The 57,671-nt window shown below is 74.1% G+C and carries 52 protein-coding genes and 1 tRNA gene (1 of these 53 running past the window's edge); 39 read left to right on the plus strand and 14 right to left on the minus strand.

Going from position 1 to position 57,671, the window contains the following annotated elements; translation table 11 throughout:
* The 5 genes from E9565_RS04475 to orn all read right to left on the minus strand — a co-directional run.
* The coding region (locus E9565_RS04475; RefSeq protein ID WP_236834178.1) for a DUF305 domain-containing protein at positions 1 to 676 on the minus strand (676 nt) is incomplete at its 3' end.
* A gap of 99 nt (positions 677 to 775) precedes the next feature.
* Positions 776 to 1,255, minus strand: coding sequence for a DUF6153 family protein (locus E9565_RS04480; RefSeq protein ID WP_236828467.1), 480 nt, complete (start codon positions 1,253 to 1,255; stop codon positions 776 to 778).
* 79 nt (positions 1,256 to 1,334) lie between these two features.
* A complete protein-coding gene (locus tag E9565_RS04485; protein ID WP_236834179.1) occupies positions 1,335 to 3,548 on the minus strand; it encodes a heavy metal translocating P-type ATPase in 2,214 nt (737 codons plus the stop codon).
* 310 nt (positions 3,549 to 3,858) lie between these two features.
* Positions 3,859 to 3,934: transfer RNA gene (locus tag E9565_RS04490), tRNA-His, on the minus strand.
* Between the two features lie 87 nt (positions 3,935 to 4,021).
* Positions 4,022 to 4,669 (minus strand): oligoribonuclease, encoded by a 648-nt coding sequence (gene orn, locus E9565_RS04495; protein ID WP_236834180.1) that lies wholly within the window; start codon positions 4,667 to 4,669, stop codon positions 4,022 to 4,024.
* 156 nt (positions 4,670 to 4,825) lie between these two features.
* Between orn and E9565_RS04500 the strand changes: the two genes are divergently transcribed.
* On the plus strand, positions 4,826 to 6,004 hold the full coding sequence (locus E9565_RS04500; RefSeq protein WP_236834181.1) for a hypothetical protein: 1,179 nt from the start codon (positions 4,826 to 4,828) through the stop codon (positions 6,002 to 6,004).
* A gap of 133 nt (positions 6,005 to 6,137) precedes the next feature.
* On the plus strand, positions 6,138 to 7,874 hold the full coding sequence (locus E9565_RS04505; RefSeq protein ID WP_236834242.1) for a hypothetical protein: 1,737 nt from the start codon (positions 6,138 to 6,140) through the stop codon (positions 7,872 to 7,874).
* A gap of 18 nt (positions 7,875 to 7,892) precedes the next feature.
* On the opposite strand, the gene E9565_RS04510 is transcribed toward E9565_RS04505, so the two are convergent.
* Positions 7,893 to 8,519, minus strand: coding sequence for a TetR/AcrR family transcriptional regulator (locus E9565_RS04510; protein WP_236828463.1), 627 nt, complete (start codon positions 8,517 to 8,519; stop codon positions 7,893 to 7,895).
* Between the two features lie 91 nt (positions 8,520 to 8,610).
* Here E9565_RS04510 and E9565_RS04515 point away from each other — a divergent pair, with 91 nt between their 5' ends.
* From E9565_RS04515 to E9565_RS04525, 3 genes are read left to right on the plus strand one after another with little or no spacing between them, the layout of a single operon-like run.
* The gene (locus E9565_RS04515; RefSeq protein ID WP_236828462.1) at positions 8,611 to 10,224 is read left to right on the plus strand and encodes a carboxyl transferase domain-containing protein; all 1,614 of its coding nucleotides are present in this window, start codon (positions 8,611 to 8,613) and stop codon (positions 10,222 to 10,224) included.
* A gap of 54 nt (positions 10,225 to 10,278) precedes the next feature.
* A complete protein-coding gene (locus tag E9565_RS04520) occupies positions 10,279 to 12,282 on the plus strand; it encodes a biotin carboxylase N-terminal domain-containing protein (protein ID WP_236834182.1) in 2,004 nt (667 codons plus the stop codon).
* A complete protein-coding gene (locus tag E9565_RS04525; protein ID WP_236828460.1) occupies positions 12,282 to 13,436 on the plus strand; it encodes an acyl-CoA dehydrogenase family protein in 1,155 nt (384 codons plus the stop codon). Before E9565_RS04520 ends, E9565_RS04525 begins: the two co-directional genes overlap by 1 nt.
* A 27-nt stretch (positions 13,437 to 13,463) precedes the next feature.
* Here E9565_RS04525 and E9565_RS04530 read toward each other — a convergent pair whose 3' ends face one another.
* Positions 13,464 to 14,024 carry a hypothetical protein gene (locus E9565_RS04530; protein ID WP_236834183.1) on the minus strand — a complete coding sequence of 187 codons (561 nt, stop codon included), beginning with the start codon at positions 14,022 to 14,024 and terminating at the stop codon, positions 13,464 to 13,466.
* A 68-nt stretch (positions 14,025 to 14,092) separates the two neighbouring features.
* Here E9565_RS04530 and E9565_RS04535 point away from each other — a divergent pair, with 68 nt between their 5' ends.
* The gene (locus tag E9565_RS04535) at positions 14,093 to 14,680 is read left to right on the plus strand and encodes a TetR/AcrR family transcriptional regulator (RefSeq protein ID WP_236825245.1); all 588 of its coding nucleotides are present in this window, start codon (positions 14,093 to 14,095) and stop codon (positions 14,678 to 14,680) included.
* Between the two features lie 102 nt (positions 14,681 to 14,782).
* Here E9565_RS04535 and E9565_RS04540 read toward each other — a convergent pair whose 3' ends face one another.
* The 3 genes from E9565_RS04540 to E9565_RS04550 are packed head-to-tail and all read right to left on the minus strand — an operon-like array spanning position 14,783 to position 17,974.
* Positions 14,783 to 16,471 (minus strand): DUF885 domain-containing protein, encoded by a 1,689-nt coding sequence (locus E9565_RS04540; RefSeq protein ID WP_236834184.1) that lies wholly within the window; start codon positions 16,469 to 16,471, stop codon positions 14,783 to 14,785.
* 36 nt (positions 16,472 to 16,507) lie between these two features.
* On the minus strand, positions 16,508 to 17,521 hold the full coding sequence (locus E9565_RS04545; RefSeq protein ID WP_236825243.1) for an NADPH:quinone reductase: 1,014 nt from the start codon (positions 17,519 to 17,521) through the stop codon (positions 16,508 to 16,510).
* Between the two features lie 36 nt (positions 17,522 to 17,557).
* Positions 17,558 to 17,974 (minus strand): hypothetical protein, encoded by a 417-nt coding sequence (locus tag E9565_RS04550; RefSeq protein WP_236825242.1) that lies wholly within the window; start codon positions 17,972 to 17,974, stop codon positions 17,558 to 17,560.
* Positions 17,975 to 18,132: 158 nt separating this feature from the next.
* On the opposite strand from E9565_RS04550, the gene E9565_RS04555 reads away from it, so the two are divergent.
* Entirely contained in the window at positions 18,133 to 18,594 is a 462-nt protein-coding gene (locus E9565_RS04555) for a hypothetical protein (RefSeq protein ID WP_236825241.1), read from the plus strand.
* Here the strand turns inward: E9565_RS04555 and E9565_RS04560 are convergent.
* On the minus strand, positions 18,581 to 19,021 hold the full coding sequence (locus E9565_RS04560) for a cupin domain-containing protein (protein WP_236825240.1): 441 nt from the start codon (positions 19,019 to 19,021) through the stop codon (positions 18,581 to 18,583). The two genes, E9565_RS04555 and E9565_RS04560, sit on opposite strands and share 14 nt — an antisense overlap.
* Positions 19,022 to 19,170: 149 nt before the next feature.
* On the opposite strand from E9565_RS04560, the gene E9565_RS04565 reads away from it, so the two are divergent.
* Positions 19,171 to 19,641: a CoA-binding protein gene (locus E9565_RS04565; protein ID WP_236825239.1), complete on the plus strand. Its 471-nt coding sequence runs from the start codon at positions 19,171 to 19,173 to the stop codon at positions 19,639 to 19,641.
* Positions 19,642 to 19,674: 33 nt separating this feature from the next.
* Positions 19,675 to 20,487 carry an alpha/beta hydrolase gene (locus tag E9565_RS04570; protein WP_236834185.1) on the plus strand — a complete coding sequence of 271 codons (813 nt, stop codon included), beginning with the start codon at positions 19,675 to 19,677 and terminating at the stop codon, positions 20,485 to 20,487.
* Here the strand turns inward: E9565_RS04570 and E9565_RS04575 are convergent.
* A complete protein-coding gene (locus E9565_RS04575; protein ID WP_236825237.1) occupies positions 20,474 to 23,077 on the minus strand; it encodes a bifunctional FO biosynthesis protein CofGH in 2,604 nt (867 codons plus the stop codon). The genes E9565_RS04570 and E9565_RS04575 overlap by 14 nt on opposite strands.
* 378 nt (positions 23,078 to 23,455) lie before the next feature.
* Here E9565_RS04575 and E9565_RS04580 point away from each other — a divergent pair, with 378 nt between their 5' ends.
* From E9565_RS04580 to E9565_RS04600, 5 genes are read left to right on the plus strand one after another with little or no spacing between them, the layout of a single operon-like run.
* Positions 23,456 to 24,892: a 2-hydroxymuconic semialdehyde dehydrogenase gene (locus E9565_RS04580; RefSeq protein ID WP_236834186.1), complete on the plus strand. Its 1,437-nt coding sequence runs from the start codon at positions 23,456 to 23,458 to the stop codon at positions 24,890 to 24,892.
* Positions 24,889 to 25,665 (plus strand): 2-keto-4-pentenoate hydratase, encoded by a 777-nt coding sequence (locus tag E9565_RS04585; RefSeq protein ID WP_236834187.1) that lies wholly within the window; start codon positions 24,889 to 24,891, stop codon positions 25,663 to 25,665. The genes E9565_RS04580 and E9565_RS04585 overlap by 4 nt, the downstream gene beginning before the upstream one ends.
* Positions 25,662 to 26,087, plus strand: a complete 426-nt coding sequence (locus tag E9565_RS04590; RefSeq protein ID WP_236834188.1) for a RidA family protein — start codon at positions 25,662 to 25,664, stop codon at positions 26,085 to 26,087. The genes E9565_RS04585 and E9565_RS04590 overlap by 4 nt, the downstream gene beginning before the upstream one ends.
* A 38-nt stretch (positions 26,088 to 26,125) precedes the next feature.
* Positions 26,126 to 26,704: a 3-hydroxyanthranilate 3,4-dioxygenase gene (locus E9565_RS04595; RefSeq protein WP_236834189.1), complete on the plus strand. Its 579-nt coding sequence runs from the start codon at positions 26,126 to 26,128 to the stop codon at positions 26,702 to 26,704.
* Positions 26,705 to 26,709: 5 nt separating this feature from the next.
* Complete coding sequence (locus tag E9565_RS04600; RefSeq protein WP_236834190.1) at positions 26,710 to 27,486, plus strand: S9 family peptidase; 777 nt, start codon at positions 26,710 to 26,712, stop codon at positions 27,484 to 27,486.
* A gap of 28 nt (positions 27,487 to 27,514) precedes the next feature.
* Here E9565_RS04600 and E9565_RS04605 read toward each other — a convergent pair whose 3' ends face one another.
* On the minus strand, positions 27,515 to 27,958 hold the full coding sequence (locus E9565_RS04605) for an Lrp/AsnC family transcriptional regulator (RefSeq protein WP_236834191.1): 444 nt from the start codon (positions 27,956 to 27,958) through the stop codon (positions 27,515 to 27,517).
* Positions 27,959 to 28,110: 152 nt separating this feature from the next.
* Between E9565_RS04605 and E9565_RS04610 the strand changes: the two genes are divergently transcribed.
* From E9565_RS04610 to E9565_RS04645, 8 genes are all read left to right on the plus strand, one after another.
* Positions 28,111 to 29,022, plus strand: a complete 912-nt coding sequence (locus tag E9565_RS04610; RefSeq protein ID WP_236834192.1) for a tryptophan 2,3-dioxygenase — start codon at positions 28,111 to 28,113, stop codon at positions 29,020 to 29,022.
* A 5-nt stretch (positions 29,023 to 29,027) separates the two neighbouring features.
* On the plus strand, positions 29,028 to 30,362 hold the full coding sequence (gene kynU / locus E9565_RS04615) for a kynureninase (protein ID WP_236834193.1): 1,335 nt from the start codon (positions 29,028 to 29,030) through the stop codon (positions 30,360 to 30,362).
* Positions 30,359 to 31,711: an NAD(P)/FAD-dependent oxidoreductase gene (locus tag E9565_RS04620; protein WP_236834194.1), complete on the plus strand. Its 1,353-nt coding sequence runs from the start codon at positions 30,359 to 30,361 to the stop codon at positions 31,709 to 31,711. Before kynU ends, E9565_RS04620 begins: the two co-directional genes overlap by 4 nt.
* Positions 31,702 to 32,751 carry an amidohydrolase family protein gene (locus E9565_RS04625; protein ID WP_236834195.1) on the plus strand — a complete coding sequence of 350 codons (1,050 nt, stop codon included), beginning with the start codon at positions 31,702 to 31,704 and terminating at the stop codon, positions 32,749 to 32,751. Before E9565_RS04620 ends, E9565_RS04625 begins: the two co-directional genes overlap by 10 nt.
* Before the next feature lie 84 nt (positions 32,752 to 32,835).
* A complete protein-coding gene (ald, locus tag E9565_RS04630; RefSeq protein WP_236834196.1) occupies positions 32,836 to 33,945 on the plus strand; it encodes an alanine dehydrogenase in 1,110 nt (369 codons plus the stop codon).
* 51 nt (positions 33,946 to 33,996) lie between these two features.
* Positions 33,997 to 35,256 (plus strand): amidohydrolase family protein, encoded by a 1,260-nt coding sequence (locus E9565_RS04635; RefSeq protein ID WP_236834197.1) that lies wholly within the window; start codon positions 33,997 to 33,999, stop codon positions 35,254 to 35,256.
* Positions 35,257 to 35,272: 16 nt separating this feature from the next.
* Positions 35,273 to 36,889, plus strand: coding sequence for an amidohydrolase (locus E9565_RS04640; RefSeq protein ID WP_236834198.1), 1,617 nt, complete (start codon positions 35,273 to 35,275; stop codon positions 36,887 to 36,889).
* Positions 36,882 to 38,108, plus strand: a complete 1,227-nt coding sequence (locus E9565_RS04645) for an amidohydrolase family protein (RefSeq protein ID WP_236834199.1) — start codon at positions 36,882 to 36,884, stop codon at positions 38,106 to 38,108. The genes E9565_RS04640 and E9565_RS04645 overlap by 8 nt, the downstream gene beginning before the upstream one ends.
* 28 nt (positions 38,109 to 38,136) lie before the next feature.
* On the opposite strand, the gene E9565_RS04650 is transcribed toward E9565_RS04645, so the two are convergent.
* The gene (locus E9565_RS04650; RefSeq protein ID WP_236834200.1) at positions 38,137 to 38,673 is read right to left on the minus strand and encodes a helix-turn-helix domain-containing protein; all 537 of its coding nucleotides are present in this window, start codon (positions 38,671 to 38,673) and stop codon (positions 38,137 to 38,139) included.
* Positions 38,674 to 38,969: 296 nt separating this feature from the next.
* Between E9565_RS04650 and E9565_RS04655 the strand changes: the two genes are divergently transcribed.
* From E9565_RS04655 to E9565_RS04735, 17 genes are all read left to right on the plus strand, one after another.
* The gene (locus E9565_RS04655; protein ID WP_236834201.1) at positions 38,970 to 40,445 is read left to right on the plus strand and encodes an ABC transporter substrate-binding protein; all 1,476 of its coding nucleotides are present in this window, start codon (positions 38,970 to 38,972) and stop codon (positions 40,443 to 40,445) included.
* Positions 40,442 to 41,602, plus strand: coding sequence for an ABC transporter permease (locus E9565_RS04660; RefSeq protein WP_236834202.1), 1,161 nt, complete (start codon positions 40,442 to 40,444; stop codon positions 41,600 to 41,602). The genes E9565_RS04655 and E9565_RS04660 overlap by 4 nt, the downstream gene beginning before the upstream one ends.
* A complete protein-coding gene (locus E9565_RS04665; RefSeq protein ID WP_236834203.1) occupies positions 41,599 to 42,534 on the plus strand; it encodes an ABC transporter permease in 936 nt (311 codons plus the stop codon). The genes E9565_RS04660 and E9565_RS04665 overlap by 4 nt, the downstream gene beginning before the upstream one ends.
* Position 42,535: 1 nt before the next feature.
* Positions 42,536 to 43,594 carry an ABC transporter ATP-binding protein gene (locus E9565_RS04670; protein WP_236834204.1) on the plus strand — a complete coding sequence of 353 codons (1,059 nt, stop codon included), beginning with the start codon at positions 42,536 to 42,538 and terminating at the stop codon, positions 43,592 to 43,594.
* Positions 43,591 to 44,541: an ABC transporter ATP-binding protein gene (locus tag E9565_RS04675; protein ID WP_236834205.1), complete on the plus strand. Its 951-nt coding sequence runs from the start codon at positions 43,591 to 43,593 to the stop codon at positions 44,539 to 44,541. Before E9565_RS04670 ends, E9565_RS04675 begins: the two co-directional genes overlap by 4 nt.
* Positions 44,538 to 44,948 (plus strand): TIGR04076 family protein, encoded by a 411-nt coding sequence (locus E9565_RS04680; protein WP_236834206.1) that lies wholly within the window; start codon positions 44,538 to 44,540, stop codon positions 44,946 to 44,948. The genes E9565_RS04675 and E9565_RS04680 overlap by 4 nt, the downstream gene beginning before the upstream one ends.
* On the plus strand, positions 44,945 to 46,051 hold the full coding sequence (locus E9565_RS04685; protein ID WP_236834207.1) for an LLM class flavin-dependent oxidoreductase: 1,107 nt from the start codon (positions 44,945 to 44,947) through the stop codon (positions 46,049 to 46,051). Before E9565_RS04680 ends, E9565_RS04685 begins: the two co-directional genes overlap by 4 nt.
* Positions 46,048 to 47,208: an alpha/beta hydrolase gene (locus tag E9565_RS23115; RefSeq protein WP_236834208.1), complete on the plus strand. Its 1,161-nt coding sequence runs from the start codon at positions 46,048 to 46,050 to the stop codon at positions 47,206 to 47,208. The genes E9565_RS04685 and E9565_RS23115 overlap by 4 nt, the downstream gene beginning before the upstream one ends.
* Before the next feature lie 29 nt (positions 47,209 to 47,237).
* Positions 47,238 to 47,624, plus strand: coding sequence for a nuclear transport factor 2 family protein (locus E9565_RS04695; RefSeq protein ID WP_236834209.1), 387 nt, complete (start codon positions 47,238 to 47,240; stop codon positions 47,622 to 47,624).
* Positions 47,621 to 48,604 carry a zinc-binding dehydrogenase gene (locus E9565_RS04700; RefSeq protein WP_236834210.1) on the plus strand — a complete coding sequence of 328 codons (984 nt, stop codon included), beginning with the start codon at positions 47,621 to 47,623 and terminating at the stop codon, positions 48,602 to 48,604. The genes E9565_RS04695 and E9565_RS04700 overlap by 4 nt, the downstream gene beginning before the upstream one ends.
* Positions 48,605 to 48,645: 41 nt before the next feature.
* Positions 48,646 to 49,428: an IclR family transcriptional regulator gene (locus E9565_RS04705; protein WP_236834211.1), complete on the plus strand. Its 783-nt coding sequence runs from the start codon at positions 48,646 to 48,648 to the stop codon at positions 49,426 to 49,428.
* Positions 49,429 to 49,489: 61 nt separating this feature from the next.
* The gene (locus tag E9565_RS04710; RefSeq protein ID WP_236834212.1) at positions 49,490 to 50,323 is read left to right on the plus strand and encodes a 2-keto-4-pentenoate hydratase; all 834 of its coding nucleotides are present in this window, start codon (positions 49,490 to 49,492) and stop codon (positions 50,321 to 50,323) included.
* The gene (locus E9565_RS04715) at positions 50,320 to 51,279 is read left to right on the plus strand and encodes an acetaldehyde dehydrogenase (acetylating) (protein ID WP_236834213.1); all 960 of its coding nucleotides are present in this window, start codon (positions 50,320 to 50,322) and stop codon (positions 51,277 to 51,279) included. Before E9565_RS04710 ends, E9565_RS04715 begins: the two co-directional genes overlap by 4 nt.
* Positions 51,276 to 52,301 (plus strand): 4-hydroxy-2-oxovalerate aldolase, encoded by a 1,026-nt coding sequence (dmpG, locus tag E9565_RS04720; RefSeq protein ID WP_236834214.1) that lies wholly within the window; start codon positions 51,276 to 51,278, stop codon positions 52,299 to 52,301. Before E9565_RS04715 ends, dmpG begins: the two co-directional genes overlap by 4 nt.
* A 75-nt stretch (positions 52,302 to 52,376) precedes the next feature.
* On the plus strand, positions 52,377 to 55,751 hold the full coding sequence (locus tag E9565_RS04725) for a pyruvate carboxylase (protein WP_236834215.1): 3,375 nt from the start codon (positions 52,377 to 52,379) through the stop codon (positions 55,749 to 55,751).
* A gap of 66 nt (positions 55,752 to 55,817) precedes the next feature.
* Positions 55,818 to 56,546 (plus strand): NADPH-dependent F420 reductase, encoded by a 729-nt coding sequence (npdG, locus tag E9565_RS04730; RefSeq protein ID WP_236834216.1) that lies wholly within the window; start codon positions 55,818 to 55,820, stop codon positions 56,544 to 56,546.
* Positions 56,543 to 57,671 carry the 5' portion of a multidrug effflux MFS transporter gene (locus E9565_RS04735; RefSeq protein ID WP_236834217.1) on the plus strand. 125 nt of this gene lie beyond the right edge of the window, so 1,129 of the gene's 1,254 nt are visible here — the first part of the coding sequence; it begins with the start codon at positions 56,543 to 56,545; its stop codon lies beyond the right edge, outside the window. Before npdG ends, E9565_RS04735 begins: the two co-directional genes overlap by 4 nt.

Raw genomic sequence — 57,671 nt, forward strand, 5'->3', positions numbered from 1 at the left:
CTTCCTGACCGGCATGATCGTCCACCACCAGGGCGCGGTGGAGATGGCCGCCGAGCTCGGTGAGCAGCTGCTGCATCTCGGCGATCTCGGCGTTCTGGCTGTCGCGGATGGACTCGGCCAGCGCGAGGGCCTCGGCGTTGCGGCCGTTCGCGGACAGCTCGGCGGCCATCTCCACCGCGCCCTGGTGGTGGACGATCATGCCGGTCAGGAAGAGGCGGTCGAACTCCGGACCGGTGGCGGACATCAGCGCGTGCATGTCGTCCGGGGACATCATCCCGCCGTCGCCGTGGTCCATGCTGCCCATGCCCTCGTCCATGTGGCCGCCGTCGGCTCCCCAGTCCCGCAGCCAGCCGGTCATCGTCTCGATCTCGGGACCCTGCGCTGCCTGGATGCGCGAGGCCAGGTCGAGCACGCGGGGGTCGGCGGCGCGGCCTTCGGCCAGCTCGGCCATGGCGATCGCCTGCCGGTGGTGCGGGATCATCTCGCGGGCGAATGCGACGTCGGCGTCGTTGAACTCGGCCTGCGCGGCCGAGGAGCGGGCCGAGGAGGAGCCGTCGTTCATCATCGAGCCGTGCCCGGCCGCGTCGGGGCCGTCGCCGGCGCAACCGGCGAGGACGAGCGAGCCGGCGAGCAGAGCGGCGGCGAGGCCGGTCAGGCGTGCGGTGCTGCGGGTCATGGTGGGTCTCCTGGAGCTGCTGACGTGGAATGTGGGCGTGCGCGTGCACCGCCGCCGGGTCAGCGCGGTCGCTGGGGCGGGGCGGTGGAGGCGGTCGGCCTAGATCCTCAGCAGGCAGAGGGAGTGCAGGTCCGGCGGGCGCAGTGGCGCCAGGCCGGGGGAGACGTGCGTGCGCAGCCGCGCCCACGCCGCCGGCAGCAGCGTCAGCAGGCGGGGCAGCACCAGGGTGAGCAGTACTGCCAACCCGGCGGCGAGCACCGCCAGGCACAGCGCCCACAGGTGGCCGCCGGCAGCGGCCGGTGCGCCGTCGTGCCCGGCGCCGAGCAGGCCGGCCGGCGGGGCGGTCGCGACCGTCGCGGCGGTGCTGTGGACGCTGCCGTGGTCGCTGCTGTGCGCCGAGAGGTCAGGGCTCACCGCGCCAGTGTGCAGACCGCCCTCGGGTGGGCCGGGAAGGGCTGCGGCGATGGCAGCGGCGCCGTGGCCGGGAGCGTGCTCGGTGGCGGCAGTGGTGCACTGCAGGCCGTGCATCGCGAAGACGGCGGCCAGCAGCAGCAGCGCTGTCCATCCTCGTGCCGCCATGCCCACCCCCTTCCTCTGCGAGGCTACGACGCCCGCGGTCACCGGCCGCCGGGCACGGTGCCCGGCGGCGCGGAACCGGTCAGTGCCGGCCGGCGGTGACCTCGGCGACGCTGGCCTCCGGGCGCAGGTCCAGCCGCCGCAGCAGCTGGGCGTTGGAGGCCACGACGACGGTGGACAGGCTCATCAGCAGCGCGCCGACCTCCATCGGGAGGACGAAGCCGACCGGGGCGAGCACACCGGCGGCCAGCGGGACGGCGACGAGGTTGTAGCCGGCGCCGGCCCACAGGTTCTGCTGCATCTTGCGGTAGCTGGCCCCTGACAGCCGGATCACCGACACCACCGCGCGCGGGTCGGAGGAGGCCAGGATGATCCCCGCGGAACCGATCGCGACGTCGGTACCCGCACCGATCGCGATGCCGACGTCGGCCTGCGCCAGCGCAGGGGCGTCGTTGACACCGTCGCCGGTGAAGGCGACGGCCCGGCCCTGGCGCTGCAGGGCGGCCACCTTCTCGGCCTTGTGCTCCGGGCGCACCCCGGCGAACACCTCGTCGATGCCGAGCTCGGCGGCCACCGCGCGGGCGACCGGCTCGGCGTCACCGGTGATCATGACGACGTCGAGGCCGAGCGCGTGCAGGGCCTCGACCGCCTGCCGGGACTCCGGGCGGACCGCATCGGCCAGGGCCAGTGCGCCGGCGATCTGCCCGTCGACGAGGACGTGCAGCACCGTCGCGCCCTCCTCGGCCCACGGGCGGGCGTCGGGCAGCGGGGCCAGGCCGTGCTCGGTGAGCAGGTTGGGGCCGCCGACGGCGACCGTGCGCCCGTCGACGGTGGCGGTGACCCCGACTGCGGCCGACGCGCGGAACTCCGTGGCCGGCGGCACGGGCAGGCCCTGCCGGCGGGCGGCGGCGACGATGGCGCGGGCCAGCGGGTGCTCGCTGTCGGCCTCCGCCGCGGCGGCCAGCGTGAGCACCTCGTCGTCGGTCCGGCCGAGCCCGGTGACGTGGGTGACCGCCGGCTCCCCCTTGGTCAGCGTGCCGGTCTTGTCGAACAGCACGGTGTCCACGGTGCGCATCCGCTCCATCGCCCCGCGGTCCTTGACCAGCACGCCCCCGCGGGCGGCTCGCTCGCTGGAGATCGACACGACCAGCGGGATGGCCAGGCCCAGCGCGTGCGGGCAGGCGATGACCAGCACCGTGATGACCCGGACCAGCGCGCTGTCCGGCGCCCCGTAGAGGCTCCACACGACCGCGGTGATCGCCGCCGCACCGACGGCGAACCAGAACAGCCAGCCGGCGGCCCGGTCGGCGAGCAGCTGCGCCCGGGTGGTCGAGGCCTGGGCCTCGGCGACCAGCCGCTGGATGCCGGCCAGCGCGGTGTCCTCCCCGACGGCGGTGACCCGCACCCGGATGGCGGTGTCGGTGGCCACGGTGCCGGCGACCACGGTGTCGCCGACCCCGCGACGGACCGGCTTCGATTCGCCCGTGATCATCGACTCGTCGACGTCCGCGGTGCCGTCGGCCACCTCGCCGTCGGCCGGCACGCGCCCGCCCGGGCGGACGACCACCACGTCGCCGACGGCCAGCTCGGCCGGCGGCACCGTGATCACCTGGTCACCGACGACCTTCTCCGCCTCGTCGGGCAGCAGCGCGGCCAGCGAGTCCAGCGCCGAGGAGGTCTGCGCCAGCGAACGCATCTCCAGCCAGTGCCCCAGCAGCATGATCACGACCAGCAGCGCCAGCTCCCACCAGAAGTCCAGGTCGTGGGAGAGCACGCCGACCGTGGCGCCCCAGGAGGCGATGAACGCCACGGTGATGGCCATGCCGATGAGCAGCATCATCCCGGGTCTGCGGGCCCGGATCTCACCCACGGCGCCGGTGAGGAACGGCCGGCCACCCCAGACGTAGATCACCGTGCCGAGCACGGGGGAGACCCATCCCAGGCCCGGGAGGTCGGGCAGCGGATAGCCGACGATGCCGGCGAACATGTCGCTGAGCAGCACCGTCGGCACCGCCAGTGCCAGCATGAGCCAGAAGAGCCGGCGGAACATCGCCACGTGGTCGCCGTGGCCGTGCCCCATCCCGTGGCCGCTGTGGTGGCCGTGGTCGGGGCCGGCCTCGCGGTGCCCGTCAGGGGCCGGGTGCGCGGCTGCGCGCAGTGGGTCCTCGACGGTGGGGCGGAGGCCGCCCGCGTCGTCGATGTCGGGCACTCCCTGCCCGTGGGTCCGGTCGTGGCCGTGCACGGGCGCCACCGCGCCGGCGCGTGCGTGGTCGGAACGATCCAGGGGATCTGACATCGCCTGCGACCTCCTGCGTCGAGTGCCTTCGTCGACTCCGGGGATGCCGTTCGGCTGCTCGGGTCGGCGCTGCTGACGTACGCGGTGAACATACCCCCCAGGGGTACCGGTCGCAACGGTCGGTGCGGGGGTGGGCGTGCGCCCGGGCGGGTCCCGGGTGTCACCGACCTCCGTCGGGGGCTGTCGGGGCGCCGGGCGCGGTGGCGTGATCGCTCCCGGTCTGCCCGTCGCGCGAAGGGGGCGGCGTGGTCCCGGTCGCCACCGGGAACGGGAGAGGCCCTGGTCAGCGAACTGACCAGGGCCTCTCCCGTGGGGTGAGTGACGGGGCTCGAACCCGCGACACCCAGGATCACAACCTGGTGCTCTACCAGCTGAGCTACACCCACCGTGACTCCGCCCGGGCGCACCGGCCCGGGGGAACGCGACAACGATACCGGAGGCCGCCACGCGACCTGCCGGGGGAGTCGCCGGGCTCAGGCGGTGCCGGCGTCCCCGGCCGCGAGCAGCCCGGCGAAGGAGCCGATCACGTGGTCGGCGGCCTGCTTGGCCTGGTCGCCGCTGGGGCCGGGCGCCGGCACGAAGAGGGTGCGCCGGTAGTAGGCCAGCTCGCGCACCGACTCGATGATGTCGGCCAGCGCCCGGTGCGCCAGGCCCTTGGGCGGCTGGGCGAAGTACACGCGCGGGAACCAGCGCCGGGCCAGCTCCTTGACCGAGGAGACGTCGACCATCCGGTAGTGCAGGTGGTCGTCGAGCTCGGGCATGTCACGGGCGAGGAAGCCGCGATCGGTGCCGATCGAGTTGCCGCACAGCGGGGCGGTGCGCCGCTCGGGGACGAACCGCTTCACGTAGGCCAGGATCTGCTGCTCGGCCTCGGCGACGGTGAGCGTGGCGGCCCGGACGGCGTCGGTCAGCCCCGACTTCGCGTGCATCTCGGCCACGAACTCGGTCATGCCGTCCAGGTCGGCGTCGTCGGCGGAGATGACCAGGTCCAGGCCCGGGTCCAGGACGTTGAGCTCCGAGTCGGTGATGAGCACCGCGACCTCGATCAGCTTGTCCCTGGTGAGGTCCAGCCCGGTCATCTCGCAGTCGATCCAGACCAGGTGCCCTGCGCTCTCCGCCACGTCGCCCGACAGTACGCACCGCTCGCCACGACCGCCCCGATCACCCCTCGTGTCGACGCGCTTCCCAGCCGCTGCGACGGCGCGGCGCGGACGGCCCGGTTTCGGTGCACGCGCCCGTTAGGGTCGCCCGAACGCCCGCCGTCAGGAAGCCCTCCCGTGTCCTCTGCACCCGCACCCGCCGCCACCCCCGTGCCCCAGGCGCCGGGCACGCTCCGCGCGGGCCTGGCCCACCCGATCGCCCTGGTGCGGTGGCTGTGGGCGGCCTACGTGACCCCGGGCCGGCCCGGGCGGCCCACCGGGCAGATCGAGCTGCGGTGGATCTACACCGCCTGGCTGGCGGCCTTCCTGCTGAAGATGCTCGGCTCCTCGTGGGACGTCTCCTGGCACTTCAAGTGGCTGCGCGACGACCTCGCGCCCCCGCACCTGCTCAACACCGTGGGCACCGCCGTCGTCGTCGCCCTGGTGCTGTTCCACAGCTACACCGGATACGGCGTGGACCGGCGCGCGCTGCGCTGGATGCAGGCCGGCACCGCGACCTTCCTGGTCGCCATCCCGGTCGACCTGGTCAACCACCGGATCAACGGCCTGGACATCACCAGCTGGAGCCCCAGCCACGCGCTGCTCTACCTGGGGACGGCGATCATGCTGGCCGGCGCGCTCCGCGGCTGGTGGCTGTACGCCGCGCCGGGCCGCACCCGCGACCTCGTCTCGCTGGGGCTCTGGCTGTTCTTCGTCGAGAACGTGCTCTTCCCGAACCAGCACCAGGAGTACGGCGTGCTGTCGCTGGAGGCGTACGACGCCGGGCGGACGACGGCCGAGCCGTCGCTGCTGGACTTCGCGGCCGCGCAGGGCCAGTCGCCGGCGATGTTCATGCTGCCGGTGCCGTCGTGGGTGCACCCGGCGTGGCTGGTGTGCGCCGGCCTGCTGGCGCTGCTCGTCGCCCGCCGGGTCGTGGGGGTGCGCTGGACGGCGACGCTCGTCGCCGTGGGCTACCTGGGCTACCGCGGTGCCATGTGGCTCGGGCTGGTGGCGCTGGACTTCCCGCCGTCGGTGCTGCCGGTGGTGCTCCTCGTGGGGGCGGCGCTGGTCGACGTCGCCGTGGACCGGCGGGTGCCCGGCTGGCTGGCCGGCCCGGCGGTGGCCGCGGCGGTGTACGCCGCCGCTTTCCCGCTCCAGCAGCTGGGGCTGCTGCCGCCGTGGAACTGGTGGTCCGTGCTGCCGGTGGCGGTGGCGTCCGCCGCGCTGTGGGCGTCGGTCGACGCGCTGGCCGGCAGCGCCTGGCTGGCGCGCTGGCGCACCGCCGAGGAGCCGGCTGCCACGGCTGTCCCGGCCTGAACCCGCCGCCGCTCCGCGCGCCGCGGAGCCGTCGCGCCGATGACGTAGCGTCGTCGTCGGCTGCCCGCGGCCGTCGCCGCCGGTCGGCGGTGGCGCGGCCCCGACCGCAGAACCCGACCGCCCGGAGGACGACGTGCTGGTCCTGACCCCGGCGCCGCTGGAGACGGCGGGTGAGCGGGCGTTCTTCGGGGAGCTCGCCCGGTGGGACACCGGCCCGTCGGTCCGCGCCGCGGTCGTGGCGTCGCTCCCGCTGGTCGACGAGCCGCTCGGCCGACGCCAGTGCGACGCGGTCCTGCTGGTGCCCGAAGGCCTCGCGGTGATCCGCGTGGTCGAGGTGCTCCGGCAGTCCGGGGCGGTGACGGCGAAGCCCGAGGGGCCGTGGACGATCGCCGGCGGGTCCGGCCCCGAGCAGGTGCTGCACCTCGCCGGCGGTGGCTCCTCACCGCTCGACGGGCTGATGGCCGCCGGCATGGACACCGCCCTGAAGCTGCGCCGGGCCGGGCTGGAACCCGGCCGGATCGCCCGGCTCACGGTGCTGGTCGGCGAGATCACCGGGCTGGTCCCGGCCGACGGCGATCTCGGCGAGGGCGACCTGGTCGCCACGCTCGACCCCCGCTCGCTGCTGCTGGCCTTCGCCCGCGCCTCGCGGCACGCCGGCGTCGGCAACCCCCGGCTCTGGACCACCGCCGACGTGCGGGCGGCCCTGGCGGCGCTGGAGCTGCCGGGCCGCGGCCCCACCGTCGAGGACCTCAACGGCGAGGCCTTCCCGTACTCGCCCTACGTGCTGCGCCGCCCCCAGCTGCTCACCCCGGCGGCGATGGCCGCCGCACCGGTGGTCGCCCCGCCGCCGCTCGACCCGCCGGACGCCGGCGAGCCCGGAACGGGTGCCGGCGAGGGCTCCGAGGGGCGCGCGGGCGAGGCGCTGAGCGCCACGGCGGTCGCCCGGGCGGTCGCCGCCTCGGTGGCCTCCGCGCACGCCGCGGCCGTGGCGGCCGCCGCGCCGACGGGGCAGCGCGACACCGTGGAGGTCGGCGGTGCGCCGGCCCCGCCGCGTACCGGTACGGGCGTGCCCGGCCGCCCCGACGCCGGGGATGCCGAGCCGCCGGTGCCGACCGGGCCGCGCACGGCGGTGCTCCCGGTCGCGTCGCCGGCCGACCGGCCGGCGGCCGGGGGACCGCCCGCCGAGCCGTCCGCGCGGCCGCCGCTCTCCCCGGCGTGGGGTGCCACCGCCTCGGGTCGGGGAACCGACCGGACGCCCGCCGACCGCCGCCGGACCGCCGTGCTGGCCGCGGCGGTGGCAGCGGTGCTGGTCGCCTGCGTCCTCGGCGCCTGGCTGCTGTCCGGCGACGAGCCGGCCGGCGACGACGCCGCGGGTGGCGCGACCGCCGAGGTCCCCGTCGCCGGCCCCACGCCCGGCGAGGTGCGCGAGGTGGACGGCACCGCCTTCACCGTGGAGGCGGTGCAGGTCGACGACACCTGCGTCCGGCACTCCTACGGGGAGGTGGCCGGCTTCTTCACCGCGAGCGACTGCGTCGGGCTCTCGCGGGCGCTGTACTCGGCCCAGGTGGAGGGGATGCCGGTCGTGGTCTCGGTCTCCCGGGTGGCCATGGCCGACGACGCCGCAGCCCGCGCGCTGCGTGCGCTCACCGACCGGAACGGCAGCGGGAACGTCAGCGACCTGCTCCGCGAGGGGGTCACGTTCGACGGCGCCCCGGCGGCGCTGCGGTCGGCGCAGTACGCGAGCGCGGTCTCCGGCTCCACCGTCACCGTCGTCGAGAGCGCGTGGTCCGGAGCGGGCGCGGGCAGCACGGCGGCGCTGGACGAGGCGGCCTCCGACGGCCTGGCCCTGCCGGTGCCGCCTCCCGGATGAGCGGGGCCGGGTCCTGCGTCAGGCGGTGGCCGCTGCCCAGGCCATGGCGCGGAGCAGCTCGCCCATCGCGGGCCGGTCGAGCCGGCCCGCGCTGTGCGGCGTGGAGTTGATCAGACCGAAGACGGCGTGGGCCCGGGCGCGGCAGGCCGCCGCCTCGGCGTCGGGGTGCACCCGCGCGAGCACGGCCACCCACACCTCGACGTAGCGACGCTGCAGCCGGCGCACCTGGGCCGCCTCGGCATCGGGCAGCGAGGTGAGGTCCCGGTCGTGCACGACGATGAGCGCCGGGTTGTCCAGCGCGAACTCGACCTGGAAGCCGATGAGCGCGCGCAGCTGGCCGGCCGGGTCGCTGCCGGCGGCGGCCACCCGCTCGCGCCCGCCGTCGGCGAGCCGCGCGCTGATCCGCAGCAGCATCTCGGCGAGCATCGCGTCCTTGCTGGCGAAGTGCCGGTAGATCGCCGGCCCGGTCACCCCGACCGCCGCCCCGACGTCGTCGACGCCCACCGCGCGCGAGCCGCGCTCGGCGAACAGCCGGGCGGCGGCCTGCAGGATCTGCTCGCGGCGCGACGGGCGGGTGGCGTCGGCGTGCAGCGCGCTGTCCTGGGCGGGGGAGCCCGGCTCCAGGCCCGTGCCGGCCGACGTCATGCCGGCGATGCTAGCCCGACCGTGAACACGCGTTAACCCCTCGACCCGGAGGGGTGGACCGCGACCGTGAACCGTGGTTAACCTCTGCCACGTGGATGCACCGGTGCTCTCCCACGCCTCGCCGGCCGACCCGGCGAGCGCCGCCCGCAACGCCGCGGCGCACGCCGATCTCGTCGCCGACCTGGCCGGCGAGCTGCGGAGCGTCGCGCTGGGCGGCGGTGAGCGGGCGCGCGAGCGGCACACCGCCCGCGGCAAGCTGCTGCCCCGCGAGCGGGTCGACGCGCTGCTGGACCCCGGCAGCCCGTTCCTCGAGCTCTCGCCGCTGGCCGCCCACGGCATGTACGACGGCGACGCACCGGCCGCCGGCATCATCACCGGCATCGGCCGCATCTCCGGCCGCGAGTGCGTCGTCGTCGCCAACGACGCCACGGTCAAGGGCGGCACCTACTACCCGATGACGGTGAAGAAGCACCTGCGGGCCCAGGAGGTGGCGCTCCAGAACCGGCTGCCGTGCATCTACCTGGTCGACTCCGGCGGCGCCTTCCTGCCGATGCAGGACGAGGTCTTCCCCGACCGGGAGCACTTCGGCCGGATCTTCTACAACCAGGCGAACCTCTCGAAGGCCGGGATCGCGCAGATCGCCGCCGTCCTCGGCTCCTGCACCGCCGGTGGCGCCTACGTCCCCGCCATGAGCGACGAGGCGGTGATCGTCCGGGAGCAGGGCACGATCTTCCTGGGCGGGCCGCCGCTGGTGAAGGCGGCGACCGGCGAGGTGGTCACCGCGGAGGACCTGGGTGGGGGAGACCTGCACAGCCGGGTCAGCGGGGTCACCGACCACCTGGCCGACGACGACGCGCACGCCCTCCAGATCGTCCGGCAGATCGTGTCGACGCTGGGCCCCCGCGAGCCGCGGCCGTGGGACGTCGAGCCGGTCGAGGAGCCGGTGCACGACCCGGCGTCGGTCTACGAGGTCGTGCCGCCGGACCCGCGCACGCCCTACGACGTGCGGGAGGTCGTCGCCCGGCTGGTCGACGGCTCCCGCTTCGCCGAGTTCAAGCCGCTCTACGGGCAGACGCTGGTCACCGGCTTCGCCCGGCTGCACGGGCACCCGGTGGGGATCGTCGCCAACAACGGCGTGCTGTTCGCCGAGTCCGCGCTCAAGGGGGCGCACTTCATCGAGCTGTGCGACCGCCGGAAGATCCCGCTGCTCTTCCTGCAGAACATCACCGGGTTCATGGTGGGCCGCGACTACGAGGCCGGCGGGATCGCCAAGCACGGCGCGAAGATGGTCACCGCCGTCGCCTGCGCCCGGGTACCGAAGCTCACCGTGGTCATCGGTGGCTCGTTCGGCGCGGGCAACTACTCGATGTGCGGCCGGGCCTACTCGCCCCGGTTCCTCTTCACCTGGCCCAACGCGCGCATCTCCGTCATGGGCGGGGAGCAGGCCGCCTCGGTGCTGGCCACCGTCCGCCGCGACGGGTTCGAGGCCCGCGGCGAGCAGTGGCCGGCCGAGGAGGAGGAGGCCTTCAAGGCGCCGATCCGCGAGCAGTACGAGTCGCAGGGCCACCCGTACTACGCGACCGCCCGGCTGTGGGACGACGGCGTGATCGACCCCGCGCACACCCGCACCGTGCTCGGCCTCGCGCTGTCCGCCTGCGCGAACGCGCCGCTCGAGGAGGTCGGCTATGGCGTCTTCCGCATGTGACCGCCCCGGCCATTCGTGCACATCCGGCCGCGTGGTCGGGGAGGGGTGAGCCGGGTGTTCGACACCGTCCTGGTCGCCAACCGCGGCGAGATCGCCGTCCGCGTCATCCGCACGCTCCGCGCGATGGGCATCCGCTCGGTCGCCGTGCACAGCGAGGCCGACGCCGGCTCGCTGCACACCCGGCTGGCCGACGTCGCCGTCCCCATCGGGCCGGCCCCGGCCGCGCAGAGCTACCTCTCCGTCGAGCGGGTGCTGGACGCCGCGGCCCGCACCGGCGCGCAGGCGGTGCACCCCGGCTACGGGTTCCTGTCGGAGAACGTGGAGTTCGCCCGGGCCTGCGAGGCGGCGGGCATCGTCTTCATCGGCCCGCCGGTCGCCGCGATCGAGGCGATGGCCGACAAGATCCGCGCCAAGCAGACGGTGATGGCCGCCGGGGTGCCGGTCGTGCCGGGCCGGACCGAGCCCGGCATGAGCGACGCCGAGGTCACCGACGCCGCCGTCGCCGTGGGGTTCCCGGTGCTGCTCAAGCCCAGCGCCGGCGGCGGCGGCAAGGGCATGCGGGTGGTGCGGTCCAAGGACGAGCTGCCCGACGCGATCGCCGGGGCGCGGCGCGAGGCGAGCGGCTCCTTCGGCGACGACACGCTGCTCGTGGAGCGCTACGTCGGCAACTCCCGGCACATCGAGGTGCAGGTGCTCGGCGACGCCCACGGCACCGTGATCCACCTCGGCGAGCGCGAGTGCAGCCTGCAGCGGCGGCACCAGAAGGTGATCGAGGAGGCGCCGTCCCCGCTGCTGGACACCGCGATGCGCGCCTCGATGGGGCGCGCCGCGGTCGAGGCGGCGAAGGCCGTCGGCTACACCGGCGCGGGCACGGTCGAGTTCATCGTGGACGCCGACCGGCCCGGCGACTTCTTCTTCCTGGAGATGAACACCCGGCTGCAGGTCGAGCACCCGGTCACCGAGATGGTCACCGGGCTGGACCTCGTGGAGCTGCAGGTGCGGGTGGCCGCGGGGGAGCCGCTGCCGATCGGCCAGGGCGACGTCTCCCTGGACGGGCACGCCATCGAGGCCCGGCTCTACGCCGAGGACCCGGCCCGCGGCTTCCTGCCCCAGGCGGGCACCGTGCTCGGGCTGGCCGAGCCCACCGGCCCCGGCGTCCGCGTCGACAGCTCGCTGGCCGTCGGCGGGCGGGTGGGGACCGACTACGACCCGATGCTGGCCAAGGTCATCGCCTGGGCGCCCGACCGGGAGACCGCGCGGGCGCGGCTGGTGGGGGCGCTCGGGCACACCGCCGTCCTCGGGGTGACGACGAACGCCGCCTTCCTGCGCGCGCTGCTCACCGACCCCGACGTCGTCGCCGGCCGGCTGGACACCGGGCTGATCGAGCGGCGCGGCGAGGAGCTGACCGCCGCCGGGGAGCCGCCGGCGCACGTCTACGCGGCCGCGGCGCTCGCGCTGCTGGTGGAGTCCGAGCCGGCCGGACCCGTCGTCGACCGCTGGGACGTGCCCGACGGCTGGCGGCTGGCCGAGCCCGCGTGGACGGTGCGGCGCCTCCAGGTGGCCGGCGCCGACCCGGTGACCGTGCGGGTGCGCGGCCGGTCCGCCGACGCCGAGGTGGCCGTGGGTGACGCGGCCCCGGCCCCGGCGCGGGCGGTGCGGGACGGCGACCGGCTGGTGGTCACCTACGGCGGCGAGTCGTCGTCCTACGTGCTCGTGCACTCCGGCGGCACGGTGTGGCTGGCGGCGGGCGGCCGGGTGACGGCGCTCCGGGAGCACGAACGCCTGGCGAGCTCCGCCGGGCAGGCCGGGGGCGACGGCGCCGTCACCTCGCCCATGCCGGGCACGGTGACGGTCGTGCGCGCCTCCGTCGGTGACGCGGTCGAGGCGGGCACCCCGCTGCTCGTCGTCGAGGCGATGAAGATGGAGCACGTGCTCACCGCCCCGATCGCGGGGACGGTGGCCGAGCTCGGAGTGACGGCGGGCCAGACGGTCGCGCTGGACGAGCGGGTGGCCCTGGTGACCCCGGCGGCCGGCGCTCCCGATCAGCAGGAGAACTGATGTTGGACTACCGGCTCAGCGACGAGACCGAGGCGCTGCGGAAGACCGTGCAGGAGTTCGCCCACGAGGTGATCGCCCCGCAGATCGGGGAGTTCTACGAGAAGGACGAGTTCCCGACGGAGATCGTGCGGCAGATGGGGGAGATCGGGCTGTTCGGCCTGCCCTTCCCGGAGGAGTACGGCGGCGCCGGCGGGACCTACTTCGACCTGTGCGTGGCGCTCGAGGAGCTGGCGCGGGTCGACAGCTCGATGGCGATCACCGTGGAGGCCGGCGTCTCGCTCGGCGCGATGCCGATCTACCGGTTCGGCACCGAGGAGCAGAAGCGGGAGTGGCTGCCCCGGTTGTGCACCGGGGAGGCGCTGGGGGCGTTCGGGCTGACCGAACCCGGCGGCGGGTCCGATGCCGGCGCGACACGCACCACCGCGCGCCTGGAGGACGGTCACTGGGTGATCAACGGCTCCAAGGCCTTCATCACCAACTCGGGCACCGACCTGACGGCGCTGGTGACGGTGACCGCGGTGACCGGCACCCGGCCGGACGGCGGCAAGGAGATCTCGGCGATCATCGTGCCGTCGGGGACGCCGGGGTTCACCGTCGGCCAGCGGTACTCGAAGGTCGGCTGGAACGCCTCGGACACCCGCGAGCTCTTCTTCGACGACTGCCGCGTGCCCGAGGGGAACCTGGTCGGGGCCCGGGGCCGCGGCTACGCGCAGTTCCTGTCGATCCTCGACGAGGGGCGGATCGCGATCTCCGCGCTCTCGGTCGGGCTGGCCCAGGGGTGCGTGGACGAGTCGGTGAGGTACGCGGCGCAGCGGGAGGCGTTCGGCCAGCCGATCGGGCGCAACCAGGCGGTGCAGTTCATGATCGCCGACATGGAGGTGCGGGCCTCCACCGCGCGGCTGGCCTACTACCGGGCGGCGGAGAAGATGCTGCGCGGCGAGCCGTTCAAGCGGGAGGCCTCGATCGCGAAGCTGTACAGCTCCGAGGTCGCGATGGACAACGCCCGCTACGCCACCCAGGTGCACGGCGGCTACGGGTTCATGAACGAGTTCCCGGTGGGCCGCTTCTACCGTGACGCGAAGATCCTCGAGATCGGCGAGGGCACCAGCGAGGTGCAGCGGATGCTCATCGCCCGGGACCTCGGCGTCGGCTGAGTCGACGGCCGCAGGCGTGCCGCGGCGTCAGCGCACGGCCGTCGATCCGGCGCCTGCGCGGCTCAGCGCGCGGGCGGTCTCCCACACCGGCCAGCCGAGCAGCCAGGTGACCGCGACGATGCCCACCGGGGCCAGCGGGCCCCACAGCGGGGAGTCGTCCACGCCCGGCCCGGTGACCGCGGCCAGCCCGGCGAGCACCCCCGCGGCGACGGCGGCGCCCAGCAGGAAGAGGCCGTAGTCGCGCCACTCCTTGCGCACCCGGGCCGACGTGCCGGACGGCGGCGCCGGGGCGGGCGGGGGGCCGCCGGCGAACCGGTGGGCCACCCGCACGTCGGCCCAGCGGACGAGGTCGTGGCCGAACGCCACGGAGAAGCCCAGGTAGAGCGCGGCCAGCCCGTGGGTGGCGTCCGGCGCGGCACCGCTGCCCAGGTCGACGGCGGTCAGCACCAGCAGGACGGCGTCGACCAGAGGCACGCCGAGCAGCAGCGCGCCGCCCAGCCGGGGACGGCGGAGCACGTACCGGGTGAGCAGCCCCGCGGCCAGCACGACCCAGAAGCCGATCTCGCACGCGATGATCGCGACCAGCACGGAGCACTCCCTCGATCCAGCACGGTTGTACCGCTACCGTAGCAGTACGACTGTGCTAAAACGGGTGCGTGCCACGGGAGGTCGATCGGGACGCGCGCCGCCGGGCGCTGGCCGAGGCGTTGTGGCGGGTCGTCCGTCGCGACGGCATCGACCGGGTCTCGGTGCGCACGGTGGCGGCGGAGGCGGGCACCAGCCCCGGCGCGCTGCGCCACTGGTTCCCCAGCCAGGACGACCTCGCGGCGTTCGCGCTGGAGACGGTGGTCGAGCGGGTGGCGCACCGGCTCGCCGACCGTCTGCCGGGGATGGGGCCGCGGGACGCCGCGCTGTACCTGCTGGAGCAGCTGCTGCCCCTGGATGCGGAGCGCCGCGAGGAGACCGCGGTCTACCTCGCCTTCCTCGGTCGCCCGCAGACGGAGGAGCGGCTGCGCCGCATCCGGTCGGCCGCCGAGGAGGGCAGCCGGCTCGCGGTCGCGTCCGCGCTGCGGATGCTCGCCGAGGCTGGCGCCCTCGGTGGCCGCGATCCTGACGGGGAGGTCGACCGGCTCTACGCACTGGTCGACGGCCTCGCGCTGCACGGCACGCTGTGGCCGGAGCGGTTCCCCGCCGCGGACCTGCGCCGGGTGCTGCACGAGCACCTGGCCTCGCTCGCCGGCTGAGTCGCCGCAGGGGACGAGCTGCACCGCGCCGGGTCGAGCCCCGTGCGCCCACGACTCGACCCGTCCTGGCCCGGCTCGACCCGCCGGCCGTCTCCGTCCGGCTCAGCGGCGGGCGAGCTCGGCGGCCAGGGGGTCCAGGCCCAGCTGGCCGAGGGCGAGGACGTCGCGGTGCCACTGCGCCAGGTCGAACGCGTCGCCCGCCCGCCGCCGGGCCTCCTCGCGGCAGGTGAGGAGCACCCGCTCGCCGACCTTGTAGACCGGCGCCTGCCCGGGCCAGCCGAGGTAGCGGTGCAGCTCGTCCACGCGCATGGCGTCATCCATGCTCACGTGCCGGCGCAGGAAGGCCAGGGCGACGTCGTAGTCCCACCGTGCGCCCGCCGCCGCACCCGCGGGGATCGGCAGGTCCAGGTGCAGCCCGATGTCGAGCACGACCCGCGCGGCCCGCAGCTCCTGGGCGTCGAGCATGCCCAGCCGGTCGCCCGGGTCGTCGAGGAAGTTGAGCTCGCCCATCAGCCGCTCGGCGTAGAGCGCCCAGCCCTCGGCGTTGCCCGAGCAGGAGCAGAGCAGCCGCTGCCACCGGTTGAGCCGTTCCGCGTCGTGCACCGCCTGGCCGATCTGCAGGTGGTGGCCCGGCACGCCCTCGTGGAAGACGGTCGTGGTCTCCCGCCAGGTCGTCATCTCGTCGACGCCCTCGGGCAGCGACCACCACATCCGGCCCGTCCGGCTGAAGTCCTCGCTGGGGGCGGTGTAGTAGACCCCCTCGCCCGAGGTGGGGGTGAGCCGCCCCTCGATGCGGCGCACCGGCCCCGGGATGTCGAAGTGCACGCCGTGCAGCGCGGCCACCGCGCGGTCGGCGGTCTCCTGCAGCCAGGCCTGCAGCGCGTCGCGGCCGCGGATGATCCGCGCCGGGTCGGCGTCGAGGGCCGCCATCGCGCCGGCCACCCCCGCGCCGGGCGCGATCTCCTCGGCCACCCGTTCCTTCTCGGCGACGATGCGGGCGAGCTCGGCCCAGCCCCAGTCGTAGGTCTCGTCGAGGTCCAGCCGCGCGCCGGTGTGGTACCGGGACTCCACCAGGTAGCGGTCGCGCCCCACGCCGTCGGCCTCGGGCGCCAGCGGCAGCAGCACCCGCTCGAGGTGCCCGGCGAACCCCAGCAGCGCGCCCGACGCCCGCTCGGCGCCGTCGGCGAGGTCGCGGCCCAGGGCGCTGCGGGCCTCCACCGGCGCCTCGCGCGCCAGCCGGGTGAAGAAGCCGGGCCGCTCGGGGGTGCCCGCCCACTGCCGCGCCCGCTCGGCCGCCAGCCGCACCTGCCGGGCGGCGGAGGCCCGGCCCCGGTCGGCGGCGACGCCCAGGCCGCGGGCGTACCCGAGCAGGGCCGCGGGCATCGCCGCCAGCCGCACCGCGACGGCGGACCAGTCCTCGTCGGACTCCGTGGGCATCAGGTCGAACACCTCGCGGAAGCCCTGCAGCGGGCTGTCGACGGTGTTCAGGTCCGCCTGCGCGTAGCCGGCGTCGTAGCGGTCGAGCTCGGCACCGAGCCGCTCCACCATGGCGCTGCGGGCGATCTCGTCCCGCCGGTCGACCGGCTCCAGCGCCTCGGCCTGCGCCCGGGTGCGGCGCAGCAGTTCGGCGTGCGCGGCGTGCCCGTCGGTGCTCAGGTCCGGCCACCGGTCGTCGTGCCCCCGCACCCCGATGTAGGTGGCGACCACCGGCTGCGCCGCCGCGTAGCTGTCGACGAAGCCGTCGGCGAGCAGGTCCAGCGGGGACGGCGGGCGCGCGGGGGGAGCGGTCACCGGGCTCACGCTATCCCGGTGCGGGGGCGGTGCCCGCTAGGCGGTGACGTCGACGAGCACCTTGCCGACGGCGCCGTCCCGCACCGCCTGGTGGGCGGCGGCGGTCTCGGCGAGCGGGTGCACGTGCAGCGGGAGGCCGGCGTCCTCGCCGACCCGGATCGCGCCCTCGGCGACCGCGGTGGCGACGTCCTCGATGCCGAGCACCTTGGCCCGCTCGGGCTCGGTGTAGACCAGCACGAACTGCCAGCGGGCGTTCGGCCCCATCTGCGCGCGCACCGGCACGGTCACCTCCGCGCCGCCGTCGTCCGCGTACATGGCGACCGCGCCGTGCATCCCGATCACCTGCGCGTCGACGGCGGCGTTGACCGCTGCCGAGACCTCGACGATCGCGTCCACGCCCTTCGGGGCGATCTTCCGCACCTCGGCGACGACGTCCTGCTGCCGGTAGTCGACGACGTGGTCGGCGCCGGCCGCGGCCGCGAGCTGCGCCTTGCGCGGGCTGCTCACCGTGGCGATGACCGTCGCATCGGCCCAGCGGGCGAGCTGGATGGCGGCGTTGCCCACCGCGCCGGCGCCGCCCTGCACCAGGACGGTGTGGCCGGTGAGTGCCCCGGCGCCCAGCCGGTCGGGGAGGGACTCGGCGACGGTCAGGCAGCGGTGCGCGGTGAGGAACGGGATGCCGAGAGCGGCGCCCAGCTCGAACGGCGTCTGCTCGCCCAGCAGGACGACGTGCCGCGCGGGGACGACGGTGAACTCCGCGGCGGTCCCCCAGGGGCGCTGCCAGGCGGCCTCCCAGATCCACACCCGCTGGCCGAGCATCGCCGGGTCCACGCCCTGTCCGACGGCGTCGACGGTGCCGGAGCCGTCCTGGTTGGGCACCTGCCCGTCCGGGCCGGGCTGCGCGTTCGTGCGCGACTTCCAGTCGGTGGGGTTGACGCCGGAGAAGGCGACGCGGACCCGCACCTCGCCGGGGCCGGGGCGGGGCACCGGGCGGTCGGTCAGCTCCAGGACGTCGGGGCCACCGGGACGGGTGTAGGAGATCGCGCGCACGCAGCGCCCGCTACCCGGCACCGGGCGATCGATGCGTCAGCCGGGCGGGGCGTCGTCGTCCGTCGGCCACTCCGGGAGCGGCAGGCCGGACACGGTGAGCAGCCGCTCGACGGTCTGCTCCACGACCTCGTCGGTCGGCGGGACGCCGCCGGGCGAGGCCATCAGCCGGCGCACCTCGGCCGGCTCGAGCTCCGTGCCCACCGCGTCGCGGACCCACCGCGCGTAGCCCTCGGCCTCGGCGTCGACGTCCACGGGGGCGGAGGCGTCGGGCTCGTCGAAGTAGACGCGGGGCTCGTAGCCGAGGAAGAAGCGGCCGCCGGAGGCGTCGGCGGCGCGGTAGTCCACGGTGGCGATGTCGCTGTCGTGCACGTCGACCATGAGGAACGGCACCGCGGTCGGCCGTCCCGTGCGCCAGCGCCCCTCGCTGTAGACGAGCGTGCCGAAGTACCCCATGACCCGAGGCTAACCGCCCGAGCCGGCGCCGGACCGCCGCGCCGGCAGGCCCGGTCTCACGGCCCCGCGCTCACGACCGACCCGTCGAGCGGTTCCCGCCACTACTCTCCGGCGATCCGGGTGGCGCTCCTGCGGGGGCCGAGGGCGAGGAGCCAGGCGTGGACGGACGGCGGATCCTGAGGGCGCTGGCCGTCGGCATCGCGGCGGCGGTGCTCGGCGGAGCGGTCGGGGCCGTGCTGACGCGGGGGCTGATGCGGCTGGTCGCGCTCGTGGCCGAGGGCGATCCGGCCTTCACCTGGAGCGGCCTGGCCTTCATCGCGATCTTCTACGTCGTGTTCCTGGCCCCCGGCGCCGTCGCGCTGGCCTGGAGGCGGTCCCGCTGGTCGCTGGCCGTGCTGGCTCTCGGCGCGGTCGCCATCCCGGTCCAGGCGGCCGGGATCGCGCAGAGCGACCTCGAAGGCGTCGGCCCGCTGAGCGCCGGCCGGTGGATCGCGCTCACCGCGCTGTTCGTGGCCGTGGCAGTCGTGTACGCGTTCCAGGCGGTGCTCGTCCACCGGGTGGCGTGCTCGGGTGGGCGGGATCGAGGGCACGAGCCGGCGGCGCGGCTCACAGCTGCGTGAGCGACCCCGGCGGCAGGTTGACGACGACGGCCTCCTGGCTGCTCCGGGCGAGGACCACGACCGCCTCCTCGTCGCCGGGGTTCTCCTCCCGGTGCGGCGTCCAGGGCGGCACGAAGACGTAGTCGCCCGGCTCCGGGGTCAGCCGCACCTCCTCGCCGTCGCGGGCGAACACGAACACCGGCCGGCCGGAGACGACGTAGATGCCGGTCTCGGAGTCGCCGTGGTGGTGGTTGGCCGAGGCGGTGCCGGGCGCGACGTGGGCCTGGCCCATCCAGACCTTCTCCGCGCCCACGGTCTTCCCGGACACGGCTTCCTTGCGGGTCATGCCGCTGCTCTGGCCGGTGTCGGTGGAGAGCCCGGCCGCCGGGATGTGGCGCAGCGGCGCGTGCCAGTCGTCGTTGCCGGCCTGTGCCGTGTCCTCTGCCATGTGCGGACGCTAGCGCTCCCGGTCGCGGCGGTGCCACCGGCCGGCGTGCGGGTCCGACGGACGTGCGGCCCGGGTCCAACGCCCGTGGTCCGGCGCGGTGCCGGCCAGCAGCGTGGGCAGCCTCAACCCGACGTCGACCGGAGGTGCCCGTGATCCCCGTCAAGCAGGCCGCCGAAGAGTTCCTCGGCCACCGGCGCATCGCCGTGACCGGCGTGTCCCGGTCGGCCAAGGACCACGGCGCCAACGTCGTCTACAAGCGGCTGCGCGAGCGCGGCTACACCGTGTTCGCCGTCAATCCGAACGCCGAGCAGGTCGAGGGCGACACCGCCTACCAGGACCTCGGGTCGGTCCCCGGGGGAGTGGAGGCGGTGGTGATCGGCACCAGCCCGGCGCACGCGGAGGAGACGATGCGCGAGGCCGTGGAGCTCGGCATCGGCCGCGTCTGGATGCACCGCGGGCCTGGTGCCGGCAGCGTGTCCCCCGAGGCGGCGCGGTACGGCCGCGAGCACGGCGTGACGGTGATCGACGGCGGCTGCCCGTGCATGGTCGGCCCGACCGCCGACTTCGGGCACAAGGTCATGCACGCGTTCGGCGTGGGGCACATGCCCAAGCGCGTGTGAACCAGGCGGGATGATCGGCAGGTGCGGCGCAGGGTGCTGGTGGGTGCGGCCGTCGTCGTCCTGCTGTGCACTCTGCTCGTGGGTCTGCCCTGGGCGTTCCAGCGCCACCTCGTCTACCTGCCCGACGCCGGACCCGTCCCGCCGGCGGCGCAGGCCGTGCCGGGCGCGCGGGACGTCGTGCTCGAGACCGACGACGGCCTCCGGCTGGGCGCCTGGTTCGTCCCCGCCCGCACGCCGGACGCTCCCGGGGTGCTCGTCGCCAACGGCAACGGCGGCCACCGCGGCATGCGGGCGCCGCTGGCGCGGGCGCTCGCCGACGAGGGGCTCGCCGTCCTGCTCTTCGACTACCGCGGCTACGGCGGCAACCCGGGAAGCCCGAGCGAGGAAGGGCTGGCGCGCGACGTGCGGGCGGCGCGGGACTTCCTGCTCGGGGACGGCGGGGTGCCGGCCGACCGGGTCGTCTACTTCGGGGAGAGCCTCGGCGCGGCGGTGGTGACCGGGCTGGCGGTGGAGCACCCGCCGGCCGGGCTGGTGCTCCGCTCGCCGTTCGTCGACCTGGCCGCGGTGGGCAGCGAGCACTACCCGTTCCTGCCGGTGCGGGCGCTGCTGCGCGACCGCTACCCGGTGGCCGAGCGGGTCCGGGGGATCGAGGTGCCGACGACGGTCGTGCACGGCGGCGCGGACTCGATCGTCCCGCCGGCGCAGAGCCGGGCGGTGGCCGACGACGCCGCCGCACTGCACCGGGTGGTGGAGGTCCCCGGAGCCGACCACAACGACCCCGTGCTGCTCGCGGGGGACGAGGTGGTCGCGGCGGTGGTGGAGCTCGCCTCCCTCAACGGGGGGTGATCGACAGGGTGAGCCGGGCGCGGCCCTCCGCAGAGCGGGCGGTGGCGATCCGCTCGGCGGACGGGGTGCCGTACTCGGTGGTCCGCTGCCGGGCCGGCCGGCCGATCGCAACGGCCATCGCCTCGAGCTCGGCGATGGTCTTCAGCGAGCCGTTCTCGCTGCCGGCCATCCGGCTGATCGTCTCCTCCATCAGCGTGCCGCCCAGGTCGTTGGCGCCGCCCCGCAGCACCGCCTGGGTGCCGGTGTCGCCGAGCTTCACCCACGAGGTCTGGATGTTGCCGATCCGCCCGTGCAGCAGCAGCCGGGCGACTGCGTGCACCGCCCGGTTCTCCCGAACGGTCGGCCCCGGCCGGGCGACGCCGGCCAGGTAGATGGGGGAGTTGTGGTGCACGAAGGGCAGCAGCACGAACTCGGTGAAGCCACCGGTGCGGTCCTGCAGATGGCTGAGGGTGCGCAGGTGCGCGACCCAGTGCGCCGGGGTGTCGACGTGGCCGTACATCATCGTCGACGTCGTCGGGATGCCGACCTCGTGGGCGGTGCCGATGATCTCCAGCCAGGTCGCCGTCGGCAGCTTGCCCTTGGTGAGCACCCAGCGGACGTCGTCGTCGAGGATCTCGGCCGCCGTCCCCGGGATCGAGTCGAGCCCCGCCTCCTTAAGCCCGGTGAGGAAATCGCGGAACGGCAGGCCGGTGCGCGCCGCCCCGTTGACGATCTCCATGGGGCTGAACGCGTGCAGGTGGATGGCGGGCTGCCGCTGCTTCACCTCGCGGGCGAGGTCGAGGTAGGCCGTGCCGGGCAGGTCGGGGTGGATGCCGCCCTGCATGCAGATCTCCGTCGCCCCGGCGGCCCACGCCTCGTCGACGCGGTCGCCGACCTGGCTCATCGAGAGCGTGTAGGCGTCGGCGTCGGTGCGCCGCTGGGCGAACGCGCAGAACCGGCAGCCGGTGTAGCAGACGTTGGTGAAGTTGATGTTCCGGTTCACCACGTAGGTGACGTCGTCGCCGGTGACGTCGTGGCGCACCGCGTCGGCCAGCGCGCACAGCGCCTCGAGGTCGTCGCCGTCGGCCCCCAGCAGTGCCAGGTACCCGGTGTCGGAGAGCCCGGCCGGGTCCTGCTCGGCGCGCCGGAGGGCCGCGCGGACCTCGGGGTCGCCGGCGGTCAGCGCCGTCGAGTGCCCGTCGCGGGCAGACGTCGTCCGGTCGCGGAGCTCGGACCAGTCGCCGTAGACGGCGTCGAAGTCGCTGCGCCGGTCCGTGGTCCGCCCGACGGTGTCGACCTCGACGTGCAGGTCGACCCGGCCGGACGACGTCCACGCCTCGTCCGGCTCCTGCCACGGCAGGCCCACCGGCAGCCGTCCCTCGACCGCCAGGCCGTCGGGGCCGGCGAGCGCCGAGACGTGCGGCCGCACGCGCGGGTCCAGCCACGGCTCGGGCTGCCGCACGTACGGCGGCTGGGCGGCCAGCCGTTCGCGCAGCTCGAACCCGGCGTAATCGGACAGCTTGGCCAACTCATCCAGGTTCGGCCACGGCCGCTCGGGGTTCACGTGGTCGGGGGTCAGCGGGGAGACGCCGCCCCAGTCGTCGACCCCGGCGCGCAGCAGCAGGCCCAGCTCGGTGGAGTCGGACAGGTTCGGCGGGGCCTGCACCCGCGCCTTCGGGCCGAGCAGCAGCCGGGTGACGGCGACGGCGGCGACGTACTCCTGCAGCTCCAGGTCGTCGTGCGCGGCCATGGCGGTGCGCGGCTTGGCCCGGAAGTTCTGGACGATGACCTCCTGGACGTGCCCGTGCCGCTGCGCCGCGGCCCGGATCTGCAGGACGGCGTCCACCCGCTCGGCGTAGTCCTCGCCGATGCCCAGCAGCACGCCGGTGGTGAACGGGACGGCGGAGCGCCCGGCGTCCTCCAGCACCCGCAGCCGGACGACGGGCTCCTTGTCGGGGCTGCCGAAGTGCGGGCCGCCCTTCTCCGACCACAGCCGCGTCGCCGTCGTCTCGAGCATCATCCCCATCGAGGCGGAGACCGGCTTGAGCCGCTGGATCTCCTCCCACGACAGGACGCCGGGGTTGAGGTGGGGGAGCAGGCCGGTCTCCTCGAGCACCCGGATCGCCATCGCCCGCAGGTAGCCCAGCGTGGAGTCGAAGCCGTGCGCCTCCAGCCACTCGGCGGCGACCGGCCAGCGGTCCTCCGGGCGGTCGCCGAGGGTGAACAGCGCCTCCTTGCAGCCCAGCGCGGCGCCGTCCCGGGCGATCTGCAGCACCTCGTCGGGGGAGAGGTAGGGCGCCTTGCCCTCCTTGCGCAGCTGCCCCGGTGTCGTCACGAAGGTGCAGTAGTGGCAGCGGTCGCGGCAAAGATGGGTGAGCGGGATGAACACCTTGCGGCTGTAGGTGACCACGCCCGGCCGCCCGGCGCTGGCCAGCCCCGCGTCGCGGACCCGCGCGGCGGCGGTGAGCAGCCGGTCCAGCGGGTCGCCCTCGGCCAGCCCGCGCGCGTGCAGCAGGGTCTCGGCCTCGACGGCGTCGAGGGCCACCCCGCGCTCGGCGCGCACCAGGGCGCGGCGGAGAGCGGACTCGGACGGTGCGGGGAGCGCAGTCATAGCGCCTCCGACGCTAGCCCTCGGATCCCCGCGACTCGATCTGTGTCCCCGGATGTGAGGCCGATCACGGGGAGGGCGGCACCGACGGTGACGGCTCCACGGTGACGCACGGCGGGGCGGCACGCGGCCGCTGAAGGTCCAGGCGTCTCCCGACCTTCCGTACGGAAAGCGCCGGCCGGCATGTGGCGCTCGACGGCCCTTCCTCAGCACCGAGGACCTGATCGAGACTTTGCCCCCAGCACCCGATGGCCCGGGTGCTCCGGACCGCGGTACGCCTCTCCGTGCCGCCCGATGCGCTGAACAGGTGGATCGCCAGTGACCCAGACGACGGCGTCCGTCCGACCAGGGACGGGGTCCGCAGGACCCACCCTGCCCAACGTGGTGGACGGCGAGCGGGTCGAGACCGGTGAGCTGTTCGTCAAGCTCAACCCGGTCGACGGCTCGGTCGTGGCCCGTGTCCACGAGGCCGACGGTGCGACCGTCGACCGCGCGGTGGCCGCGGCTCGCCGCGCCCTGGCCGGCCCGTGGGGCCGCCTCGGGGTCACCGCCCGGGCGACGCTCCTGCGTCGCGTCGCCGACCGCATCGAGGAGCGGTTCGAGGAGTTCGTGGCGGCCGAGGTCGCCGACACCGGCAAGCCGGTCACCCAGGCCCGTGCGCTGGACGTCGCCCGGGCGGTGGCGAACTTCCGGTCCTTCGCCGACACCATCTCGGCGGCCGGGCTGACCTCCTACCAGACCGAGACGCCCGACGGCCGGGGGGCGCTCAACTACGCCGTGCGCTCCCCTCTGGGCGTCGTCGCGGTCATCGTGCCGTGGAACCTGCCCCTCCTGCTGCTGACCTGGAAGGTCGCGCCGGCGCTGGCCTGCGGCAACGCCGTCGTAGTGAAGCCGTCGGAGGAGACGCCGTCCACCGCCACGCTGCTGGCCGAGGTGCTGCAGGACGCGGGCGTCCCCGACGGGGTCTACAACGTCGTGCACGGCTTCGGGCCCGGTTCGGCCGGCGAGGCGCTCACCGCCCACCCGGGCGTCGACGGCGTGACCTTCACCGGATCCTCGGCGACCGGCAGCGCGATCATGCGGGCGGTCGCGCCGCGGGTGCGGCCGCTGTCCTTCGAGCTCGGCGGCAAGAACCCCGCACTGGTCTTCGCCGACGCGGACCTGGACGCGACGATCGAGGGCCTCACCCGCTCGGTGTTCGCCAACACCGGGCAGGTCTGCCTGTGCACCGAGCGCGTGTACGTGGAGCGCCCCGTCTTCGACGAGGTCGCCGAGCGGCTGACCGCCGCGGCGCGGGCTCTCCGCCTGGGCCGCCCGGACGACGACGACACCACGACCGGCCCGCTGATCAGCCGGGGGCACCGGGAGAAGGTCCTGTCCTACCTGGAGCTGGCCCGGCAGTCGGGGGCCACGGAACTGGTGGGCGGGGGGATCCCCGACCTCGGCGCCGACCTGGAGGGCGGCGCGTGGATCGAGCCGACGCTGTGGACCGGCCTGCCGCAGGACGACCGCGTCCTCCACGAGGAGATCTTCGGACCGGTCGCGGCGCTGGTGCCGTTCGACACCGAGGACGAGGCGGTGGCGCTGGCCAACGACACCGAGTACGGCCTGGCCGCGGCGACCTGGACCACGGACCTGCAGCGCGGTCACCGGGTCGCGCAGCGGCTGCGGGTGGGCATCAGCTGGGTCAACACCTGGTTCCTGCGCGACCTGCGCTCGCCCTTCGGCGGCACGGGGCTGTCGGGCATCGGCCGCGAGGGCGGGCAGTCCTCGCTCGAGTTCTACACGGAGCAGACGAACGTGTGCGTGAAGCTGTGACCACGACCCCGCGCGTGGACCACGCGCTGGTCGACCGCCTGGACGACGCCGTCACCGGCGTCCACGACGTCGTGAACGCCGAGGCCACCGACGTCGACGCCGCCTACGCCGTCCAGGAGGCGCTGGTGGCCCGCCGGCTGGACCGGGGCGCCCGCCAGGTCGGCTGGAAGCTCGGTTTCACCAGCTTGGCGAAGATGGCGCAGATGGGCGTCTCCGACGTCATCGTCGGCCGCCTGACCTCGGACATGCACGTGCCCGACGGTGGCGCCGTCCACCTGCCCCGCCTCATCCACCCGCGCGTGGAGCCCGAGGTCGCCTACCGCCTGGCACGCGACGTCTCCCCGGACGACGACCTGCTCGCGGCCGTGGACGCGGTGGCACCGGCGCTGGAGATCATCGACTCGCGCTACCGGGACTTCTGCTTCACCCTCGCCGACGTCGTCGCCGACAACACCTCGGCTGCCGGCTTCGCGATCGGCCCGTGGACGGCACTGCGGGACGCCGGAGAGCTCGGCGGGCTGCCGGTGGCGCTCTCCGTCGACGGCGAGGTCGCCGAGACCGGGACCACCGACGCCATCCTCGGCCACCCGCTCGAGGCGCTGCCGGCCCTGGCGGGCATGGCGCGCCGGCGTGGCTTCCGGCTGCGCGCCGGTCAGGTGATCCTGGCCGGCGCAGCCACCGCCGCCGTCCCGCTCACCGCCGGCACGAGCGTCGTGGGGCGCGTGGACGGGCTGGGGTCGGTGCGCATCGAGGTCTCCGGAGAAGCCCGATGACCGGCGACCGCGCGGTGACCGTCGCCGGCAAGGCGACGCCCCGCGGGCGGTTCCCGCACGTGAAGGTCGCCCGGGGGATGGCCTGGGTGTCGGGCACGAGCAGCCGTCGACCGGACGACACGATCGCGGGGGCCGAGCGCGGGGACGACGGGGAGGTCGTCCTCGACATCGCGGTCCAGACCCGAGAGGTCCTGGCCAACATCGCCGACATCCTCGCCTCGGTGGGCGCCTCGACGAGGGACCTGGTCCAGGTGACGACCTACCTCGTGTCCATGGCCGACTTCGACGCCTACAACGCCGTCTACGCCGAGCACTTCGACGAGGACGGCCCGACCCGCACGACGGTCGCCGTCGCGGAGCTGCCCCACCCGCACCTGCTCATCGAGATCCAGGCTGTCGCGGTCCTCCCGGACCGCGGCTGAACCGCACCACGGCCGACCACGAAGAGGAGAACCCGCACATGCCCGACCCGCGCGAACTCAAGGCCTTCAACTTCCAGTCGTGGATCGAGGAGCACCAGCACCTGCTGAAGCCGCCGGTCGGCAACGTGCAGGTCTGGGAGGACGCGGACCTGATGGTGACCGTCGTCGGCGGGCCCAACCAGCGGACCGACTTCCACGACGACCCGATCGAGGAGTTTTTCTACCAGCTCAAGGGCAACATGGTGCTCCGCGTGATGGAGGAGGAGGGGCAGCCGCCCACGGACGTCCACATCCGCGAGGGCGACATCTTCCTGCTCCCGCCGCACGTCAAGCACTCGCCGCAGCGTCCCGAGCCGGGCAGCATCGGCCTGGTCGTCGAGTTCGCGCGTCCGCAGGGGCAGCGGGACGCCGTCGAGTACTACTGCATGGAGTGCAACCACCGGATCTTCCGGGCGGAGCTGCAGCTGACGTCGATCGTCGACGACCTGCCGCCGGTGTTCGAGACCTTCCTGTCGGACGAGCAGGCGCGCACGTGCGGCAACTGCGGCGCTCTCCACCCGGGCAAGCAGTGGCCGGAGCACCTGCGCCCGGTCACCGGGACCCCGGCGAACGCCTGAGCGGCGTGGACGTCGTCCGGGTCCCGGAGCCGGTCCGGCCGGAGGACCGCTCGGTCCTGGCGCGCCCGGCTCCGGGACCGGACCTCGTCCTGCGCTACGGCGCTGGCGACGAGCAGGTGTGCGACGTGCGGATCGGTGGTCCGGCGGCGACCGCGCGCCCGCTCGTCGTCCTCTTGCACGGCGGCTTCTGGCGCCCCGAGTACGACCGGGCGCACGTGCGCCCGATGACCGACGCGCTAACGCACGCCGGCTGGACGACGGTGACGCCGGAGTACCGGCGCATCCCCGGCCGACCCGACGCCACCGTCGCCGACGTCCGCGCGGCGCTGCGGGAGGTGCGGAGATCCGACCTGGCCGCGGCGCACGGGGGCGGCCGGCTCCTGCTGGCCGGGCACTCGGCGGGCGGTCACCTGGCGCTGCATGCGGCGGCGACGGCGTCCGAGGACGTCGTCGGCGTCCTGGCTCTCGCGCCGGTGGCCGACCTCGGCCTGGCGGCCGCCCTGGCCCTCGACACCGACGCGGTGCCGGCCTTCCTCGGCTGTCCGGCGCCGGCCCGCACCGACCTGGACCCGGCGCGGCTGCCCGCCGCGGTCGCCGCCGTGCACCTCCTCCACGGCACCGACGACGACGTCGTCCCCGTGGTGCTCAGCGAGGCCTACCGCCGGTGCAACCCCGGTGCCGTGCTCACCACCGTCCCGGCGGGCCACTTCGCGCTGATCGATCCGGACAGCGACGTCTGGCCGGCCGTGCCGGCCGCCCTGGACGGGCTCGCCGCGGTCTGACCGGCTCGCCGAGCGGGCGGCCGCCCGCTCACGGTTCCGGCCGGTGGACCCGGCCTCGGCTGAGCGGGCTGGAGAGCACCAGGGTCGACGACGGCTGGCCGTACTCGGCCAACCGGTCCACCACCGCCTCGAAGGCCGGCATCGAGGCGGCCACGACCTTCAGCTCGCAGCAGACGTCGCCGGTGACGCGGTGGAGTTCCAGCACCTGGGGCCAGGCCACGACGCTCTCGGCGTGCTGCAGGATGCACCGGGGCCCGAAGCACTGCATGCGCACCAGCGCGAGCACGCTCCAACCGGCCGCCTCGAGGTCGACGGTGGCGTGGTAGCCGGTGATGACCCCGTCCTGCTCGAGCCTGCGGACGCGCTCGGCGACGGCCGGCGAGGACATGTGCACCCGGCGGCCGAGCTCGCTGAAGGAGAGCCGGCTGTCGTCCTGCAGCTCGGCGAGGATCGCCCAGTCCGTGGCGTCCAAGGCCTTCGGACCCCCCTCCACGACGCGAAAGTCGTTTGCGGCTGCGACCTTCCGATCGAAAGGTCCGGACGACTATACGACCCTCGCTCGCCATTCCCGGACGGCATGCACCTGGCCAGACTTCTCCCCGTGAAGGAGGGCCGACAGTGACCGTGGAAGAGCACGACAGGGGGCCGGCGAGCGAGGTCGAGGGCCGGCGCTCCGTCGGTACGGCGACCGCCGAGAGCCGCGCAGCCCTCGCCGAGGCGACCGGCGGCAAGCCGCACATGTCCTTCGACGGTGCGACCCCGTACGACCACTACGTGCGCACCGACGTGCTGCACGGCATCCAGGACACGATGACCGACGTGCCCGAGGAACGGGCCTTCCTCGTCGCATCGCAGATCATGGAGCTGTACTTCGGTCAGCTCCGGTTCGAGTGGGAGCTGGCGCAGGAGCACCTGCGCGAGGACGACGTCCGGGGTGCCGTCGCGGTCCTCCGGCGCTCCGTCCGGCAGTTCGAGGGGCTCGTGGCGTCCTGGTCGACCATCGACTGGCTCTCGCCCATGGCGTTCAACCGCTTCCGCGACACCCTGGGGGTGGCGTCGGGCTTCCAGTCCTGGGCCTACCGCCGGCTGGAGCTCCTGCTCGGCATCAAGCAGCGCCGGCTCACCGAGCTGTACCGGAGCAACCCGGCCGTCTACGAGCCCCTGATGGAGGCCTTCGAAGGTCCCTCGCTGTACGACGACGCGATCGCGGCCCTGGCCCGCAGCGGGATGGACATCCCCGACGACGTCGTGAACCGCGACTTCGGCCAGGACTACGCGCCCCGTCCCGAGGTCGAGGCGGCCTGGTTGCAGATCTACACGCGCGAGCAGGACGGCGACCCGCTGTGGGAGCTGGCCGAGGTCCTGACCGACATCTCCACCGCCTTCACCGACTGGCGGCACAAGCACCTCCTCGCCGTCCGCAGGGGCATGGGGGACAAGGTGGGCTCGGGGGGCTCCTCGGGGACGTACTGGTTGGCCAAGAGCCTGGCCCGTGTCGTCTTCCCCGAGGTCTGGTCCGCACGGACGGCGGTGTGACGCCGGTGTCCGAGACCGAGACCGTGACCGCCCGGCCCGCCGGGCGAGACCTGCTCGCCGACCTCCTCGCCCGCGAGGAGGAGGCACGCGCCCTGGACGCGGCCGACGAGCTGCGCAGCCGGCGCGCGGAGTTCCACGTCCCGCCGGCCGACGGCGGGGACCACCCCGAGACGGCGTACTTCGCCGGGAACTCGCTCGGCCTGCGCCCGCGACGCACCTCGGTGGAGCTGCTCGAGGACATGGACGCCTGGGCGCGGTGGGGGGTGGAGGGCCACACCGAGGGCAGCCGTCCCTGGCTGCCCTACCACGCGCTGCTGCGGGAGCCGATGGCTCGTCTGGTCGGCGCGCGGCCGGAGGAGGTCGTGGCGATGAACTCGCTGACGGTCAACCTCCACCTGCTGATGGTCTCCTTCTACCGCCCGGAAGGTGCTCGCCGGAAGATCCTCATCGAGGACAGCGCCTTCCCCTCCGACAGCTACGCGGTGCGCAGCCAGGCGACCTTCCACGGGCTCGACCCGGACCAGACGGTCACGCGCATGCGCCCCCGGGAGGGGGAGGAGAACCTGCGCACCGAGGACGTCGTGGACTTCCTCCGCCGCCACGGCTCCGAGCACGCGGTCGTGGTGTTCGGCGGGGTCAACTACCTGACCGGTGAGCTGCTCGACATGCCGGCGATCACCCGTGCCGGGCACGAGGCCGGGTGCGTCGTCGGCTGGGACCTGGCGCACGCCGCGGGCAACGTCCCCCTCGCGCTGCACGAGTGGGGGGTCGACTTCGCCGCCTGGTGCACCTACAAGTACCTGAACAGCGGCGCCGGCGCGGTGGCCGGCGCCTTCGTCCACGAGCGCCACCTGACCGGGGGGCGGCCGCGGTTCGAGGGCTGGTGGACGACCCGGGAGTCGACGCGCTTCCAGATGGCGCCCGTGGCCGACCCGCCCGCCACCGCCGACGCCTGGGCGCTGTCCAACCCGCCGATCTTCGCCATGGGGCCGGTCCGCAGCTCCCTCGAGATGTTCGACGAGACCGGCATGGCGGCGCTGCGCGCCAAGAGCACCCGGCTGACCGCCTACCTGGAGTCGCTGTTCGACGAGGTGTTCTGCGACCGCCCGTTGACCCAGGTCACGCCGCGCGACCCCGCTGCCCGGGGGAGCCAGCTCTCGGTCCGGGTCGAGGGCCGGACCGCCAAGGAGCTGACCCACGCGCTGCGGGTCCGGCACGGGGTGATCGCCGACGCCCGCCAGCCGGACATCGTCCGGTTCGCTCCCGTCCCCATGTACGTCACGTTCCACGACTGCTGGCGCGCCGCCGTCGCGCTGGCCAAGGAGGTGGCCCCCCGATGAGCGACCGGCTCCCCGCCGCTCCCGAGCCGGCGGCGCAGCGATCCGTGGCGGTGGTCGGCGCCGGGCTCGTCGGCTGCCTCGCGGCCTGCTTCCTGGCGCGTCGCGGCTACCGCGTGACGCTCTACGAGCGTCGTCCCGACCCCCGCGTGACCGCTGCGGAGCGGGGGCGCTCGATCAACCTGGCGCTCTCCGAGCGGGGCCTCGACGCGCTGCGCCGGCTGGACCTGGCCGATCAGGTCATGGCCCCGGCCCTGCCCATGCACGGGCGGATGCTCCACGGCGTGGACGGCAGCCAGACCTTCCGCTCCTACTCCGCGGACGGGCGCCAGCACATCAACTCGATCGGCCGCGCAGCCCTCAACGCGACGCTGCTCGACGCCGCGGAGAAGGCCCCCGACGTCACGGTGCTGTTCGACCACCGGCTCACGGGGCTGGACGTCACCACCTCGAGGCTGACCTTTCAGACCGCCGACGGCACCGTCGAGGCGACGCCGGACCTGGTGGTCGGCGCCGACGGCGCCGGCTCGGCCGTGCGCCAGGCGCTGATGGCCGCCGGCGTGGTGACCGCCCAGGAGGACTGGCAGCCCTACGGCTACAAGGAGCTCACCATCCCCGCCCGGGAGGGGGAGTTCGCCATGGACCCCGACGCGCTGCACATCTGGCCACGCGGCGGGTCCATGATGATCGCCCTGCCCAACCCCGACCGCTCCTTCACCTGCACGCTCTTCTGGCCCCTCGAGGGGCCGGGCAGCTTCGCCGCGATCACCACGGCCGAGCAGGTGCGCGAGCACTTCGAGCGCCACTACCCGGACGTCCCGCCGCTGTCGCCGGACCACGTGGCGGACTACCTGCACAACCCGATCGGCCCGCTGGGGACGCTGCACACGTCGCCCTGGCAGCACGACGGGCGGTTCCTGCTGATGGGCGACGCCGCGCACGCGATCCTCCCGTTCTTCGGGCAGGGCGCGAACGCCGGTTTCGAGGACTGCGTCGCCCTCGACCAGGTGCTGGAGAGCACCGGCGACGACCTCGCCCGGGCCCTGCCGCTGTTCGAGGCGGCGCGCCGGGAGAACGCCGCGGCCATCGCCGGCATGGCCGCGGACAACTTCACCGAGATGCGGGACAAGGTGAACTCGCGGATCTTCCAGCTCACCACCCGTGCCGAGCACCTGCTGGAGAAGTGGCTGCCCGAGTACCGCACCCGCTACGAGCTGGTGTCGTTCACGACGGTGCCCTACGCCGAGGTGGTCCGGCGCGTGCGGCGTCAGCGGCGGCTGGTGGCGGCCGCGGCGGTCGGGGCGGTTGCGGCTGTGGCGTCCGTCGGCGCAGGAGCGCGGCGGTGGCGGTGAACGCCACGGGGGAGCCCGGCGGGATCGCGGAGGCCGGCGACGGCCAGGTGATCGACGTGCACACGCACTTCGTGCCCCGTGGCTGGCCGGACCTCGCCGCCGCCTGCGGGCCGGGCACGTGGCCCTCCCTGCGCATCGACTCCGAGCGCGAGGCGATGATCATGGTGGGTGAGACGGAGTTCCGCCCCATCGGTGCCGAGTGCTGGGATGCCACGACCCGCTTCGGCGACATGGACGGCGACGGTGTCGCGGTCCAGGTGGTCTCGCCGACGCCGGTCTTCTTCTCCTACGACCGCCCAGCTGCCCAGGCGGCCCGGGTCTGCGAGATCTTCAACGACCTCGCCCTCGAGCTGACCGACGGCTCGGCGGGACGGCTCGTCCCCTTCTGCCAGGTGCCCCTCCAGGATCCCGACGCGGCGTGCGCCGAGCTGGAGCGGGCTCTGGCGGCCGGCCACCGGGGGGTCGAGATCGGCAACCACGTCGGCGACCGGGACCTCGACGACGCAGGGGTCGTCACCTTCCTGCAGCACGCCGCGTCGCTGGGCGTCCCGGTGTTCGTGCACCCCTGGGACATGCCCGGCGGCCCGCGGCTGGACCGCTGGATGGCGCGGTGGCTGACCGGCATGCCCGCGGAGACCCACCTGTCGGTGCTCGCGATGGTGCTCGGGGGCGTCTTCGATCAGGTCCCGCCGTCGTTGCGGATCTGTTTCGCGCACGGGGGCGGTTCGTTCGCCTTCTGGCTCGGCCGCCTCGACAACGCGTGGCACCGCCGCGGCGACGTCGTCCGGGGGAAGTCGTCGCGTCCGCCGTCGGAGTACCTCGACCGGTTCTCGGTGGACTCGGTGGTGTTCGCCCCGCCGGCGCTCCGGATGCTCGTCGAGACGCTCGGGGCCGACCGGGTCATGGTCGGCTCCGACTACCCCTACCCGCTGGGTGAGCGCCCCGTCGGCGCGGTCGTCCACGAGGCGGGGTTGACCGGCGAGCAGCGGCGGCAGCTGCTGTCCGGGAACGCGCGCCGGTTCCTGACCGGGCGGCCGTGACAGGGCACCACCTCCGGCGCCCGGCCGCCGGCTGACCACCTCTTCCGCCACACCCCTTCGAATCACCGGGAGCAGACCGTGCGAGTGGGCATCCCCACGGAGATCAAGAACCACGAGTACCGGGTGGCCATCACGCCGTCCGGGGTGGACGAGCTCGTGCGACGCGGGCACGACGTCTTCGTCCAGCGTGGCGCCGGCGTCGGGTCATCCATCCCGGACGACGCCTACGCGGCGGCCGGTGCCAAGGTGCTGGACACCGCGGAGGAGGTCTGGGCGGCCGGGGACCTGCTGCTCAAGGTCAAGGAGCCGGTGGCCGCCGAGTACGGCCTGCTGCGTCCCGACCAGGTCCTCTTCACCTACCTGCACCTGGCCGCGTCCCGGGAGTGCACCGACGCCCTGCTGGCCGCGGGGACGACGTCGATCGCCTACGAGACGGTGCAGCTCGCCGATCGCAGCCTGCCGCTGCTCGCCCCGATGAGCGAGGTGGCCGGGCGGCTCGCCGCCCAGGTGGGCGCCTACTACCTGATGCGGCAGGACGGCGGCCGGGGTGTGCTCATGGGCGGCGTCCCCGGTGTGCGCCCCGCGAAGGTCGTCGTGATCGGCGCCGGTGTCTCCGGACGCAACGCTGCCACCGTCGCGCTCGGCATGGGCGCCGACGTCGCGCTGCTCGACCGCGACCTGGCGCGGCTGCGAGAGGTCGACGCCGTCTTCGGCGGCCGCTGCCGCACCGTCGCGTCCAACAGCTTCGAGGTGGAGAACGCGGTGAGCGAGGCCGACCTGGTGATCGGTGCCGTCCTCGTCGCCGGCACCAAGGCCCCCACGCTGGTCAGCAACGAGCTGGTCGGCCGGATGCGGCAGGGCTCCGTGCTCGTCGACATCTCGATCGACCAGGGCGGGTGCTTCGAGGACTCCCGACCCACCACGCACGCCGACCCGGTGTACCGGGTGCACGACTCGGTGTTCTACTGCGTGGCGAACATGCCTGGTGCCGTGCCGCACACGTCCACCTACGGGCTCACCAACGCGACGCTGCCGTACGTGACGGCGCTGGCCGACGGCGGCTGGCGGACGGCGCTGGCCGCCGATCCGGCGTTCGCCAAGGGACTGAGCACCGTCGGTGGACGACTGGTGAGCGAGCCCGTGGCCGCGGCGCACGGCTACGCGCACGACACGTCGGCCGACGTCCTGGCCTGACCCGCCGCGGCCCCCGGCCGCACCACCATCCGCGACCAGGGAGGTACCCCCATGCAGCGCACCTCGGTGCTGCTCTCGCAGTGCCACGTCGCCGACGCCGATCGCGACGTCCTGCTGGAGGACGCCGCCGTCTGGGTGGACGACGGGACGATCCGCGCGGTCGGGCCGCGGGACCGGGTCCTCGACGAGCTGCGCGAGGAGCTGGCGGCGGCGGACCGGCCGCCGGAGCTGGATCTCGCCGGCCGGACGGTGATGCCGGGCCTGTTCAACATGCACACGCACCTGTCGCTGGCCCTCCCCGGCCCGCTCGGTGCGCAGATCGCCGCGATGACGCCGCACGAGCTCGTCCTCTACATGGCCGACGGTGCCCGCCGCTCGCTGCTGTGCGGGGTGACGTCCGTCCGGTGCGTCGCGGAGAGCGACCACGCCGACTTCGCACTGCGTGCGGCGATCGAGGCGGGGCGGGCGCAGGGGCCGAGGATCTACACCGCGGGGCGGGCGCTGGTCTGCACCGGCGGTCACGGTCACGAGACCAGCTCCACCCTGGAGTGCGACGGGGCGGACGGCTTCCGCCGCGGGGCGCGGGAGCAGATCCGTGCCGGCGCAGATCTGATCAAGGTGATGATCTCCGGCGGGATCGCAGGGGAGCACGAGTCGATCGACACCCGCCAGCTCACCTCGGACGAGATGGCGGCGGTCATCTCCACGGCGCACGAGTGGAACCGCAAGGTGACGGCGCACGCCGGCCCGGCGCCGGTCATCCTCGAGGCGGTCGAACTCGGCCTCGACTGCGTGGAGCACGGCTACCAGCTCACCCCCGAGACGGCCGCGGCCATGGCGAGCCACGGCTGCGCGCTCGTCCCGACGCTGGGGGTCAGCCGGTGCGGTGAGTTCTTCGACGAGCTGGGCGTCCCCGCGTGGATGCAGCAGCGCGCCCTCGGAGCTGGGCCCCGGCACGTCGAGAGCTACCGGATGGCCCTGGACGCAGGGGTCCCGGTCATGCTGGGCAGCGACCTGCCGCCGTTCTGGCGGATCGACGGCACCAACGCCACGGCGTGGGAGTACGGCCTGATGGCGGAGCTGGGGTTGGGCGCCCGCGGTGCGCTGGCCGCCGCGACCACCGTGCCGGCCGCCTGGCTCGGCGTCGACGACCGGCTGGGCAGCGTCGCCGTCGGCAAGCACGCCGACCTGCTGGTGGTCGACGGGGACCCGCTCACCGATGCATCGGCGGTGCGCCGGCTCTCCATGGTGCTGCAGCAGGGATGCCGCGTCGACGTCGCGGAGGTGGCCGCCGGTGCCGCACGCCGGTGAAGGAGGAGGGAGCACCATGACGGCCGACTGGCTGCTCACCGGAGGACGGGTCGAGACCTTCGCCCCGGGCACACCCGGCGGTACCGCCCTGGCGGTGCACGACGGGAGGGTCCTCGCCGTGGGGTCCGACGTCGAACTCGAGGCGCTCGCCGGGCCCGGCACCCGCCGCACCGATCTCGCGGGTGCCACGGTGTGGCCGGGTTTCATCGACACGCACATCCACCTGGAGAAGGTGTCGCACGAGTTCCAGATGCTCAGGCTCGAGGCGGCCAGATCCGTGTCCGAGGTGGTCGAGGCCGTCCGGGAGCGGGCGCTGTCGTCGAGCGAGGACGTGTGGATCCGCTGCTTCGCCGACACGGCCGCCTGGAACGAGCGCAACCTCGCCGAGGGCCGGCTGCCGACCAGGGAGGAGCTGGACGCCGCTGCGCCGCGGACCCCGGTGTACCTGTACCGGCGGCCGGACCGCGCGGTGATCAACACCGTGGGAGCCCGCCGCATGGCCGGGAAGCTGGCCGGCCTGCCGGCGGACGCCTACGACCCGGGGACCGGCCACCTGCGTGGTCAGGCGGTCCGGGTGGTGAACGACGCCATCTACACCCAGAGCATGGACGACGACGAGTACCGCCTCGACATCCTGGACGACGCCTGCCGGCGGCTGCTGCGGATGGGCGTCACCACGGCCGTCGACCCGGGGCTGGCCGGCGCCTTCGAGTCGTCCTGGGGGCTGTACGGCGAGGCACGACGCCGTGACCGCCTGCCGCTGCGCGTGCGCCTGATGAACCGGTTCGACTGGCGCAAGCCGTTCGAGTTCGAGCTCGAACGGCTGCTCGCCGCCTCGGCCCTGCCGATGACCGGGGACGACCACCTGCGCGCCTGGGCGGTCAAGCTCCTGCTCGACGGCGAGTTCGCCAACGCGTGGATGCGGTCGGGCGAGGAGATCGGCGACCCGCACCCGCACTACACCGGTGAGGAGCTGCGCGCCCTGCTGCGCCTCGCCGCCGAGCGCGGGTGGCCGGTGTGCATCCACGCCATGGGCGGGGGAGCGATCGGGGAGATCACCGCGGCGGTCGACGACGTGCGCCGGTCGGGTGCCCCGCTGGGACACGGGCAGGTCAGCATCGCGCACGCCTTCCTGATCGACGTGCTGGACCTGCGCGAGTGCAGCCGCCTCGGGATCAAGATCTCGGTCAACCCTCCGCTCGGCTACGTGTACAGCGACGAGATCCGCGCCGCGTGGGGTCCGCTCGCGGGCCGGACGATGCCGCTGGCCACCATGTCCGCGCTCGGGTTCCGCTTCGCCGCCGGGTCCGACACGCACCCGTGCGCCCCGATGCACGGCGCGCTGATGGCCGTGACGCGGCGGGTCTGGGACGGCTCGAGCCTGGGGGACCACGAGGCCCTGGCACCCCGTGAGGCGTTCCCGATGTACACCCGGCACGCGGGCGACTACGTCGGCGAGCCCGACCTGGGACACCTCGCCCCCGGCGCCCGAGCCGACCTCGTCGTGTGGCCGCGGGACCCGCTGGACCTCGACCCGGAGGAATGGCCCCGGCAGGAGCCCCTGGCGGTCGCCGTCGGCGGTCGTCCCGTCCACCTCGACCCGTCCACCACAGGGAGTGCCTTCCATGTCTGACTCGATCCTCCTGCGCGGCTGCTCCGTCGTCGACGCGACGCGGAAGGCGCCGTTGACGGACGCGGCCGTGTGGGTGCGGGGGAACCGCATCGCGGCCGTCGGCCCCGAGGCGGAGGTCCGCGCGGGCATGGACGCCGACCACCGCGAGATCGACCTCGGCGGCCGGGTCCTCTCGCCCGGCCTGGTCAACATGCACACCCACCTGTCGCTGTCGCTGCCCGGTCCCCGGGGTGCCGAGGTCAAGGCGATGGACGAGGCGCAGTTGGCGCTGTACATGGCGGGCGGCGCCGCCGCGACCCTCCGGGCGGGCGTCACCACCATCCGCTGCGTGGGCGAGAAGAAGCACGTGGACTTCTCCCTGCGGCAGGCCATCGAGGCGGGGCACGTCGTGGGACCGCGGATCTTCACCGCCGGCCGTCCCATCTCGTGCACCGGGGGTCACGGGCACGGCTCCTCCGGGGCGCTGGAGTGCGACGGCCCCATCGGCTTCCGCAACGGCGTCCGTCAGCAGATCCGGGCCGGTGCCGACCTCATCAAGGTCATGATCTCCGGGGGCATCTCCGGGCAGCACGAGACCATCACCACCCGGCAGGTGGCGCGCGACGAGCTCGAGGCGGCGATCACCACCGCCCACGAGTGGAACCGGAAGGTCACCGCGCACGCGGGGCCGGCCGGCGTCACCGGTGAGGCGGTGGAGCTCGGGCTGGACTGCGTCGAGCACGGCTACGAGCTGACCGACGAGGTCACCGCGGCCATGGCCGCGTCCGGCTGCGCCTACGTGCCCACCCTCGTCGTCACGCGGTGCAAGTCCTTCTTCGACGAGCTCGGTGTCCCGGATTGGATGCAGCAGCGCTCGCTCGGAGCCGGGGAGCGGCACCTGGAGAGCTACCGCAGCGCCCTGGCCGCCGGTGTCTCGGTGATGCTCGGCTCGGACATGCCCCCCTTCTGGCGCTTCGAGGGGACCAGCGCGGCGGTGCGGGAACTCGAGCACATGGCCGAGAACGGCCTCGAGGCCCCCGACGCCGTCGCCGCCGCCACGCTCGTGCCCGCGACCTGGCTGGGGGCGCAGGACGACATCGGCTCGGTGGAGGAGGGGAAGTTCGCCGACCTGATCGCGACGGACGGCGACCCGACGGCGGATGTCGGCGCCTACCGCTCGCTGTCCTGGGTGATGAAGGGCGGCGACGTCGTCCGCGACGACGCCGCGACCGGGGCCTGAAGCCGTGGCCGGCGCAGCGCGTACCCGGTCAGGGGACCGGCGGGGTGACGGCGAGCAGGTACTCGGCGGGCTCGTCGCCGTCGTTGAAGTACCGGTGGGGGAGCCGGGAGTCGAAGGTCAGGCTGTCGCCGATGGCCAGGTCGTGCCGGACGCCGTCGACCTCGGCGCTCATGCTGCCGACGACCACGACGGCGCACTCGGTGGACGGGTGCGACCAGGCCTCCTCCGACGTGCTCTGGCCCGGACCCAGCCGCCCGTGCAGGACCTCCAGGTCGGAGCGCCCCGGCGTCAGCCGCTCGTAGGACATGAGCCCCACGCCCGCCGAGAGGAGGGGGCGGTGGCCGGGTCTGCTGTGGTGCACCTGGGGCGGCGGCTCCTCGGCGAAGAGGGTCGCGAGGTCCGCGCCGAGCACGGCCGCGAGCTTTCGCACCGTGTTCAGGCTCGGGTCGGTGGCGCCGCGTTCGACCTGGCTGAGCAGCGCGGCCGAGACGCCGGTGGCAGCGGCGAGCTGGCGCAGGCTCATGCCCCGTTGCTTGCGCAGCCGGCGAACCCGTTCGTGGAGCATGTCGACTCTCGATCCTCGGCGGGGCGAACAAACGTGTTCACAGAGGCTATCGCTTCGTAAACACTGACGATACATTTCACCTCTAGGTTCTCCCTCACACGAGCGATGGCACCGCCGCCGCTCACCGACCACGTCAGAGGAACTCCATGTCGATCGAGATCCGACCCGTCGCTCGGCGCCTGTCCCGGCGTCATGCAGCCGCAGTCTTCGCAGCCGCGGTCCTCGTCAGTGGGTGCACGGCCGGCTCCTCGGCCGGTGGTGGCGGCGGGGGTGGAGGCGAGGAGCAGACGCTCCTGGTGAACACGACGTTCGTGTACTCCACCCTGGACCCGGGCCGGGTCTACGAGCAGACCGGCTACCTGGCGGTCCACAGCCTCTACGACTCCCTCATGACCTTCGAGGGCGCCGACGTCACCGAGCCGGTGCCCGACCTGGCCGAGGGGTACGAGGTCTCCGAGGACGGAACCACCTACACCTTCACCCTGCGCGACGGCCTCACGTTCTCGGACGGCTCGCCACTGACCTCCGAGGACGTCCTGTTCTCGCTGAACCGCATGCTGAACCTGAAGTCCAGCGGATCCACCTTCTTCACGGGCCTGAGCTTCTCCGCCCCCGACGAGTCGACCTTCGTGGTGACGGCGGACAGGCCCACCGCCGAGGTGCCGACCCTCATGGCCATGCCGGTCGCCAGCGTCCTCAACTCCGAGGTCGCCAGGGAGAACGGGGCGACCGACGCCGCGGACGCCGCGACGACGGACACCGCGCAGTCCTTCCTCGACAGCACCTCCATCGGCAGCGGGCACTACGTGCTCGAGCGCAACGAGCCCGGTGACGAGCTGGTCCTGGCCGCCAACGAGGAGTACTGGGGTGACGCCCCCGGTTACGGGCGGGTGGTCATCCGCAACGCCGACGCGCAGAACCAGCAGCTGTCCATCAGCCGTTCCCAGGGGGACGAGGTGGCGATCGACGTCGCCGGCAGCCTGCTCGACGGCCTGCCCGAGGACGTGAACGTCTCCCAGACGCAGGACACGGTCTACCTGCTCTACATGAGCACCGACCCTGCCGTGTCCCCGGCCACGGCCAACCAGGACTGGCGGAGCGCGCTGCGCCAGTCGCTGGACTACGAGGGCCTGGCCGCCCAGTTCGGTCAGGGCGGCAGCCGCCCAGGAGGCGTCCTGGCCGAGTCCTACCCCGGGTCCATCCCGCCGGAGGAAGGCCCCGAGCGCGACCTGGAGGCCGCCAGGGCGTCGCTGGAGGCGTCCGGCCAGGCGGGCACCTCGGTGCGCTTCATCTACCCGTCGATCACCTACCGCGGTGTCGACCTGGGCACCATCGCGACGAAGATCCAGGGTGACGCCGCCGAGGCGGGGATCCAGCTCGAGTTGACGCCGCTGGCCCTGCCGGCCTTCCTGGAGGAGCAGCGTGGCGGCAGCGTGGTCATGGGCATGACGCCGCACGCCCTCTCCTACCCCCGGCCCGAGTCGCTCGTCCGGCAGCTGAGCCCGGGTGGGGTCAACGCCGAGCGCGTGCGGTGGAGCAGCGGTCCCGCGGCCGACGAGGTGACGCGGCTGAAGGAGGAGGCGCTGAGCTCGGTTGACGCCGCCGACCTGGAGCAGGCGCTCGTCGACTGGCAGACGGCGCTGGCCGAGGGCGGGCCCTACATCCCCGCCGCGCAAAACTCGGGGACCGTGGTGTCCACCGCCGACGTGTCCGGTGCCGAGTACACGCCGGCCGGGTGGATCGTCGACCTGGCCGCGGTGGAACCGGCATGACGTCGCACGTGCCGGGCTCCGCTGCTGCAGCGGAGCCCGGCACGGGCACCGGCCAGCAGAGCCCGTCGGTGCCCGTGCCGCAGACGGACGCCGGGATGCCCGGCGGAACGGTCGAACCGCGCGCCAGGCGGTCGAGCCACGGGTTCCTCCGCTACCTGGTCAAGCGGCTGCTCATCACGGTCGGGCTTCTGCTGGGCACGACGGTGATCGGCTTCAGCCTGGTGCAGCTCGCCCCGGGTGACCCGGTCGCCGCCAACCTGTCGGACGCGGCGCTGGGCGACCCCGAGGTCGTCGCGGCGTTCGAGGAGAAGTGGGGGCTGGACGAGCCGTTGCCGGTCCAGTACCTCACCTACCTGGGCAACCTCCTGCAGGGTGACCTCGGGACCTCGCAGCAGACCGGTCGGCCGGTGATGACCGAGCTCCTCGACTACGTGCCCGCCACGATGGAGCTGGCCCTGCCGACGCTGGTCCTGTCCCTGGTCATCAGCATCGGGCTGGGGTTGCTGTCAGCCGTCCGGAACGGCGGCGCCGCCGACCAGACCGTGCGGGTGTTCTCCCTCGTCGGGCTCTCGACGCCGCCGTTCTGGCTGGCGCTCCTGGCGCTGTACCTCTTCTTCTACGTGCTCGGGGTCTCGCCCAGCGGCGGTCGGCTCAGTCCTCAGTACAGCCCCCCGGAGCAGGTCACCGGTCTCTACACGGTCGACGCTCTGCTGCAGGGCGACGTCGCCCTCGCCTGGGACGCCGCTCAGCACGCCATGCTGCCGATCCTGGTCCTCACCCTGGTCACCGTCGCGACGCTCACCCGGTTCGTGCGCTCCGCCCTTCTCGAGGTGCTCCGCAAGGACTACATGCTCGCGGCCCGCGCCAAGGGGCTGTCGACCCGCGTCGTCCTGACCAAGCACCTGCTCCGGGCGGGGCTGCTGCCCATCCTGACCATCGCCGGCCTCACCTTCGCCTCGCTCCTCGCCGGGACGGTGCTGGTGGAGAGCATCTTCTCGTGGCCGGGGCTGGGCTCCTACGCCTACGAGAGCGCCACGGCGCTGGACCGCTCCGCGATCCTGGGCGCCAGCCTGTTCATCGCCGCCGTCTACCTGGGGGTCAACCTGGTGGTCGACCTGCTGTACGGACTCGCCGACCCGAGAGTGCGGCTCACATGACGCAGACACACTCCTCCCTCACCGAGCTGACGGAGGAGGACGAGGCTGCCACGGTCGCGGCCGCCGAGGCCACGGCCGCGCCACGCCGGCGGTGGTGGCAGGCGCGCACGGAGGCGGGCCGGATCTGGCGCCAGCCGGTGGTCGTCGTCGCCCTCCTGGTCGCCGCGGCGTGGCTGCTCGTGGCGCTCTTCGCCCCGCTGCTGGCGCCGTTCGACCCGCTGCAGCAGTCCTCCGACGTCTACGCGTCACCGGGCGGGGAGCACCTGCTGGGCACGGACGCGCTGGGGCGTGACGTGCTCAGCCGGGTCATCTACGGCGCCCGGCTGTCGATCCCCCTCGCGCTGGCCATCGTGCTGTGCGCCCTCGCCTTCGGAGGGCTGCTCGGCCTGGTCGCCGGCTACGTGCGGGGCGTCGTCGGCGAGGGCATCATGCGGCTCACCGATCTCTTCTTCGCCTTCCCGCAGATCATCCTGGCGATGGCGGTGGCCGCAGCCTTCGGGCCGAGCACGCTGAACGCGGTGGTCGCGCTGGTCATCGTCTCCTGGCCCATCTACGCCCGGGTCATCCGCGGGGCCGTGCTCTCCATCCGCAGCGAGGACTACCTCAACGCCTCCCGGATGCTGGGCGTGGGTCCGTTCACGGCCCTGCGTCGCGACGTGATGCCCAACAGCTTCGGCCCCGCCGTCGTCCTGGCGACCCTGGAGCTCGGCAACTCGATGCTCCTGCTGGCCGCGCTGTCCTTCCTGGGGCTCGGACCGCGCCCTCCGGCGGCCGAGTGGGGCGCGATGATCGCGCTGGGCACCAACGACATCAGCCGGTGGTGGGTGAGCGTGTTCCCCGGCCTGGCGATCCTCACGGTCGTCCTCGCGTGCAACATCATCGGGGACGCCCTGCGCGACAGGTTCGATCCGCAATCCGTGGGAGGTCGCTGACATGGGCCAGTTGCTGTCGATGTCCGGGGTCGGGGTGAGCCTCCCCGGCCTCCACCGACCCGTCGACGTGCTCAAGGACGTCACCCTGGACGTCGATCCCGGCGAGATCGTCGGCATCGCCGGCGAGAGCGGGTCGGGCAAGAGCATGACCGGGCGAGCACTGCTGGGGCTGCTGCCCGACGGCGCGCGCGTCCGTGGGTCGATCACGTTCGAGGGCACCGACCTCGCCTCGGGTTCGAGCAAGTCCTTCAGGAAGGTCCGCGGCCGGCGGATCGCCATGGTGTTCCAGGACTCCACCGCGGCGCTGCACCCGATGCTCACCGTCGGCGCCCAGCTGACCGAGCACATGCGCCGCCACCTGGGGCTCGACCGTCGCCAGGCCGCGGCGCGTGCCGTCGAACTGCTCGAGCAGGTCCGGATCCCCGACCCCGCCCGTGCGCTGCGCTCCTACCCGCACCAGTTCTCGGGCGGCATGCGGCAGCGCATCGCCATCGCCATCGCCCTCGCGGCCGAACCGGCGCTGCTCATCGCCGACGAGCCCACCACCGCGCTGGATGTCACGGTCCAGGCCGGCATCCTCCGGCTGTTCGACCGCCTGGTGCGGGAGATGGACCTGAGCATCATGTTCATCACCCACGACCTGGGGGTGCTGGCCGCCCTGGCCAACCGCACCTACGTGTTCTACGCAGGCCGGGTCATGGAGACCGGACCCACCGAGGAGCTGCTCCTCCGTGCCCGGCACCCGTACACGGCGGCGCTGCTGTCGGCGCGTCCGGAGACGGCGGACACGGGGGGCGAGCCGGTGCCGCTGCGGCCCATCCCCGGGCAGCCGGCCACCGCCGCCTCGTCCCCGCCTGGCTGCCCGTTCCACCCGCGCTGCGGCGACCGTGTGGGGATGTGCAGCCGGTCCACCCCTCCGCTGGTGCAGGTGTCCACCACGCGGATCGGCGCCCGGGAGGCGGCGCACGCCGCTGCCTGCCACGTCCACGCGCCCGCGGTGCCGCCGCCGGCGGTACCGGTCCCGGTCACGGTCCCGGCGCACGGCGAGGAGGCACGGTGACTCTGGAACTCCGGGACGTCGTCGTCGAGTACGGCGCGATCCGTGCCGTCAACGGCGTGTCCCTGACCGTCGAGCCGGGCAAGATCGTGGGCCTGGTCGGGGAGTCCGGGTGCGGCAAGTCCTCGCTGGCCCGGGCGGCCTCCGGCCTGATCAAGGTCAGCGAGGGCGCCGTGCTCTTCGACGGCGAGCCGGTGGCGCCGCTGAGCTGGCAGCGCCGGCCGCGCCGGGAGCTGGGGCTGCAGATGGTCTTCCAGAACCCGTACTCGTCGCTCAACCCCCGCCGACGCATCGATGCGCAGCTGCTCGACGGGGTGCCCGGCGACGTGCCCCGGCGGTCGCGTCGGAGTTACGTCCTCGAGCAGCTCGAGCGGGTGGGTGTGGCCCCGGACGTCGCCTCCCGTTACCCGCACCAGTTCTCCGGCGGGCAGCTGCAGCGGATCGCGATCGCCCGGGCGCTCGTGACGCGGCCGTCGGTCCTGATCGCCGACGAGCCGGTGACGGCCCTGGATGCGTCCTCGCAGGTGCACGTGGTGAACACGCTGACCCAGCTGGTGCGTGATCTGGACGTGGGCATGCTGTTCATCTCCCACGACCTGGCGCTCGTGCGGCACATCGCCGACACGACCGCGGTGATGTACCTCGGCAAGGTGGCCGAGACGGCCCCGACCGCGCAGTTGTGGACCGAGCCCGGTCATCCGTACACCAGCTCGCTCATCGCGGCGATCCCGCAGGTGGTCGCCGGTGCCGGCCTGCCCGTGGCCCTGGCCGGCGAGGTGCCGGACCCGGCGAACGCGCCGACCGGCTGCTCGTTCCGGCCCCGGTGCCCCCATGCCCACGAGGCCTGCGCCCAGCAGCCCCCGCTCGCCCCGCACCGCGACGGCCGGGCCGCGTGCTGGCTCGTGCAGGGCGCCGGCTCCCCCGTCCGTACCGAGCGGTCGGTCGCGTGACCACCGCCCCACCTCCCGACCTGGAGCGCCTCCCCATGCCCGACGAGCACGAACCCGACCGCGCGCAGGGGCCAGCGGTCCCCGAGGCCGACGGCACCGACATGCAGTTGCACGACCTGCGCATCTCCGTGGACCGCATCGAGGGGCGGTCCGTCTGCGGGCTGCGGGTCGGTGACTACATCGACGTCGTTCGGTCCAACGAGATGCGCCTGCCGGAGGGCAAGCACTTCTGCATGTACGCCTTCGCCGCCGCGTTGCCGATGCTCGCCGCGAAGCAGCGGGACCTGCCGGCGTGCGACTGGATGTCGCAGGACTCCCACGTCGCCTGCCCGGATCCGGAGGAACGACTCGTCATGCGCATCGACCGGCTCGGCGTCTCCCGGCTCAAGTCGGGGGACCTCACGTGAGCGGCGGGGCGCAGGACCGCCGCGAGGGGGCGTGGCCGCGCACCGACCGCGTCGAGATCGGGCTCGGCCTGCAGAGCGACAAGCGGGCAGGGGAGTACGCCCGGCTGGCGCGGCTGGCCGAGGAGCACGAGATCGACGTGATCAGCGTCTTCTCCGACCTCATGTTCCAGCCGCCGATCTTCGCGCTGCTGGAGATGGCGGGCGCCACGGAACGCGTCCGTCTGGGCGCCGCGTGCTGGAACCCCTACTCCATGCACCCCTACGAGATCGCCGGCCAGGTCGCAGCGCTGGACCTGGCGTCGCACGGGCGGGCCTACCTCGGTCTCGCCCGGGGCACCTGGCTGGGCAGCGTGGGCATCGAGCAGCCCCGCGCCCTGGGTTACCTCCGGGAGGCGGTCGGCTACGTGGCGGACCTCCTGTCCGGGGACGTCGCAGGCTCGGAGGGGACCGTCTTCCGCCGTGACGCGGGCGTCCGGTTCCGCTTCCAGGTGCAGCGGACGCGGGTGCCGCTGCTGCTGGGCGTGTGGGGTCCGCAGGCCTCCGCCCTGGCGGGTGAGCTCGCCGACGAGGTCAAGATCGGCGGCAGCGCGAACCCCGCCCTGATCGACGTGATGCGGGGACGTCTGGCGCCCGGTGAGCTGCGGGCCGGCCGGGCGCAGGGCAGCACGCGGGTGACCCTCGGCGCGGTGACGGTCGTCGACGAGGACGGCGAGAAGGCCCGCGCCAAGGCGCGCGCGGAGGTGGCCATGTACCTCGCGGTGGTGGCCGACCTCGACCCCACGGTCGAGCTGCGGCCCGGCCTGCTCGACGAGGTGCAGGCCCTGGTGGCGGTGGGGGACCACGCCGGCGCCGGTGCCCTGATCCCCGACGACCTGCTGGACCTCTTCGCCTTCTCCGGCTCGCCGGAACAGGTGGCTTCACAGGCGCAGCGGCTGATCGATGCCGGGGCCGACCGGATCGACTTCGGCACCCCGCACGGCCTGCAGGACGACACGGGGATCGAGCTGATCGGGAGCCGGGTCGTGCCGCTGCTCGACCGGCGCCCGCGGAAGCCGGTGGACGGTGCCGCCGCGGAGCCCGTCGCTGGGTCCGCGTCGTCGTGACGAGCCGTTTCGACGTGGTCGTGGCGCCGGGGGTGCTGGCCGACCACCGGACGGCGCAGGAGGTCTTCTCCCGGGCCCTGGAGCGCCGGGGAGAGCTGGGATCCCTGCTCTTCCCGGCGAACCAGGCCGAACTCCGGGAGACCCTCGGGAAGCTCGCGGCCGCGGGGGAGTTCGGCTACCTCCCGGCCGTCCCTGCCGACCTCGACGCGCAGGACCTCCCGGGCGCGCCGGCATCGGTCGTGCGCATCGACGTCGACAAGCGGGACGCGGACCGGTCGCCCTGCGTCCGCCGGCACGTCCGCGGCCGCGGGATCGACGGTCTCCGGTTCGCCGTGGACGCGTGGCACTTCCACCGGGCGCGGCCGGTCCGGCGCATCGCCTACGGAGCCGACCCCGACCAACGCGTGGAGGTGCGTCTGCCCCGGGGCCCGGTCGGTGCGACGCACCCGGTCGCCGTGCTCGTGCACGGGGGCTACTGGCAGTCCCGGTGGGAAGCCGACCTGATGGATGCGCTGGCGGTGGACCTCGCCGACCGGGGCTACGTCGCGTGGAACCTCGAGTACCGGCGCCCGGACGACCACGGGTGGGACGCCACGGCCGCCGACGTCGCCGCCGGTGTCGCGGCCCTGGCGACGGCCGACCACGGTTGCGGCGTCGACCTCGACCGTGTCGTGCTGCTGGGCCACTCCGCGGGGGGGCAGCTGGTCCTCCGGCTGGCTGCCGACATCGCGGACGACCCCGCGGCCCCCGTCAGGCCGGCGCTCACCGTGTCGATGGCCGGGGTCCTGGACCTCCACGTGGCCGACCGCCGCTGGCTCGGCGAGGGGTCGATCTCCCGAGCGGTGGGCGGCCGGGCCGACGAGCTACCGGACGCCTACCGACGCTCCTCCCCGATCGCCCGGCTGCCGATCGGGCTGCCCGTGGCGGTGGTCTGCGGGCTGCAGGACAGCCTCGACCTGCTCGACCTCGGTCGCAGCTTCGCCGCCGCCGCCGAGGCCGCCGGTGACGACGTCACGGTCCTGGAGGAGGACGGCAACCACTTCTCCGTGATCGACCCCGACCACCCGATGTGGGAGTCGATCGCCGGGCTGGTCCGATCGAAGGTGCCCGTACCGTCCGCCGGCTCGGGCGGCGGCCGCCGGACGGACGGCTCCTGAGCGCGGACGGCCGGGCGCCGGCCGACGAGGTGGTCGAGGGCTTGCGGGAGATGTACGACGCGTTCATGGCGCGGGATCGCGAGCGTTTCGACCGGCACCTGGCCGACGACGTGACCACGTGGGAGTCGGAGCTGCCCGGACTGCTCACCCGCGCCCAGCTCGACGCCCACCGCGACGGTGCGGGCCGCTCCGGGAGCGGCGCACCGCAGAGCCTCCGCGTGCACCCGGTGCGCGTGGACGTCTGGGGCGACGTCGCCGCCGCCCGCTACGAGCTCCGGGTGGTGCCGGCTCCGGGCGCTGCGGAGGAGACGACGCGGGTCACCGACCTGCTGCGACGAGCCGACGACGGCTGGCGGATCGTCCACCACCACGCGGAGGCGCTCCCGACGCCGAGCACCTCCGAGGAGGCGTCGTGAGGATCCTCCGTGCGCACCGGCTGGGCGAGCCCGGGGAGGTGCTCCAGCTGGACGAGGCGGCGCCCCGCGATCCCGGACCGGGTGAGGTCCGCATCGCCTGCGAGGCGGTCGGGCTCAACTTCCTGGACGTGTACCTGTGCCGCGGAGGGCACCGCCACGGCTCACCGCCTCCGCTGACACCCGGCGTCGAGGTGGCCGGTCGCGTGGTGGCGGCCGGTACCGGCGCCGAGCACCTCCTGGGCGTCGACGTGCTGGCGTGCCCGGCGTTGCCGGAGGGCGCGTTCGCCGACGAGGTCGTGGTCGACGCCACCCTCGTCGTCCAGCGGCCGGAGGACATCGACGTGGTCGTCGCGGCCGCGCTCCCCGTCGCCTACCAGACCGCGTGGTGGGCGCTCGAGCGCGCCGGCGTGCGCGAGGGGCACACGGTCCTCGTCACCGCAGCCGCCGGCGGCGTGGGCACCGCGGTGGTCCAGCTGGCGCTCGCCCGCGGTGCGCACGTGATCGCGGCGGCCGGAGCCGAGGCCAAGCTGGACCTGTGCCGGCGGCTCGGCGCGGCCGTCGCCGTCGACTACACCACCGAGGACCTGCGCGACCGCGTCGCCGAGGCGACGTCCGGGAACGGGGTGGACGCGATCGTCGACTCCGTCGGTGGCGCGCTCACCGAGCCGCTCGTCGACTCGCTGGCCTTCGAGGGCAGCATGGTCGCGGTGGGGAGGACCGGCGGGGAGTCGGTGGTGGACCCCGCGCGCCTGATGGCCCGCAACGGCTCCCTGGTGGGGCTGTCCTGGGGATCGCAGTACCCCTGGACCCGTCGGGGGGACGTGCAGCGCGTGCACGCCGAGCTGTTCGACCGCGTGCGCGACGGGACGGTGGCCCCGGTTCTGGAGACCGTCGGGCTGACCGGGGTCCCCGAGGCCCTGGACCGCATGGCGGCCCGCCAGACGGTCGGCAAGATCGTCGCCGTGGTCCGCGACCGCTGATGGCGCCGGCGCCGGGCGGCCGGGACGACGACGGGACAGCCGTGCCCGCCGTCGACCTGAACACCGTCCTGGGCAAGGTCGTCACCGTGCTGTTCGCCTTCCGGGCGGAGGACCACGGCGTGTCCCTCGCCGAGCTCCGCCGGCGGACGGGGCTCCCGGGCGCGACCCTGCACCGCATCGTCTCCGACCTCGTCGACGTCCGCCTGCTGGACCGTGCCGACGGGTCGTACCGGCTCAGCGGCCAGGTGTTCCAGCTGGGCATGCGGGCCTCGACGGAGCGGGGACTGCTCGAGGTGGCCACCCCCTTCATGGAGGACCTCTACGAGCGCACGCACGAGACGGTCCACCTGGGCACCCCCGACGGGGACGGCGTCCTCTACGTCGCCAAGATCGGCGGGCACCGGCAGGCCGCGGCGCCCTCGCGGATCGGGGGCCGGATGCCGCTGCACTGCACGGCGATCGGCAAGGCGCTGCTGGCGCACGCGCGCCCCGAGCAGGTGGCCCGCATCGTCGCTGCGGGGCTGGAGCGGCGCACGCCGCACACCGTCACCGCACCCGGGATCCTGCGACGTCAGCTGGAACGCGTGCGGGAGACGGGCGTCGCCTTCGAGCACGAGGAGTCGGCCGTCGGCATCGTCTGCGTCGCCGCTCCCGTGCTGGACCCGGACGGCCGGCCCCTCGCGGCCATCAGCGTCACCGGCCCGGCGGTCCGGTTCCGTCCCGACGCCGTCGCGACCGCAGTGAAGGCGGCAGCGGCGGGCGTGGCTGCGGTGCTGGCCCGCAGGGCCACGGGCACCGATCCGGTGAGTGGAACGCCGGCCTAGGCGTGGGCGGGAGCAGCGGACAGGGTTGGCTCCCACCGCCGCAGTTCGACCAGAGGACGTCATGACACGAGCGATCACCCCGCCGGGCGCCCCCCGTGAGCGACGGGATGCAGTGCACGAGGCGGCGGAGCGGCTGGCGACCGCCGCCCGCACCGGTGTGCCCTGCGCGCCGGTCCGTGACCTGATCGGTGCCGACGACGTGGACTTCGCCTACGCGGTCCAGCAGCGGTTCGCCGAGCGGCGACGCGCCGCGGGTGCCCGTCTCGTCGGCCGCAAGATCGGGCTGACGTCACCGGCGGTGCAGCGCCAGCTCGGGGTCGACCGGCCCGACTTCGGCGTCCTCTTCGACGACATGGACGTGAGCGGCCTGGCCGAGGTGCCCTCGGCGCGGCTGCTGCAGCCCAAGACCGAGGCCGAGATCGCCTTCGTCCTCGCCGCGGATCTCGACGAGGGCCCGCTGGATGACCGGCAGGTGCGCGACGCCGTGGCCTACGCCGTCGCTGCGCTGGAGATCGTGGACAGCCGGATCGCCGGCTGGGACATCACCTTCGGCGACACCGTCGCCGACAACGCCTCCAGCGGGTTGTTCGTGCTCGGCGACGTCCGGCGGACCCTGGCCGAGGTGGAGCCGGTCGAGGTCGCGATGACGCTGCGGCTCGGCGGCGAGGTGGTGTCGGAGGGCACCGGCGCCGCGTGCCTGGGCGACCCGCTGCTCGCGCTGGCCTGGCTGGCCCGCACCGCGCGGGACCTCGGTGAGCCGCTGCGCGCCGGGCAGATCGTCCTGTCCGGCGCCCTCGGGCCGATGGTGGCCACCCCTCCCGGTTCCGCGGTGTCCGCGGACCTGGGTCCACTCGGCACCATCGGTGCGACGTTCTCCCGGGAGGGAACGGCATGAGGAAGAGCAAGGTCGCGATCATCGGATCGGGCAACATCGGCACCGACCTCATGATCAAGGTCGTCCGGAACTCCGACGTGCTGGAGATGGGCGCGATGGTCGGGATCGATCCCGACTCCGACGGTCTGGCGCGGGCCGCCCGCTTCGGGGTCCCGACGACGCACGAGGGCGTCGACGGGCTGATCGCGATGGAAGGTTTCGGCGACATCGAGATCGTCTTCGACGCCACCTCGGCGAAGGCGCACATCGCCAACGCCGAGAAGCTCACGCCCTACGGGAAGCGCCTCGTGGACCTCACGCCCGCGGCCATCGGGCCCTACGTCGTGCCGCCGGTCAACCTCGACCACCACCTGGCCCAGGACGCCCCGAACCTCAACATGGTGACGTGCGGTGGCCAGGCCACGATCCCCGTCGTGGCCGCCGTCTCCGAGGTGACGCCCGTGCCCTACGCGGAGATCGTCGCCTCCATCGCGTCGAAGTCGGCCGGCCCCGGCACGCGGGCGAACATCGACGAGTTCACCGAGACAACCGCGCACGCCATCCAGACCGTCGGCGGCGCCGGCCGGGGCAAGGCGATCATCGTGCTCAACCCCGCCGACCCGCCGCTGATCATGCGCGACACCGTCTTCTGCCTCATCGGCGACGCCGACCACGACGCCGTGCGCGCCTCCGTCGAGGACATGGTCGCCCGGGTGTCCGAGTACGTCCCCGGCTACCGGCTCAAGCAGCAGGTCCAGTTCTCCCCGGTCGGCGACGGGGAACCGGTGCACACGCTCCTCCCACCCGGGGCGCCGCCGGTGACCACGAAGGTGTCGGTGTTCCTCGAGGTCGAGGGGGCCGCCCACTACCTGCCCGCGTATGCCGGCAACCTGGACATCATGACCTCGGCGGCGCTGCGCGTGGGCGAGGGGCTCGCCCGCAGCGCCCAGCGGGAGCGCACGGGGGTTCCGGCGTGACCGCGCTGTACGTCCAGGACGTCACCCTGCGGGACGGGATGCACGCCATCCGGCACCGCATCGACCCGGTCGACGTCGGCCGGATCGTCGCCGCGCTCGACGCGGCCGGCGTGGACGCGATCGAGGTGGCTCACGGCGACGGCCTGGCCGGTGGCAGCCTGAACTACGGACCGGGCAGCAACACCGACTGGGAGTGGATCGAGGCCGCCGCCGAGAACGCGCGGCGCGCCGTGCTCACCACGCTCCTCCTGCCCGGGATCGGCACCATCGCCGAGCTGAAGGAGGCGCACTCGCTGGGCGTGCGGTCCATCCGGATCGCGACGCACTGCACCGAGGCCGACGTGGCGGCCCAGCACATCGCCACCGCACGCGACCTCGGCATGGACGTGTCGGGCTTCCTCATGATGAGCCACATGGCGCCGGCCACCGAGCTGGCGCGGCAGGCGGGGCTGATGGAGTCCTACGGCGCCCACTGCGTCTACGTCACCGACTCCGGCGGCCGGCTCACCATGGACGGCGTCCGGGAACGGGTGCGGGCCTACCGGGACGTGCTCCAGGCCGACACGCAGATCGGCATCCACGCCCACCAGAACCTGTCGCTGGGCGTGGCCAACTCGGTGGTGGCCGTGGAAGAGGGCGTCACCCGGGTCGACGCTTCCCTTGCCGGGCAGGGCGCCGGCGCCGGCAACTGCCCCATCGAGCCGTTCGTCGCCGTGGCGAACCTGCAGGGCTGGCAGCACGGCTGCGACCTGTTCGCGCTGCAGGACGCCGCCGACGACCTGGTGCGGCCCCTGCAGGACCGCCCGGTGCAGGTGGACCGGGAGACGCTGACCCTCGGCTACGCCGGCGTCTACTCCAGCTTCCTCCGGCACGCCGAAGCGGCGTCGGAGCGCTACGACGTCGACGTCCGGACCATCCTGCTCGAGGTCGGGCGGCGGGCCCTGGTGGGCGGCCAGGAGGACATGATCGTCGACATCGCGCTGGACCTGCAGGCCGCGCAGCGAGACGCCGACGTCGCCTAGCGAGGCCGCTCGGACCGCCGCGGCGCGGTCCGGGTGGACCCCTGCCCTCTCCCGTGGTCGTCCGGAAGGGAAACGATGTTCTCCAAGGTCCTGGTCGCCAATCGCGGCGAGATCGCGGTGCGGGCCTTCCGCGCCGCCTACGAGCTCGGCGTGGGGACGGTCGCGGTCTTCCCGTGGGAGGACCGCAACTCCGTCCACCGTCTCAAGGCCGACGAGAGCTACCAGATCGGGGAGCCCGGGCACCCGGTGCGGGCGTACCTCTCCGTCGACGAGGTCCTCACCGCGGCGCGGCGGGCCGGTGCGGACGCGATCTACCCGGGATACGGGTTCCTGGCGGAGAACCCGGAGCTCGCGGCGGCCTGCGCGGCTGCCGGTATCACCTTCGTCGGCCCGCCCTCGGCAGTCCTGGAGCTGACGGGGAACAAGGCGCGCGCGGTCGCCGCGGCCCGCGAGGCGGGGCTGCCGGTGCTGGCCTCGACCGAGCCGAGCGCCGACGTCGACGCCGTCCTGGCCGCCGCCCGGGACATGCCCTTCCCGCTCTTCGTGAAGGCCGTCGCGGGTGGTGGTGGCCGCGGGATGCGGCGCGTCGCGGAGCCGGCGGACCTCCCCGGTGCGGTCCAGGCGGCCATGCGGGAGGCGGAGGCGGCGTTCGGCGACGCCACCGTCTTCATCGAGCAGGCGGTCGTCGACCCGCGTCACATCGAGGTGCAGGTCCTCGCCGACGGGACCGGCGACGTGGTGCACCTCTTCGAGCGCGACTGCTCGGTGCAGCGCCGGCACCAGAAGGTGGTCGAGCTCGCGCCGGCGCCGAACCTGGACCCGGCGCTGCGCGACCGGATCTGCCGCGACGCGGTCACGTTCGCCCAGGCCATCGGCTACGTCAACGCCGGCACCGTCGAGTTCCTCCTCGACCGGGACGGCCGCCACGTGTTCATCGAGATGAACCCGCGGATCCAGGTGGAGCACACGGTCACCGAGGAGGTGACCGACGTCGACCTCGTGCACGCGCAGCTGCGGATCGCCGCTGGGGAGACGCTGGCCGGACTCGGCCTGGTCCAGGAGTCCATCCGGCTCAGGGGCGCCGCCCTGCAGTGCCGGATCACCACGGAGGACCCGGCGAACGAGTTCCGCCCGGACATCGGCCGGATCACCGCCTACCGGTCGCCGGGCGGTGCGGGGATCCGGCTGGACGGCGGCTCGTCCCTCGGTGCGGAGGTGGGAGCGCACTTCGACTCCCTGCTCGTGAAGCTGACCTGCCGGGGGCGGGACTTCGACACGGCGGTCCACCGCGCCCGACGCGCCGTGGCGGAGTTCCGCATCCGCGGCGTGGCGACGAACATCCCGTTCCTGCAGGCGGTCCTCGACGACGAGGACTTCCGCGCCGGCCGGGTCACGACGTCGTTCATCGGCGAGCGACCGCAGCTGCTCACCGCGCGCTCCTCGGCCGATCGTGGCACCAAGCTGCTGACCTACCTCGCGGACGTGACGGTCAACCGGCCGCACGGCGAGCGCACCCGCGTGATCGACCCGGCCGGCAAGCTCCCGCCGGTGGACGTGCGGACGCCCCCACCGCCGGGGTCCCGTCAGCGGCTCCGCGAGTTCGGGCCGAGCCGTTTCGCCGCGGACCTGCGCAGGCAACCGGCCCTCGCGGTCACCGACACGACCATGCGGGACGCGCACCAGTCACTGCTGGCCACCCGGGTACGGACCAAGGACCTGGTCGCGGCCGCCGGCCACATGGCCCGCACCACGCCCGAGCTCTGGTCGCTGGAGGCCTGGGGTGGGGCGACCTACGACGTGGCGCTGCGCTTCCTGCACGAGGACCCGTGGGACCGCCTCACCGCGATCCGGGAGGCCGTGCCCAACATCTGCCTGCAGATGCTGCTGCGGGGACGCAACACCGTCGGGTACACGCCGTACCCGGAGCTGGTCACCACGACCTTCGTCCGTGAGGCGACCGCGGCCGGGATCGACGTCTTCCGGATCTTCGACGCCCTCAACGACGTCGAGCAGATGCGCCCGGCCATCGACGCGGTCCGGGAGACGGGGACGGCGGTCGCCGAGGTGGCCCTGTGCTACACCGGAGACCTGTCCGACCCGTCGGAGCCGCTCTACACCCTCGACCACTACCTGCAGCTCGCCGAGCGCATCGTCGAGGCGGGGGCGCACGTGCTGGCGATCAAGGACATGGCCGGCCTGCTCCGGCCACCTGCTGCCGAGCTCCTGGTCCGCGGGCTCCGCGAGCGGTTCGACCTCCCGGTCCACCTGCACACCCACGACACCTCCGGCGGCCAGCTGGCCACGCTGCTCGCGGCCTGGGGGGCGGGTGTGGACGCCGTGGACGGGGCGACCGCCGCCATGGCGGGCACCACCAGCCAGCCGCCGCTGTCGGCCATCGTGGCCGCCACGGACCACACCGAGCGGGCCACCGGGCTGAGCCTGGCGGCCGTGAACGACCTCGAGCCGTACTGGGAAGCGGTCCGCCAGTTGTACGCGCCGTTCGAGTCGGGGCTCACCGCCCCGACCGGTCGCGTGTACACGCACGAGATCCCCGGCGGCCAGCTGTCGAACCTGCGCCAGCAGGCGATCGCGCTGGGCCTCGGTCAGCGGTTCGAGGAGGTCGAGGACGCCTACGCGGCCGCCGACCGGCTGCTGGGGCGGCTGGTCAAGGTCACCCCCTCGTCCAAGGTGGTCGGTGACCTGGCCCTGCAGCTGGTGGGGTCGGGCGTGACGGTCGCGGAGTTCGCCGACGACCCGGCCAGGTACGACCTGCCCGACTCGGTGATCGGCTTCCTGCGCGGGGAGCTGGGCAACCCTCCGGGAGGTTGGCCGGAACCCTTCCGCAGCAAGGCCCTGGTGGGCCGACGTCCGCCGCAGCCCCCGGTGGAGTTGGACGACGACGACGTGCGCGGGCTGGCCGAGCAGCCCCGGGCGACGCTCAACCGGCTGCTGTTCCCCGGGCCGGCCCGCGACTACGCCGCCCACCTGGACCTCTTCGGGGACACCTCCGTGCTGCCGACCCGAGAGGTGCTCTACGGGCTGCGACCGGGGGAGGAGCACGCCGTCGACCTGGAGCCCGGCGTCCAGCTGCTGATGAGCATCGAGGCGATCTCCGAGCCCGACGACCGCGGCATGCGCACCGTCATGTGCACGCTGAACGGTCAGCTACGGCCGGTCACGGTCCGCGATCGCTCGGTCGAGGCGGCGGTCAAGGTCGCGGAGAAGGCCGATCGCGCCGACCCCGGGCACGTGTCCGCCCCCTTCGCCGGCGTGGTCTCGCTGGCGGTCACGGAAGGCGACGCGGTGGACGCCGGGCAGCAACTGGCCACCATCGAAGCCATGAAGATGGAGGCGGCCATCACGGCGCCCGTCGCAGGCACCGTCTCCCGCCTCGCCGTCGTGCCCGTCCAGCAGGTCGAGGGCGGCGACCTCCTGCTGGTCCTGCGGTGACCCGCCCCCCCGGCGTCCCCGACCGCCCGACGACCGATCACCGCCCTCGTCCCCAAGGAGCTGCCCGTGACCACCACCCCGCCACGCCCCGCCGCCCGGACCGACCGGAGCGGGGTGGACGTCGGCCGGCTGACCGTCGGGGTGCTCGGTGGAACTGGCCCGCAGGGTCGCGGGCTGGCCCTGCGCCTGGCCCTGGCCGGGCAGCCGGTCGCTCTCGGATCCCGCGACGCGGACCGCGCCGGTGAGGTCGCGGCCGGGGTGGCCGCGCGTGGCCGCGCTGCCGGCGGGACCGACGTGCGGGTCACGGGTGGGTCGAACCTCGAGGTAGCCCGCGGTGCCGATCTGGTCGTGGTCGCGGTTCCCCACTCGGGTCACGCCGACACGCTGGCGCCACTGGCGGACGCCCTTGCGGGCAAGGTCGTCGTCGACTGCGTGGTGCCCATGGCCTTCGACGCGCGGGGCGCCTACGTCCTCGATGTCCCCGAGGGCAGCGTGACCGAGCAGGCGGCAGCCCTGCTACCGGCCAGCTCCGTCGTCGGCGCCTTCCACCACCTCTCGGCCGTGATCCTCGAGGACCTGTCCCACCCCACCATCGATGCCGATGTGATGGTGGTCGGTGACGACCGGTCGGCTACCGACACCGTGCAGGCCCTCGCCGGACGTCTGCCCGGTGTGCGGGGTGTCTACGCCGGACGGCTGCGCAACGCCCGGCAGGTGGAGGCGCTGACCGCCAACCTGGTGTCGGTCAACCGCCGGTACAAGGTCCACGCCGGGGTCCGGGTCACGGACGTGTGAGCAGCGCACAGCGACGCCCGGGGGTGCCGCTACGGCTCGTGCTCGTCCTGGGCGCGCTCACCGCCGTCGGACCCCTGTCCCTGACCCTCTACCTCCCGGCCCTGCCGCAGATGGCCGATGACCTGGCCACCACGGAGGCGATGGTCCAGCTGACGATGACGGCCTGCATGGTGGGGCTGGCGTTCGGCCAGCTGCTGATCGGCCCGGTCAGCGATCGCTACGGGCGCCGGCGACCGCTGCTCATCGGGGTCGGCGCCTACGCCGCCAGCTCCTCGCTGTGCGCGCTGGCGCCCGACATCGGCCTGCTGCTCGGGCTGCGGCTGGTGCAGGGCATCGGCGGCGGTGCCTGCATCGTCATCGCGCGGGCCATCGTCCGGGACCGTTTCGGCACCGACGACGTCGCGCGGGTGTTCTCGCTCCTGCTGCTGGTGACCGGCATCGCCCCGGTGACCGGCCCTCTCTTCGGTGGTCAGCTGGTGCGGCTCACGTCCTGGCCCGGTCTGTTCGTCGCTCTCGGCGTGATCGGGGCCGTGATCCTCGTGGCGGCGGCGTGGGGGCTTCCCGAGAGCCTCCCGCCCGGCGCCCGGGGCAACGGCGGGCTCCGGGCGACCGGCGGCCGGTTCGCGACGGTGCTGCGCGACCCACGCTTCCTGGGGTTCACGGGCGTGGTGGCGCTCGTGACGACGGTCCTGTTCGCCTACCTGTCGATGAGCCCGTTCGTGCTGCAGGGCGACTACGGGCTCAGCGTCCAGGCGTACTCCTACGTGTTCGCCGGCTCGGCCCTCGGGATGATGGCGGCCGGGCAGGTCGGTGCCTGGCTCGTGCGTCGCCGGGGTGCCGCGTGGACCCTGCGCGCCGGCCTCGTCGTCGGCCTCGCGCTCGACTGCGCACTCGCCGCCGCTGTCGTCCTCGGCGCCGGCCGCCCATGGGTGCTGCCCCTGCTCGTGGCGGCCGTGTCCGCGGTGTCCCTCGTCCTGCCCTCGGCGTCGGCCCTGGCCGTGGCACGTCACCGCTCCCGTGCCGGGACGGCCATCGGCGTCCTGGGCCTCGCCCAGTTCGGGGTCAGCGGTGGGGTCGCTCCGCTGATCGCCGCCGGGGGGACGAGCCCGTCGCTGATGGTCTCGA

The sequence above is a fragment of the Blastococcus sp. KM273129 genome (assembly GCF_021698995.1).
In the GTDB taxonomy this organism is placed as follows: Bacteria; Actinomycetota; Actinomycetes; order Mycobacteriales; family Geodermatophilaceae; genus Blastococcus.

Bases quoted from the DNA above. Each gene is read 5' to 3' on its own strand.
- E9565_RS04480 (WP_236828467.1), bottom strand. From the start codon at position 1,255: ATGGCGGCACGAGGATGGACAGCGCTGCTGCTGCTGGCCGCCGTCTTC.
- E9565_RS04485 (WP_236834179.1), bottom strand. From the start codon at position 3,548: ATGTCAGATCCCCTGGATCGTTCCGACCACGCACGCGCCGGCGCGGTG.
- E9565_RS04510 (WP_236828463.1), bottom strand. From the start codon at position 8,519: ATGACGTCGGCCGGCACGGGCCTGGAGCCGGGCTCCCCCGCCCAGGAC.
- E9565_RS04525 (WP_236828460.1), top strand. From the start codon at position 12,282: ATGTTGGACTACCGGCTCAGCGACGAGACCGAGGCGCTGCGGAAGACC.
- E9565_RS04550 (WP_236825242.1), bottom strand. From the start codon at position 17,974: ATGGGGTACTTCGGCACGCTCGTCTACAGCGAGGGGCGCTGGCGCACG.
- E9565_RS04560 (WP_236825240.1), bottom strand. From the start codon at position 19,021: ATGGCAGAGGACACGGCACAGGCCGGCAACGACGACTGGCACGCGCCG.
- E9565_RS04575 (WP_236825237.1), bottom strand. From the start codon at position 23,077: ATGACTGCGCTCCCCGCACCGTCCGAGTCCGCTCTCCGCCGCGCCCTG.
- E9565_RS04590 (WP_236834188.1), top strand. From the start codon at position 25,662: ATGACCGGCGACCGCGCGGTGACCGTCGCCGGCAAGGCGACGCCCCGC.
- E9565_RS04595 (WP_236834189.1), top strand. From the start codon at position 26,126: ATGCCCGACCCGCGCGAACTCAAGGCCTTCAACTTCCAGTCGTGGATC.
- E9565_RS04620 (WP_236834194.1), top strand. From the start codon at position 30,359: ATGAGCGACCGGCTCCCCGCCGCTCCCGAGCCGGCGGCGCAGCGATCC.
- E9565_RS04635 (WP_236834197.1), top strand. From the start codon at position 33,997: ATGCAGCGCACCTCGGTGCTGCTCTCGCAGTGCCACGTCGCCGACGCC.
- E9565_RS04640 (WP_236834198.1), top strand. From the start codon at position 35,273: ATGACGGCCGACTGGCTGCTCACCGGAGGACGGGTCGAGACCTTCGCC.
- E9565_RS04645 (WP_236834199.1), top strand. From the start codon at position 36,882: ATGTCTGACTCGATCCTCCTGCGCGGCTGCTCCGTCGTCGACGCGACG.
- E9565_RS04650 (WP_236834200.1), bottom strand. From the start codon at position 38,673: ATGCTCCACGAACGGGTTCGCCGGCTGCGCAAGCAACGGGGCATGAGC.
- E9565_RS04660 (WP_236834202.1), top strand. From the start codon at position 40,442: ATGACGTCGCACGTGCCGGGCTCCGCTGCTGCAGCGGAGCCCGGCACG.
- E9565_RS04665 (WP_236834203.1), top strand. From the start codon at position 41,599: ATGACGCAGACACACTCCTCCCTCACCGAGCTGACGGAGGAGGACGAG.
- E9565_RS04670 (WP_236834204.1), top strand. From the start codon at position 42,536: ATGGGCCAGTTGCTGTCGATGTCCGGGGTCGGGGTGAGCCTCCCCGGC.
- E9565_RS04710 (WP_236834212.1), top strand. From the start codon at position 49,490: ATGACACGAGCGATCACCCCGCCGGGCGCCCCCCGTGAGCGACGGGAT.
- E9565_RS04715 (WP_236834213.1), top strand. From the start codon at position 50,320: ATGAGGAAGAGCAAGGTCGCGATCATCGGATCGGGCAACATCGGCACC.
- E9565_RS04725 (WP_236834215.1), top strand. From the start codon at position 52,377: ATGTTCTCCAAGGTCCTGGTCGCCAATCGCGGCGAGATCGCGGTGCGG.